We start from the raw sequence: 57,671 nt of genomic DNA, 5'->3' as shown, positions 1-57,671 counted from the left end.
GCGGGGCTGGACCGGCTGATCGCGCAGGCGGCGACCGCGCGCGCGCAAGGTCGGCTCGACGGCGCGCCCGACGCGGCCTTGCCGTTGTACCTGCGCGTGCTCGAGCTGCAGCCGCAACGCAACGATGCGCTGGAAGGCCGCGACGACACCCTGGCCGACCTGCTGCAGCAGGCGCGGCAGGCGCTGGAACACGGCGAACTCGCGCGCGGCGCGCAGGGCATCGCGCGGGTGCAGGCGGCCGATCCCGGCCACGCCGATCTGCCCGATGCCTTGAGTGTGCTCGAGCGCCACGCCGAACAACGCCGCCGCGAAGCCGATCAGGCGCTGCGCCGGCAGCGCCTGGACCTGGCGGTCGTGGCCTATCGCGACCTGCTCGCGATCCAGCCCGGCGACGAAGCGGCGCAGCGCGGCCTGGTCGCCGTCGCCAATGCGCATGCCGCGCTCAGCGAGCGCTACGCCGCCGACTTCCGTTTCGCCGATGCCCAGACCGAGCTGGACCGCGCGCGCGAACTCGCGGTCGACGCGCCCGCGGTGACGCTGGCGCATCAACATCTCGATCGCGCGCGCGAATCGCGCAAACGTTTCGAGCAGGAACCGCCGCTGGCGCGGCGCCAGTCGTTGCGGCGCCTGCTCAACGAAGCCGCGGCCGCCGAGCAGCGCGGCGACCTGCTGACCCCGCCGGGCGACAGCGCCTACGACAAATTGCGCGCCGCGCAGGCGATCGCACCGCAGGATCCGGCGGTGCGCAACGCCGCCGCGCGCCTGCTGCCGGCGGCCAGGCGCTGTTTCGAAACCGAACTCAGCGGCAATCGGCTGGTGCGCGCGAGCGAATGCCTGGACGCGCGGCGCGCGCTGGAAGGCGCGAGCGCGCCGGTGCGCGAGGCGGCGACGCGACTGGCGCAACGTTGGATCGCGGTCGGCGCCGAACGCCTGGGCGCCGGCGAACTGCATGCCGCGCGCAGCGCGCTGGACTCGGCGCGGCGGCTGGATCCGGGCGCGACCGGGCTGAGCGAATTGGCGGCACGGGTGCAGGCGGCGGCAGCGGCGAATTGAGCGCGCGCCGCCGATAGTTCGTCGCGCTCGCACGGTCGCCGGGCAGGGGCTCGCGGCGATGCGAGCGCTCGCCGGTTTGCGCGAAAGGCGCCCCACACCCCAACTGTCTGCCGCGTTGCGCGATAGCGACGGTCTGTCTGCGTTCGAATCCGATCGGCGACATCCGCGCCGGCGTTGCCGTGCCCGAGGCACGACCGGCCGGTGCGAACGGTCCGGCCGGGTAGCTCGAACCTGCGAGCGGATTTTCTTCAGAGCTGTCTTGCCGGCGCTTGGCGTGGGCTGCGATTCGCGCGCGCGCGATGATCCCTTTCCCGCGTATTCCGCGAGTCATGAATGCCCGCCGCCCGAATGCCGCCGCTCACGCCGCGCAACCGGACGGCGGGTCGGCGCACCGGTCGCGCCGGTCGCTATGGATCGGCGGACGTTTCGTGCGCGCGGCCACCGCCGCGCGCCGCCGCCGCCATGATTCCCCCCCCCGCAAGCACTGTCGGCTCCCCTTCGTCATCAAAAGGACTTTTCATGAAACGCACCGCATTGACGCTGTCCCTGCTGCTGGCCGCCACCGCGCCGCTGGCCGCGCAAGCCGAGGTCAAGTACTTCGGTTACTGGGCCAACAACAACTATCAGCCCGAGAACACCGACCACACCAACATCACCCACGTGTGGACCGGCAGGGACAGCAACGCCGCGAGCACCACCATTCTCGCCGAGTTGCAGCAAGCCAAGGACAACGGCGTCAAGGCGATCATTTCGGTCGACTCGTTCCTGTTCACCATTTCCGGTTCCGGTTCCAATATCACCTACGGCCAGCATCAAGACCCGACGACCGCGTTCCGCGGGCTGGTCAGCGACCTGGTCAACCGAGGTTTCCTGGTGCCTGGCGATCCCGCGCGGAGCACGGTGGCCGCGTTCTATCCGGTCGATGAGCCGGAACGGCACAGCCTGGCCGACGTCGGCGGTGCGGCCCATCCCTTGCTCGCCAACGCGGTCAGCGTGATCCGCGCCGATACCCGCACCGCCGGGATTCCGATCGCGATGATCCTGAGCAAGAAATTCCGCGATGCCGCGCAGGGTCTGCGCCTGGTCGATTGGGTCGGCGTCAATAACTACGGCGCCAACGACAGCGGTTACATCGACACGGTCGGCGACCTGCAGGACTACATGCGCCCGCAACAGCGCGAGATCATGGTTCCGCAGGCCGGCGTGGGCGGCATCCTCGACAACTCGCCGCACACGCCCGAGACCATGTACGCCATCGCCAAGGGCGACGCGCGCGTGATCATGCTGCTGCCGTTCCTGTGGGGCCACGCCGATACCAACGGCGTGCGCACCCACGCTTCGCTCAAGGCGTCCTACACCGCGATCGGCAAGGAAGTGAAACACGGCCTGCTCGGCAGCTTCGTCAGCCAGAGCGTCAACCCGACCATGCTGGCCGGCGTGCCGACCACGGTGTCGGTGACGATGAAGAACACCAGCGGCCAGACCTGGCGGCCGAACGACTTCCTCGGCCTGGGCTCGCAGAATCCCGGCGACAACCTGACCTGGGGTCTGCGCCGCGTGGATGTGCCGTATACCGTCGCGCCGCAGCAGAACGTCACTTTCACCTTCACCGTGATCCCGCCGTCGACGCCGGGCAACTACAACTTCCAATGGAAGCTGGTCAAGGAAGGCATCGCCTGGTTCGGCGACACCACCCCGAACGTGGTGGTGAACGTCAAACCCAAGCCGACCGGCTCGATCAGCGCCAGCCCCAATCCCTGCGTGATCCCGATCGGCGGTTCGATCTGCACCGCCACCATCACCTGGAACAGCAACCAGCCCAACGCGGAAATCATCATCACCGACGCGCAGGGCAACAACCCGCAGCTGTTCGCCGGCGGCCAGAGCGGGACCCAGAGCGCGCCGTGGATCAGCTTCAGTACGATCCGTTTCAACCTGGGCATTCCGGGCCACACCATCACCAGCACCGATGTGCGCGGCGTGTCGGCCGGTGCGAAGGAGCGTTCGCGCACGGCCACGCCGTAACCGCGCAACGCCACGCGGGACGCGCCGAGGTTTCGATGCTTCCCGCTGCGATCGCGCTGCATCGCTGATCCGGGCCGCGCGATCAGTTTCGCGGCAGGCCCCCGATCCATCGATCGGGGGCTTTCTATTCGGGGTTTTTTGTTGGCCTCCCACGCCGGCCCGCGCGTGGGTTCCGCGGCCCGGCCGGGCCGGATACCGCGAACGCGATGGCCGTCGCATCGCGCCGGCCTCGGATCGACCGCTGGCGACCGTTCAGCGCCGCCGCTCCCGCCGACGCGGCGCTGGGCGATAATGCCGGCCGTTTCCGCCGTCAGACCGCCCCGGTGCCTTTCGACCCGATCTCCGCCCTGCCTGCTGTTCGCGTTGCGCCGCGCCCGTTCGCCGCGCCGCCGGAGCGCGCATGGCGTTGAACCTGAGCCCGGCGCCGGACACGGTGGCGGTGGTGCTGTGCACCTACAACGGCGCGCGCTACCTGCCGCAGCAACTCGACAGCCTGCTCGCGCAGACCCTGGCGCCGCAGCGCATCGTGATCGCCGACGACGCCTCCAGCGACAATACCTGGGCGCTGCTGGAAGCCTTCGCCGAACGCGCGCGGGCGCGCGGCATCGCCGTGGACCTGCAGCGCAATCCGCGCAATCTGGGCTATCTGCGCAATTTCGAGGCTGCCTTGCGCCGCGCCGAGGAAGCCATCGTGTTCCTGTGCGATCAGGACGATGTCTGGTATCCGGACAAGCTCGCCGATTACCTCGAACAATTCCGCGCCCGGCCGCGCCTTAACCTGCTGCACAGCGACTCGCGGCTGATCGACGGCGACGGCCGCGACCTGGGCCGGCGCATGTTCCAGACCCTGGAAGTGAGCGCCGCCGAACTGGCCGCGATCCATGCCGGCCGCGGCTTCGAGGTGCTGGTCCGGCGCAACATCGTGACCGGCGCGACCACCGCGCTGCGCCGCGAGGTGCTGGCGCAGGCGTTGCCGATTCCCGACATCGAACACCCCGAGCTGGAACGCAGCGCCTGGGTCCACGACGAATGGCTGGCGCTGATCGCGGCCGCGACCGGCGAGATCGATTGCGTGCAGGCGCCGACGATGGGCTACCGCCAGCACGGCGGCAACCAGATCGGCGCGCGTCGGCGCAGCCTGATCGAGCGGCTCGGCGGCGGCCGGCAACGGCGCGAACACATGCAGGCCATGATCGCCAAGCTCGACTCGCTGCGCGAGCATCTGCAGCGTCGCGGCCTGGACGTGGACGTGGGCGCGGCCAAGCGTGCCGCGATCGATGCGCGCATCGCCCATCTGCGCCTGCGCCTGGACCTGCCGGCGAACTTCGCCCGGCGCTGGCCGCTGGTGCGCGAGGAATGGCGCCAGGGCCGTTATCTCGATCATTCCGCCGGTCTGCGTTCGATGGTCTGCGACCTGCTGGGGCTGCGCTGACATGCAGCCCGTATTGCCGGCTGTCGCCGCGCCGTCGCCGGTCCCAGCCACGGACGTCTGCGCCGCGATCGTCACCTACCACCCGCAGATCGAACTGCTCGATCAGGTCGTCGCCGCGATCCGGCCGCAGGTCGGGCGGGTGCGGATCTTCGACAACGCCAGTCCCGGCGAGGCGCTCGACGCGTATTTCCAGCGGCTGCGCGGGCAGGGCGTGGAGGTGTTCCGCAGCGACCGCAACGTCGGCCTGGGCAGCGCGATCAATCACGCCGCGCGCGCCGCGCGCGCGGCCGGTTTCGCGCAACTGCTGTTGATGGACCAGGACAGCATCGTCGATGCGGACATGGTCGCGGTGTTGCAGCGCCATCTGCGCCAGTTGCAGGCGCAGCATCCGGTCGCCGCGGTCGGGCCGCAGTTTCGCGACCAGCGCACCGGCGCGGTCGCGCCGTTCGTGCGGATCGCCTTTCCGCTCAACCGCAAGCTGTACGGCGGGCCGGGCCAGGCGATCGACTGCGATTTCCTGATCACCTCGGGCACGCTGCTGCCGCTGGAGGTGCTGGACACCGTCGGCGGCATGGACGAAGGCTTGTTCATCGACAACGTCGACATCGAATGGAGTTCGCGGGCCAAGCACCATGGCTATCGCCTGTACGGCATCTGCGATGCCGGCATGCAGCACCGGATCGGCGAGCTGGAGCAGGTCTCGCGGCTGATTCCCTACCGCACCGTGGTCCACAGCCCGACCCGGCTGTACTACATGATGCGCAACCGCATCGCCCTGTACCGCCGCGCTGAAGTGCCGCGGCGCTGGGCCGCGCAGGATTTGCCGCGGCTGCTGCTCAAGTTCGTCGGCACCGCCGTGTTCCTCAAACCGCGGCGGGCCTATCTCAAGGCGATGCTGCGCGGCCTGCGCGATGGCCTGCGCGGGCGGGACGGGCCGATGCCGCTGGAAGTGGACTGACCCACTGCCCACACAGCCTTCCAAAGCGAAACCCCGTGCGCAGGCTTTTGTCGGGGCGCTCTTGTGGGAGGGGCTTCAGCCCCGACGCCCTTGTCTCAGATAGCGGCGCAACCGGCATCAATGAAAAACCGCTCAAGCCCGAACTAACCCCTCGCGCTGATCGAAAAGCATCGGGGCTGAAGCCCCTCCCACAAAAGACCTCATGGCATCGGCCAGGCCCCAGGCTCATGCTGTTGTGGGAGGGGCTTAAGCCCCGACGCTTTTGGCTCAGATAGCCAGGCAAACCGGTCTCAGGCAAAACCGCTCCAGGTCAAAACAACAACTTGATCTGATCGAAAAGCATCGGGGCTAAAGCCCCTCCCACAAAAAACCTCGCGGCACGCGGCTCGGTTCTTGGAGCGCGCGCATCGCCTGGATCGCCACGATTCCACCCGACCCAAGCCCCAAATCCCTGAACCACCGCTTATTCACATGGTCTGAATGCGTCATGCCCCTGCCATCCGGCCCGGGCACGGGCCATGGACGCCTGCGCTAGACTTGCCCGCGACTCCCTGTGTTGCAGATCCGTGGCCCGAATCGATTACGACGAAGACGAACGCGACGACGACCGCGATGACCGCGCCCCGGCGCCGACCTGGCGCCGCCGTCTGGTGACCTGGGCCCTGGCCGCGATCGGCCTGGGGCTGGGGTTCCTGATTCCCTACACGCTCTACCTCAATCACGAAGTCGGCGAACGCTTCGGCCAGTTGCAATGGCAGCTGCCGACCCGGGTCTACGGCCGGCCGCTGGAACTCGCGCCGGGCCTGGCGCTGGACCCGGCGACGCTGAAGACCGAACTCGACGCGGCCTCCTATCGCGAAGACGGCGGCGAACGCCCGGGCACCTACGCCCGCGACGGCGGCCGTTTCACCGTGGCCAGCCGCGGCTTCAACGATGTCGACGGCACCGTGCAGCCGCGCCGGATCGAAGTGGTGGTGTCCGGCGGCCGCGTCGCCAGCCTGCGCGATTTGACCTCGAAGAAGGCGCTCAAGGTCGCGCGCCTGGACCCGGCGCGCATCGCCACCTTGTACGGGCAGAAGCAGGAAGAGCGGCGGCTGGTTCGTATTGAAGAGGTGCCCGAGCTGTTGGTCACCGGCCTGCAGGCGGTCGAGGATCGCGATTTCAACAGCCACATCGGCATCGACATCACCGGCATGATCCGCGCCGCGTTCAAGAACGTCGCCGCCGGCCGCGCCAAGCAGGGCGCCAGCACCCTGACCCAGCAGCTCGCGCGCAGCGGCCTGCTCGGCATCGGCCAGGAACAGACCCTGACCCGCAAGGGCAAGGAAATCATCTACGCGCTGTTGATCGAGGCGCGCTACGACAAGCGCACGATCCTCGAGGCCTATTTCAACCAGGTCTATCTGGGCCAGCGCGGCTCGCAGGCGATCCACGGCGTGTCGGCCGCGTCCGAGTTCTGGTTCGGCCGCGACCTGCGCGATCTCAACACCGAGCAGATCGCGTTGCTGATCGGCATCGTGCGCGGCCCGTCGTACTACGATCCGCGGCGCAATCCCGAGCGCGCGCTGGGGCGGCGCAACTTCGTGCTCGGCGAGATGCTCGAGACCGGCCTGATCAAGCCCGAAGAACACGACCGCGCGATCAAGGCGCCGCTGGAGATCACCGCCAATCCCGGCAACATCGCCGCCAACCGGTTCCCGGCCTATGTCGACCTGATCCGCCGCCAGCTGGCCCGCGACTACCCGGCCGATGCGCTGGCCGGCGCCGGCCTGAGCGTCATGAGCGGGATGTCGCCGTCGGCGCAGGCGCAGGCCGAGGGCGCGGTCGCGCGCACGCTCAAGGGCCTGGACAACAAGCGCCGGCCGCCGTTGCAGGCGGGTCTGGTGGTCACCGACGTGCACAACGGCGAAGTGCTCGCCGTGGTCGGCAGCCGCGAGTTCACCCAGCACGGCTTCAACCGCGCGGTCGAAGCGCAGCGGCCGGTGGGTTCGCTGCTCAAGCCGTTCGTGTACCTGCTGGCGTTGGCGCAGCCGGGCGAGTTCAACCTCAGCTCGTGGATCGACGATTCGCCGGTCACGGTCAAGCTCGGCCGCGGCCGCAACTGGAACCCGGGCAACTCCGACGGCCGCAGCCACGGCATGGTGCGGATGGTCGATGCGCTGGCGATGTCCTACAACCAGGCCACGGTGCGCATCGGCATGCAGGTCGCGCCCGAGCGCATCTCGGCGCTGATCAAGACCCTGGCCGGGATCGAGGCGCCGGACAACAACCCGTCGCTGATCCTCGGCGCGGTCGATCAAAGCCCCTACGCGATGGCGCAGCTGTACCAGTTCCTCGCCTCGGGCGGCGAAATCCAGCCGCTGCACGCGGTGCGCGGCGTGCTCGACGCCAACGGCAAGGCGGTCAAGCGCTACGACAAGGAACCCGCGCCGGCGCAGGAGGGCGACGCGATCGCCGCGCGCCTGATCACCATCGCGCTGCAGCAGGCGATCACCAACGGCACCGGCCGCCAGCTGGTCGGCGATGGCCTGGGCCGGCTGGCCCCGGCCGGCAAGACCGGCACCAGCAACGACGGCCGCGACAGCTGGTTCGCCGGCTGGACCGGCGATCATCTGGCGGTGATCTGGGTCGGCAACGACCAGAACCAGACCACCGGCCTGTACGGCGCCACCGGCGCGATGCGGGTGTGGTCGTCGATCTTCTCGCGCCTGCCCAGCGCGCCGTTGAAAGTCACCGACAAGGGCCTGGACTGGCAGTCGGTGGTCGGCACCAACACCACCGACGCGAGCTGCGCCGGTGCGCGCCGCTTCCCGTTCGTGGCCGGTTTCGCGCCGCAGTACGCGCCGTGCCCGGCGCCGCAGCCCGAAACCGAGGAATCCAGCGGCGGCGGTTGGCGCGAGTGGTTCGGCATCGGCAAGGACAAGGACGAACCTGCGCGCGAGCCGGCGCCCAATCCCCCGTCCCCGGAGCAGTAATCCATGAAGCGCAGTTTTTTCGCAGGCGCCATCCCCCGATGCGCCGCCCTGATGGTGACGGCCGCGCTGGCCGCCTGCACGGTCGCGCCGCCGCAGCCCACCGCGCTGGCCGAGGCCTCGTTCAACGGCGAAGCCGCGGTGGCCAAGGTGGTCGCGGCCGGCGGCCTGGAATCGCGCGAACTCGACGTGCAGCCGATCCGCGACCCGCAGGTCGAGGACCTGCGCCAGCAGGCGACGCAACTGGAAAAGGCGCGCAAATACCCCGAAGCCGCCGCCGCGCTCGACCACGCCCTGCAGCTCAACGCCAACGATCCGGCGCTGCTGCAGGAGCGCGCCGAAGCCGCGCTGCTGCTGCATCGCCTCGACGACGCCGAACGTTTCGCCCAGCAGGCCTTCGATTCGAGTTCCAAGGTCGGGCCGCTGTGCCGTCGCAACTGGACCACGATCGCGCAGGTGCGCAGCGCCAAGCTGTCCGGCGTCAACGCCGCGATGAAGTTGGCCGAACGCCAGGACCATTACGACGCGCTGGTCCCGCAGCGCACCCAGCTGACCGCATCGGCCAAGCAGGCCCAGGCGCAGATCGCCACCTGCACGGTCGCCGCGCCGGCGCGTTACTGAGGACGGCATGCCACAACCCAGCCGCCTCGGCGTCGCCACCCGTGCCGCGCTGAGCGAAGGCGGCGATCTCGCGCGCAACATCGCCGCGTTCGCGCCGAGACCCGCGCAACAGGACCTGTCGGTGGCGATCGCCGACGCGTTCGAAGCGCGTTCGACCCTGCTCGCCGAAGCCGGCACCGGCACCGGCAAGACTTTCGCCTACCTGGTGCCTGCATTGCTGTCGGGCCTCAAGACCATCGTTTCGACCGGCACCCGCGCGCTGCAGGATCAGCTGTATCACCGCGATCTGCCGCGCGTGCGCGACGCGCTCGGCGTGGGCCTGAAGACCGCGCTGCTGAAGGGCCGCGCCAATTATCTGTGCAAGTACCGCACCGAGCAGGCCAAGGGCGAGCCGCGTTTCACCAGTCGCGATTACGCCGCGCAGTTCCAGCGCATCGTCAGCTGGTCCGGGCGCACCCGCATGGGCGATCTGGCCGAGCTCGACGGTTTGCCGGAAGACTCGCCGCTGCTGCCGATGGTCACCTCGACCGCGGAAAACTGCCTGGGCAGCGAGTGCCCGATGTTCGGCGACTGCTTCGTGGTGCAGGCGCGCCAGCGCGCGCAGGCCGCCGACCTGGTGGTGGTCAATCACCATCTGCTGCTGGCCGATCTGGCGCTGAAGCAGGAAGGCTTCGGCGAAATCCTGCCGGGCGCGCAGGCGTTCGTGGTCGACGAAGCGCATCAGCTGCCGGATCTGGCTTCGCAATTCTTCGGCGAAGCGATCAGCGCGCGGCCGCTGGTCGAACTGGCGCGCGACGCGCTGGCCGAATGCAAGAGCGTGACCGGTTCGCTGGCCAGCGTGCAGACGCCGTCGCGCGATCTCGAACAGGCGGTGCGCGGCCTGCGCGCGGCGATGGACGAGCTGCCGGTGCGCGCGACCCGTCGCCGCGCCGCCGAGGTTCCGGCGGTCGAGGCTGCGTTCGATACGCTCGATGCCGCGTTGGGGACGATGCACAAGACCCTGGAACCGTTGCGTAGCGCCGCGCCGGGCTTCGACAGCTGCCACGCGCGCGCCAAGGATTTCCAGACCAAGCTGCGGCGCTGGCGCGGCGGGCCGCCGCCGGTCGCGGCCGTGGTCGAGCCGATCGATGAGGACGACGATTTCGCGCCGCCGCGGCGATCGGTCGCGATCGAACCGGTCGCCGAACCGGTCGAGGCCGTTGCCGACGAACCGGCCGAAGACGAAGCCCAACAAACCTCCGCCGCGCCCGACACCAGCGTGCTGTGGTACGAACTCACCGCGCGCGGGTTCCGTCTGGCGCGCACGCCGCTGGATGTCGCCGCGCCCCTGGCCGAGCACCGCGAACGTTCGCGCGCGGCCTGGATCTTCACCTCGGCCACGCTCGCGGTCGGCGGCCGCTTCGAGCATTACGCGACCAAGCTCGGCCTGGTCGAACCCACGACCCTGCTCGCGCCCAGCCCGTTCGACTGGGCCGAACAGGCGTTGCTGTACCTGCCGCGCGGCCTGCCCGATCCGATGGTGCGCAATTACAACGAGAGCATGGTCGATCGGCTGCGCCCGGTGCTCGAAGCCTCCGGCGGCCGCGCCTTCGTCCTGTTCGCCTCGCACCGCGCCTTGCGCGAGGCGGCCGAATTGCTGCGCGACGGCCCCTGGCCGCTGTTCGTGCAGGGCGAGGCGCCGCGGCACGTGCTGCTCGAACGCTTCCGCGCCTCGGGCAATGGCGTGCTGCTCGGCGCGGCGAGTTTCCGCGAAGGCGTGGACGTGGCCGGCGAAGCGCTGAGCGTGGTGGTGATCGACAAGCTGCCGTTCGCCGCGCCCGACGACCCGGTGTTCGAAGCGCGCCTGGACGCGATCCGTCGCGGCGGCGGCAACCCGTTCCGCGACGAACAACTGCCGCAGGCGGTGATCGCGCTCAAGCAGGGCGCCGGCCGGCTGATCCGCAGCGAGACCGACCGCGGCGTGCTGGTCCTGTGCGACCCGCGCCTGCTGTCCAAGAGCTACGGCAAGACCTTCCTCGACTCGCTGCCGCCGCTGCCGCGCACCCGCCAGGTCGAGGACGTGGGCCGGTTCTTCGCCGGCGAGCCGCTGGTACTAGAATCGGCCACGTCGGCCTCGTCCGACGACGACCACTACTACCTATAGACCGCGAGGGCAGGACCATGACCGAGCAAGAGCAGGGCGACACCTCATCGTCGCCGGCGCCGACCGAGCAACGCAAGCCGCGCGTGCATGGCCTGGGCGGCGTGTTCTTCAAGGCCCGCGACCCGGCCGCCATGTCGGCCTGGTACGCCCGTCACCTGGACATCGGCGGGCAGGGCTGGGGCGGCGCGATGTTCGCCTGGAAGCGTGAGGACACCGGCGAGGCGGCCTGCACCGTGTGGTCGCCGTTCGCCGAAACCACCGAGTACTTCAAGCCCAGCGACAAGCCCTACATGCTCAACTTCCGCGTCGACGACCTGGCCGCGACCTTGCAGTCCCTGCGCGAAGAAGGCTGCCAAGTGCTCGATCGCTACGAGGAAAGCGAGCAGGGCAAGTTCGGGTATGTGCTCGATCCGGAGGGCGGGTTGATCGAGTTGTGGGAGGCGGGTGCGGAGTGATGTGGTGATGGTGGAATGATCGAGAGTGATGCGATTGCGGTTCCCACGAATGCAGGCTCAGTGCTACCTCGGAGAGGCCGACCATCGAGAGGCTTCAGCATCATCTTTATAGATCGTCATTCCCGCGAAAGCGGGAATCCAGTGACTTCAAACGTTCTCGCACGAAAGGCCCTGGATGTTCGGCTGCGCCGAAGTAAAGCAGAGCCCGCCTTCGCGGGAATGACGAGCAAAAAACAAAAGCAAAAGAAAAATAGGTAAAGCGAAAAACGTAAGGCCCGAGAACGCCGAAAACATAAAAGCGGAAAGCGAAAAAGCGGAAGACATGCCCCTGCATTCGAAATCCCGCATCACCGAACACCACCCCGAGCCCCATGAACCTCCTAGCCTTCGAAACCGCCACCGAAGCCTGCTCCGTCGCCGTATGGCTCGACGGCGAAGTGAGTGAGCGCTTCGAACTCGCCCCGCGCCGCCACGCCGAACTCTCGCTGCCCTGGGCCGAGCAACTGCTCGCGCAGGCCGGAATCAAGCGCAGCCAACTCGACGCCATCGCGATCAGCCGCGGCCCCGGCGCGTTCACCGGCGTGCGCCTGGCGATCGCGATCGCCCAGGGCATCGCGCTGGCCCTCGACAAACCGATCGTGCCGGTATCGACCCTGGCCGTGCTCGCCCTGCGCGCACATGAACTCAAGCCGCAAGGCGCAAGCGCCGAACCGCAACGCGTATTCGCCGCGATCGACGCGCGCATGGGCGAGGTCTACACCGCCGCCTACGAACTGCGCGACGGCGATGCCTTCGCACTGGACGAAGAAATCGTGATCGCGCCCGACGCCGCGGTCGTGCCGGGCGAACACAACGGCTGGCTGGGCGTGGGCACTGGTTTCGCCGCCGCCGAAGGCGCGTTGCGCGAGCGCCTGGGCCACCGTTTCGCCGCGATCGACGCGCAGGCCTTGCCGCACGCCGCCGATCTGGCGCGGCTGGCCGCGCGGGCCTATGCGCGCCGCGACGCCGTCGCGCCCGAGCGGATCGAGCCGGCGTATCTGCGCAACAACGTCGCCCTGACCATCGCCGAGCAGGTCGCGTTGCGCGCGCGCGCCAAGTAGCCATGACCGACGTGTTTCGTTTCATCCGCGACGACGAAGTGCTGGGCTGGACCGTCGCCCCGTACTTCGCCTACCTGGCCAGCATCGAACACCGGCTCGATCCCGCGCTGTACGCCTTCGTCAGCGACGTGGACCGTTACAATTTGACCTCGCGAAAATCGCTGCACGATGCCTGGCTGCGCAAACTGAGCTTGATGCCGGTCGACATGCACGCATTTCCTTCGCGCATGCGCCTGGAGCTGGAATTCCTCGGCCTGTATCACGACCGGATCTTTCGTCTGTGCTACGACGATGTGCTGGCTTATGGTCTGAACCAACAGGTTCGCACCGGCCACGGCGCCCAGGACCTGCTGATGCATGAGTTCCGACTCGACGAGCAGGGCGAACTGCTCGAGCACGTGTTCGAGTTCGATGACGAGCTGTACTTGAAAGTGGCCTGCCAGGCGATGAGTTTCGAAGAGGTCATGCTCGAAGCCGAGGCCGACGACGCGGATCGATCCGATGGATGCGACGCGATTGCGGCGAATGGTCACCAGCACGAGGCAGGCATGAACCAGACCGATACCGTGTGGGTATTTCATGGCGCCGACGCGCGATTCGCGTCGGCCGTGTTTCGCGAACGCAGCCTGGCGATTGACTGGATCGAGCGGCATGCGCTCAGCGGCGTGTTGACCGCCTATCCACTGGACCTATCGGTCTACGACTGGGCGCTCGCCAACGGCCACTTCAAACCCAAGTCGCAGGCGCAGTCCGAGGCCCGATTCATCGGCGCCTTCTCCAGCGCGGCGCAGGAGCATCTGCATTTCGAGAACGGCCGCGCGGATTAGCGCGGCGATGCGATAAGCCGATGGTTCGACGAAATCGCTTGATGCTACGGCTCGGTAAGTCGGCCTGATTCGGCGCCGACGCAACCGGCGCCACCGATCCTCACTCGTCGACCAGTGACCCGCCCGGCAGGAAATTCCAGGTCCGCGTCACATGCAGGATGTCCGGGTTCTCCTCGGTCTTCGGCAGCGGCGGGTAGGGTTCGGCCAGTTTGGCGATCCGCAGCGCTGAGGCGTCAAGCAGGGCGATGCCGCTGCTGCGCACGATGTCGGCGCGTTCGACGCTGCCGTTGCGGCGCACCGCGACGCTGATCACGACCTGGCCGGCCAGACGGCGGCGGCGCGCTTCGTCGGGGTAGTTGAGGTTGCCCACGCGCTCGACCCGGTCGACCCAGGCGCGCAGATAACCGGCCCAGGCGTATTCGGTGGTGCTGGCGGAGACGAACTTGCGGGTGGGGCGCTTGGCGTAACGCTCCGAACGCATGTGGATCTCGGCGGCCAGTCGCGCCATCTCGATGTCGTGCTCGATCTTGCGCTCGCCGGCCGGCAGCGGGCGTTCGGTCGGGGTCTGGGTGGCGCGGTCGCGGGCCACCACGGTCTCGCCGCGGGTGCTGCTGACCACGCGCGCGACCGGTTCGGGCTGGGCGGTCGGCGATTGCGCGCGCAACTGCATCTGCGCCACGCCGGCCTCGGCCTGCGGCGCCGGGCCGGACTGGTTGTCGCGCGGGCGGGTGCTCTTGTCGTGCTCGCCGCCGCCCTGGTTGTTGGCCTGGGCGAGGAAGTCGGCCTGCTTGGGCGTCAGCGCGGTCTGGGTCTGGGTCAGGATCACGTCCAGGGTCGGCACCACCGGCGCGGCCCGCTCCAGGGTGTAGCCGACGCCCAGCAACAAGATGCCGTGGACGATCACCGACAGCACCAGGGTGGCGCTGAAACGCTGCGGCTCGGCCAGGCCGCCGCCGGGCAGGGTGGGCGCGGCCGCGCTCATGCCGCCTGGGCGGCTGCGATGCGGGCCTCGATCGCGTCGAACAGCAGGCCGGCGATGTTGAGGCCGAACTGTTCGTCGAGCTCGCGGATGCAGGTCGGGCTGGTGACGTTGAGCTCGGTCATGTAGTCGCCGATCACGTCCAGGCCGACGAACAGCATGCCGCGGCGCTTCATCTCCGGGCCGACCTCGTGGGCGATCCAGCGGTCGCGCTCGCTCAGCGGCCGGCCTTCGCCGCGGCCGCCGGCGGCGAGGTTGCCGCGGAACTCGTCGCCTTGCGGAATCCGTGCCAGCGCGTAGTCGACCGGCACGCCGTCGACCAGCAGGATGCGCTTGTCGCCGTCGCTGATCTGCGGCAGGAACTTCTGCGCCATCACCAAGTGTTCGCCGCCATCGCCCAGGGTTTCGAGAATGACGTTGAGATTGGCCTCGCCCGCCGCGGCGCGGAAGATCGAGCGCCCGCCCATCCCGTCGAGCGGCTTGAGCACCGCCTGGCCGTGTTGCTGGACGAAGGCCTTGAGCTCGGCCGGGTCGCGGCTGACCAGGGTGTCGATGCAGCACTGCGGGAACAGCAGCGCGGCCAGTTTCTCGTTGTAGTCGCGCAGGCCCTGCGGGTCGTTGACCACGAACGCGCCGGCGCGCTGGGCGACCGACAGGATCTGGGTGTCGTGCAGGTACTCGGCGTCGACCGGCGGGTCCTTGCGCATCAGCACGACGTGGCCGTGACGCAGTTCAATCTGTGACCAGTCTCCCAGTTCGAACCAGCCGGACTTGTCGTCGCGGACCCGCAACGCCGCCACCGTGGCTCGCGCCGCGCCGCCGAGCAGGCTCAGCCCGCCGGGCCGCACGTACCACAGCCGATGTCCGCGCCGCTGCGCTTCCAGTAGCATGGCGAAGGTCGAGTCCTTGGCGATCTTGATCGACCCGATCGGGTCCATCACGACGACGATGTCCAACGGCATGGGAACGGAATCCTGAAAGATTGACGTGATGGTAGCAGGCAGGTCGCCGGTATCTGTCATGATGGCGGGGTCGGAAACGGTCGCCCTGCGTCCATTTGCGACACGCAACGATCAGCTCACATCGCACGATGCGAGGGACGACGATACGCAGGCCGATGGAAGCGGCCGCCGCCATCGGTGATGCGCGGCAAGGTTGTCCTGTGATGCCGATATGCTGCGTATTCAGTTTCCGAGCACGGAAGGCGCGCTTGACAGCCCGCGTGCGGCTTGGAATAAAGACGGCTTCGCGACGCCCGGGGATTCAACGGCGTTGCAATGGGGGATACAAAGAATGCTCGACGAGGTTCGTAGCGGCAGCCTCGATGGTCTGAAGGTCATGGTGATCGACGATTCCAAGACCATCCGTCGAACCGCCGAGACGCTGTTGAAGCGCGAAGGATGCGAGGTGGTCACGGCCATCGACGGATTCGAGGCGTTGGCGAAGATCGCCGATCAGCAGCCACAGATCATTTTCGTGGATATCATGATGCCGCGTCTGGACGGCTATCAGACCTGTGCGCTCATCAAGAACAATCAACTGTTCAAGAGCACGCCGGTCATCATGCTGTCTTCCAAGGACGGCCTGTTCGACAAGGCGCGCGGGCGCATCGTCGGATCGGAGCAGTACCTGACCAAGCCATTCACGCGCGAGGAGCTCCTCGACGCGATCCGCAAGCACGTTCACGCCTGACCGGGGGGTAAGGCACACCATGGCACGCATCCTGCTTATTGAGGACTCGCCGACGGATACCGCGGTCCTGACTCAGCTGCTTCAGCGCAACGGGCACGAAGTGTTCGCCTCGGGCAGTGCCGAGGACGGCATCGAGGCCTGCAAGCGCGAGCGTCCGGACCTGGTGATGATGGATGTGGTGCTGCCGGGCATGAACGGGTTTCAGGCCACGCGAGCGCTCAGCCGCGACGCCGACACCAGCCAGATCCCGGTCCTGATCGTCAGCACCAAGGGCATGGAAACCGACCGCGCCTGGGGCATGCGCCAGGGCGCGCGCGACTACATCGTCAAACCGCCGAGGGAAGACGAATTGATCGCGCGAATCAACGCACTACTTGCCGGATAACCGAAACGATGACGTTCAAGCCGCCGTTCGATGTGCTGACCGATTACGAGCGCCGCTCCCTGGCGCACGTGCCCGGCCTGCCCGAACAGCTCGATGCGCCCGGCCTGTGGCGCGGCGTCGGCTACCGCATCGGCGGCCGCCGCATGGCCTCGACCTTCACCGAAGTGGTCGAAATCCTGTCGCTGCCGCAGGTCACCCAGGTGCCCGGCGCGCAGCCGTGGATGCTCGGGCTGGCCAACGTGCGCGGCAACCTGCTGCCGATCGTCGACCTCAAGCAGTTCCTCGAAGGCGAGCGCACCGTGCTGCACGAAGGCCACCGCATCTTGCTGGTGCGCCAGCCCGGCGGCGACGTGGCGGTGCTGATCGACGAACTGTTCGGCCAGCGCAGCTTCCACGATCAACAGCAGGTGACCCTCGAGGAAGCGGCCGGACACGGCCTCACCGAGGGCCGCTACGGCTATTTCGTCGATCGCGCCTACCTGATCGACGGCCAGCCCTGGGGCATCTTCAGCCTCGACCGGCTGGCGCGCACTCCCGAATTCCGACAAGCAGCGGCCTGAAGCCGCTCCCTTCAATCCAGCAAGTACACGCAAGTACACCTGAGGTTTCCGAACCATGAGCACTGTGATGGACAACGCCGGCAAGAGCCGCCTTCTGGGCGCCAACACCTGGCTGATCGTGCTGGCCCTATCGGTCTTGGTGTTCGGTCTCAACACAGGCTATGCGACATGGAAGGCCGCGCGCCTGGGCGGCGCGAGTTCGTCGGCCTCGAGCCTGCAGGTCAACTCGCAGAAGCTCGCGGTGCAGGCGCGCGAAGCGGTCGGCGGCAACAAGGACGCGTTCACCGCGTTCAAGAAGACCCGCGGCGACATCGACGCCGACATCCAGAAGCTCAACGACAACTACGGCTCCACCGCCGGCGTGTCCGGCCCGATCGGCGCGGTCAGCAAGAGCTGGGAGCCGCTGGGCAAGAGCGCGGCCCAGGTGACCGCCAGCGAGAGCGCGGTGCTGGCCCTGGCCGGCAACGCCGACAGCTTCTCCAGCAAGGTTCCGCAGCTGCAGGCGCGCCTGGACGAACTGGTCCGCGCGATGTCGGCCTCCGGTTCGCCGTCCTCGCAGGTCTACATCGCCCTGCGCCAGGTCGTGCTGTCGGCGACCATGGCCCGCCGCATCACCGAAATCCGCGCCGGCGGCAGCGGCGCCGGCATGGCCGGCGAAGCGCTCGGCCGCGACGCGATCGTGTTCGGCAACATCCTCACCGGCCTGCGCAAGGGCGACGCCTCCTTCGGCGTCAACGCGCTGTCCAACGGCGGCGCGCTGGCCGCGCTGGGCCAGGCCGAAGCGCTGTGGCTGGAGATGAAGAAGGACCTCGACGCGATCTCGGCCAGCTCCAAGGACCTGTTCCAGGCGCAGGCCGCGGCCGAATCGATCACCGGCGGCGCCGACAAGATGCTGACCGACAGCCAGACGCTGTTCAGCGCCTTCACCGCGTTCGGCTCGCTGCGCGACACCAGCTTCATGGGCAACATCTGGGTCTCGATCATCTCCGGCCTGGCCGCGCTGGTCGCGATCGCCGGCTTGCTGTTCTCGTTGAACTACGCCCAGCAGCGCCGCTACCAGACCACCAAGGAACTCAACGACCGCAACCAGGAGGCCATCATGCGCCTGCTGGACGAAATGGGTTCGCTCGCAGAAGGCGACTTGACGGTAAAGGCGACGGTCACCGAGGACATGACCGGCGCGATCGCCGACTCGATCAACTTCGCCGTCGAACAGCTGCGCAGCCTGGTGCAGACGATTACCGACACCTCGGTGCAGGTGGCGTCGAGCGCCCAGGAAACCCAGGCCACCGCCATGCACCTGGCCGAGGCCGCCGAACACCAGGCGCACGAGATCAGCTCGGCCTCCGACCGCATCAGCGAAATCGCCGCCTCGATCGACCAGGTGTCGAAGAACTCGGCCGAGTCGGCCGACGTGGCGCAGCGCTCGGTGCAGATCGCGACCAAGGGCGCGGGCGTGGTGCGGCAGACGATTCAAGGCATGGACTCGATCCGCGACCAGATCCAGGAGACCTCCAAGCGAATCAAGCGCCTGGGCGAAAGCTCGCAGGAAATCGGCTCGATCGTCGAACTCATCAACGACATTTCCGAACAGACCAACATCCTGGCGCTGAACGCCGCGATCCAGGCCGCATCGGCCGGTGAAGCGGGCCGCGGGTTCGCGGTGGTGGCCGACGAAGTGCAACGACTCGCCGAACGCGCGTCCAACGCGACCAAGCGAATCGAGACGTTGGTCCAGACAATTCAGTCCGACACCAACGAAGCTGTGAGCTCGATGGAACAGACGACTTCGGAAGTGGTCGCGGGCGCACGATTGGCGGAAGACGCCGGTACCGCACTGGGCGAGATCGAAAAGGTGTCGTCGGATCTGTCGAACCTGATTCAAGGCATCTCCAGCGCGGCCCAGCAGCAGTCCAGCGCGGCGTCGAACATCACCCAGACGATGAACACGATTCAGCAGATCACCTCGCAGACCTCGCAGGGCGCCAACCAGACCGCCGCGTCGATTGGAAACCTGGCGCAACTGGCGGCCGACCTGCGCCGTTCGGTCGCCGACTTCAAGCTGCCGGCCTGATCCGCGCAAGCGGTCGGGCAGGGCGGCGATGGATCGGGCGGCGGTGATCAAGCATTACAGAAGGGTTGTACCGAGGATGAAGCTTCCGACACATCGCTGGCAGAGCCACGGACCGCGTCAGTCGCGCGACCGCGTTGACGTGCGGAGCACGCCATGACCGCGCTGCGCGAAGCCATCGACACCACCACGCTGGGCTGGATCAAGCCCGAGCTGGACGAAACCCTGCGCCAGGCGCGGCAGGAGATCGAGGCGTTTGCCGAAGATCCCGCCGACACCGCGCGTATGCGCGTGTGCGCCAACCATCTGCATCAGGTGCACGGCACCTTGCGCATGGTCGAGCTGTACGCCCCGGCGATGGTCGCCGAGGAGATGGAACGCCTGGCCCTGGCGCTGCAGCAAGGCAGCGTCGCCGACCGCGACGAAGCCTGCGCGGCGCTGATGCGCGGCGTGGTGCTGCTGCCCGATTATCTCGAACGCCTGCAGGGCGGCCATCGCGATATTCCGATCGTGCTGCTGCCGCTGCTCAACGAATTGCGCGCCACCCGCGGCGAATCGGGCCTCAACGAAAGCGTGCTGTTCGCGCCGAACCTCGACCGACCGCTGCCGGCGCATCTGCCGCCGCCGTTGCCGGTCGGCAGTGGCGGCGGCCGCAACGCCAGCGCGCCGCATCTGGCCGCGCTGCGCGACGCGCTGACCGCGTGGCCGGAAGACGGCGTGCCGTCGAACCCGGCCCAGCTCGCCTCGGCGATCGACGGCCTGCTCGCCGATGTCGTGCTCGAACCGGTGCGGCGCATGCTCTGGGTCGCCTCCTCGGTATCGCACGCGGTGCGCGACGGCGCCTTGCCGGCGACGCGTTCGCTGCGCCAGGCCTTCGGTGGGGTCGAGCGCGAAGCGCGCCAGATCCTGTCCGACGACGGCTTCAGTACGCCGCGCGGCGAACCCGCGGCCGAACCGACCCGGCAACTGCTGTACCACGTCGCCCACAGCGACGGCCGTCATCCGGCGCTGGACGATCTGCGCCAGACCTTCGAACTCGCCGCGCACCTGCCGAGCGAATCCGAACTCGAACACGCCCGCGGCAGCCTGAGCGGACGCAATCGCGCCCTGCTCGACACCGTCGCCGCGGCGATCAAGGAAGACCTGCTGCGGGTCAAGGACGCCCTCGACCTGCACCTGCGCACCAACCAGACCGATGCCGGCGAACTGCGCCCGCAGGTCGAGGCGCTGGCGCGGGTCAGCGACACCCTCGGCATGATGGGGCTGGGCATGGCCCGCACCGTCGTGCTGCAGCAGCGCGATGCGATGAGCGACATCGTCGACGGCCGCCGCGCCGCCGACGAAGGCACCCTGCTCGATGTCGCGGGCGCGTTGCTGTACGTGGACGCCTCGCTCGACGACCAGGTCTCGCGCCTGGGCCTGCCCGACGACAAGGCCGAAGAAGACCTGCTCGCCGGCGAAGCGCGCAAGGTGCTCGACGTGGTCGCGCGCGAAGCCATCGCCAACTTCGGCGATGCGCGCCAGTCCTTCGTCGCCTTCGTCGAGACCAAGTGGGATCACGACGAACTGGCCGAAGTGCCGCGCGTGCTCGACGAAGTCGCCGGCGCTCTGCGCATGATCGAGCTGCCGCTGGCCGCCGATTACCTCACCGGCGTCAAGCGCTACACCGAAGTCGAACTGATCGGCCGCCGCCGCGTGCCCAGCGGTCAGCAGCTCGACACCCTGGCCGATGCCCTGGCCAGCCTGGAGTACTACCTCGAAGCGCTGCGCGAGCAGCGCCCGAACCGCGACGACATCCTCGACATCGCGCGCCAGAGCCTGGAAGTGCTGCGCTACTGGCCGCTGCCGGACGTGGTCCGGGTCGAGCCGCAGGCCGAAGTCGCCGCGCCGCCCGTCGTCGCTGCCGAAGTCGCGCCGCCCGCCGTCGCCGAAACCGCGCCGCCGCCGAGCGCGAGCGAAACCGTCGCGAGCGAATCGCACACCCAGATTCCGGTCGCGCCCGACTGGAGCGTGTCGGAAGCGCAGGCGCACGACGCCAGCGCATCCACCGGGTCCGTCGAAAGCGGCCAAGTCGATGCCGAACACGGCGCCGCGCAGTACACCTCCGCGTTCGAACCCGACGCCAGCCACGCCGCGCCCGCGGAACCGGCCGACATCGCCGAACGCGTGTCCGGCGGCCTGGTCAACACGGCGATGCTCGAAGCGCTGCCGTCCTCGCCGCCGTCGTTCCTCGGCGCTTCGTCGCCGGCCCAGGGCGGTTTCGAAACCGTCGACGACATCGACGACGAAGTGCGGGAAATCTTCCTGGAAGAATTCCAGGAAGAGATCGGCAACCTCGAACACCTGCTGCCGGCGTGGCGCGACGCGCCCGACGATCTGGCGCGCGTGCAGCCGGTGCGGCGCGTGTTCCACACCCTCAAGGGCAGCGGCCGCCTGGTCGGCGCGCGCACCCTGGGCGAATTCAGCTGGAAGGTCGAGAACCTGCTCAACCGCGTGCGCGAGCACGGCCGTCCGGCCAGCCCGGAAGTCATCGACCTGGTCGAGCACGCGCATCGCGCGCTGCCGGGTTTCTACGCCGCGCTGCGCAACGAAGCGCCGCTGAGCGTGGACGTGGCCGGCATCGAAGCGCATGCCGACCGCCTCGCCAACGGCGAGGAAGCCTATTACCGGGCGCCGGCCGCGGCCATCGCGGGCGAGCCCGAAATCGTCGACACCGCGCCGGCGATCGTCAGCGACGGCCCGTACGTGCCGGCCTCGGTCGATCCGGTGCTGCTGGAAATCCTCGACGGCGAAGTCGCCGGGCATCTGGTCACGATCGAAGCCTGGCTGGCCGCGTCGAACACCGCGCCGCAGCCGGTCACTGACGCGGTGCAGCGCTCGATCCACACCTTGAACGGTGCCTTCGCGATGACCGAAGTGCCGGTCATCACCGACGTCACCGCGCCGACCGAAGCCTACGTCAAGCGCCTGCTCGCCAGCGGCGCGCCGGCCAGCGCCGAAGGCATGTCCGCGCTCAGCGCGGTCGCCGACGCGATCCGCCGCACGGTCGAAGCGCTCAAGTCGCCGACCCCGCACGTGCCGATGTTCGTCGGCCTGCCCGAACGCATCGCGATGCTGCGCGACAGCCTGCCCGACGCGCGTTCGCCGATGATCGTCGACGAGTTCGATCACGACCTCGACGGCTTGCCGGAAGGGCAGTCGCTGTCGGAACTCACCGTCGCCGACCTGAGCGCGTTCGACGGCTACGACTCGTCGCCGGAAAGCACCGGCAAGACCGAAACGGCCGATGCCGCCGGTCGCCAGTCGCCGAACTACGACGACGAATTCGAAATCAGCCTCGACGTATTGCCGGCCGAATTCGACCCGAGCACCGTCGGCCCGATGGGCCTGAGCGACGCCTCGATCGAACAGGCCCGCCTCGCCGCCGAGCGCGAAGCCGCGGCGCAGGCGGAAGCCGAGCGTCTGGCGGCCGAGCAGGTGCAAGCCGCGCGAGCCGAAGCCGAACGCCTTGAAGCCGAAGCCGAACGCGCCGAAGCGGTCCGCATCGAAGCAGAGCGCATCGAAGCCGAACGTGTCGCGGCCGAGCAGGCCGAGGCGGAACGTCTCGCCGCCGAGCAAGCCGAAGCCGCGCGCCTGGAAGCCGAACGTATCGCTGCGGAGCAGGCCGAAGCAGAGCGCCTCGCCGCCGAGCAGGCCGAAGCCGCGCGTCTTGAAGCCGAACGCCTCGCCGCGGAACAGGCCGAAGCCGAGCGTCTCGAAGCCGAGCGGCTTGCGGCCGAGCAGGCGGAAGCCGCGCGTCTGGAAGCCGAACGCCTCGCCGCCGAGCAGGCCGAAGCGGCGCGCCTGGAAGCCGAGCGTCTTGCAGCCGAACAGGCCGAAGCCGAGCGTGTAGAAGCCGAACGTCTTGCCGCCGAGCAGGCCGAGGCGGCGCGTCTGGAGGCCGAACGTCTCGAAGCCGAGCGCATCGAAACCGAACGCGCCGAAGCCGCGCGTCTGGAAGCCGAGCGCGTCGCCGAGGAAGAGCGGCTGGAATACGAACGTCTCGAAGCCGAATACGCCGAACAGGCGCAACGCGCCGAAGCCGAGCGTCTCGCCGCCGAGCATGCGGCGCGCACCGCCGCCGAGCGAGCCGAATTCGAGCGCCTGGAAGCCGAGCGCGTCGAAGCCGAACGCGTCGCGGCCGAACAAGCCGAAGCCGAGCGTCTCGAAGCCGAACGCATCGCGGCTGAGCAAGCCGAGGCCGAGCGTCTCGAAGCCGAACGCATCGCCGCCGAGCAAGCCGAAGCCGAACGTCTTGAAGCCGAGCGCGTCGCTGCAGAGCAAGCCGAAGCCGAACGTCTTGAAGCCGAGCGCATCGCTGCCGAACAAGCCGAAGCCGAACGTCTCGAAGCCGAGCGCGTCGCTGCAGAGCAAGCCGAAGCCGAACGTCTCGAAGCCGAGCGCGTCGCCGCCGAGCAAGCCGAAGCCGAGCGTCTCGAAGCTGAGCGCGTCGCAGCCGAACAGGCCGAAGCCGAGCGCCTGGAATACGAACGCCTGGAAGCCGAATACGCCGCCGAGCGCCTGACGCCCGAACAAGGCGAAACGGTGGGCGCCGCGGCCAGCGACGAAGCTTCGAGCGACGATCTGGCGCAGCTGCGCTTCGACGACCACAGCGGTATCGGCGCCAGCAACGAAGACACCCACGCCGACGCCGCCAACGCCGAAGCCGAACCGCAACCCGCGGCCGCCGCCCACAGCGGCGCGCCGACCAGCGCCGTGGCCGGCATTTCCGCCGCGCTCGCCGCGGCGTTCGCCAAGGCCTACAGTGCCGACCCCGATCCGGACGAAGCGCTCGACCTGAGCGAACTCGATCCGGAACTGGTCGACATCTTCGTCGAAGAGGGCGGCGACCTGCTCGATCACTCCGACGGCCTGCTCGCGCAATTGCGCGAAGCGCCGAACGAGCGCGAACCGCTGGTCGGCCTGCAGCGCGATCTGCACACGCTCAAGGGCGGCGCGCGCATGGCCGGCATCATGGCGGTCGGCGAACTCGGCCACGTCATGGAATCGCTGCTCGAAGCGGTGGTCGACCAGCGCACCGAACTCGGCCGCGACGGCATCGTCCTGCTCGAACGCGGTTTCGACCGACTGCACGGCATGGTCACCCGGGTCGGCACGCGTCGCGCGATCGCCATGCCCGATGCGCTGATCGCGGTGTTCGAAGCGCGTTCGCGCGGCCAGACCGTGCCCGGCCTGATCGAGGACGAACACGCCGACGCCGCGGCCACGCTTGCGCCGCGCAGCGACGCGACCGACAGCGGCGAACTCAAGCCCTTGTCGGCGCCGATCCTTGATGCACCTTTCGCCGACGAAGACGACATCGGCGTGCGCGCGCCGCAGGAACAGGTGCGCATCCGCGCCGACCTGCTCGACCGTCTCGTCAACTACGCCGGCGAAGTGGCGATCTACCGCGCCCGCCTGGAACAGCAGCTCGGCGCGTTCCGCGGCGCGATCGCGGAAATGGCGCAGACCAACCTGCGCATGCGCGATCAGCTGCGCCGCCTGGAAATCGAAACCGAAGCGCAGATCATCGCGCGCTACCAGCGCGAGGGCGAATCGGGCGACCAGTCGTTCGATCCGCTGGAACTCGACCGCTTCTCGACCCTGCAGCAGCTGTCGCGCGCGCTGGGCGAATCGGCGGCCGACCAGAACAGCCTGCAGAACACCCTCGACGACCTGACCCGCCAGTACGAAACCCTGCTGCTGCAACAATCGCGCGTGAGCTCGGAGCTGCAGGAAGGCCTCATGCGCACGCGCATGGTGCCGTTCGATACGCTGCTGCCGCGCCTGCGCCGCGTGGTGCGCCAGGCCTCCAGCGAACTGGGCAAACAGGTTGCGCTCAAGCTCGAAGGCACCCAGGGCGAACTCGATCGCAACGTGCTCGAGCGCATGACCGCGCCGTTGGAGCACATGCTCCGCAACGCGGTCGCGCACGGCCTGGAAAAACCCGAACAGCGCCGCGCCGCCGGCAAGCCCGACGAAGGCACGGTGCGCATCGCGGTGCGTCGCGAAGGTTCGGAAGTCGTGCTGGAAGTGGCCGACGACGGCGCCGGTCTCGACCGCGCGGCGATCCGTCGCCGTGGCGAAGAGCGCGGCCTGGTCCGCACCGATGCGGTGCTGTCGGAAGCCGATCTCGACACGCTGATCCTGGAGCCGGGCTTCTCAACCGCCGACGAAGTCAGCCGCCTCGCCGGCCGCGGCGTCGGCATGGACGTGGTCGCCAGCGAAGTGCGCCAGCTCGGCGGCACGCTCGACATCCATTCCAACCCGGGCAAGGGCGTCCACTTCACCCTGCGCCTGCCGCAGACGCTCGCGGTCACCCAGGCGGTGTTCGTGCGCATCGGCGAAACCACCTTCGCCGTGCCGATCGCCTCGGTGCGCGGCGTCGGTCGCCTGTCGCGCGAGGTGCTCGACGCCGGCGATGTCAGCTACCGCTACGGCGGCGAGGACTATCACGTCCACGACCTGGGCATGCTGGTCGGCCACGCGCCGGCCAAGGCCGAAGGTCAGTTGCAGATGCCGTTGCTGCTGATCCGCTCCGGCGATCTGCGCGCGGCGGTCACCATCGACCAGGTCATCGGCAACCGCGAAATCGTGGTCAAGCCGGTCGGCCCGCAGGTCGCGTCGGTGCCCGGCATCTTCGGCGCCACCATCATGGGCGACGGCCGCGTGGTGGTGATCCTCGACATCGCGCCGCTGGTGCGTCGTCGCGCCGCGCTGCTGCAGGACTTCACCCAGAACGCGCCGCCGCCGCAGGCGCCGGCGGAAACCCGCCGGGTGCCGCTGGTGATGGTGGTCGACGACTCGGTGACCATGCGCAAGGTGACCGGCCGCGTGCTGGAGCGCCACAACTTCGAAGTCGTGACCGCGAAGGACGGCATCGATGCGCTGGAGCGTCTGGGCGAGCGCGTGCCCGACCTGATGCTGCTGGACATCGAAATGCCGCGCATGGACGGCTACGAACTGGCCACCCAGATGAAGGCCGATCCGCATCTGCGCGACGTGCCGATCGTGATGATCACCTCGCGTACCGGCGAAAAGCATCGCCAGCGCGCGTTCGAGATCGGCGTCGAGCGTTATCTCGGCAAGCCGTACCAGGAGCCCGAGTTGATGCGCAACGTGTTCGAATTGCTGGGAATTACCCGTAGTCATGTCTGAAGCAGAGCGTCGCGTCGTATTGTTGGCGCGGGCCGGTGTGGCCTGCGAACGTCTCCGCGGTGCGCTGGCCGAAGCCGGCGCGAATCTGGTGCTGGAAGGCGACCCGACCGTGCTCGATCCGCAGGCGCTGGACGCGGCCGATCCCGACGTGGTCGTGGTCGTGCTCGATCCGACCTCCGAGGACGCGCTGGACCGGTTCGAGAACCTGCTGCTGGATCCGTCGATCGAAGTGATCTTCGAGGAGGCCGAACTGGCCGCCTCGCGCGAAGGCTGGGACGCGGCGCGCTGGGCGCGTCATCTCAGCGCCAAGCTCAATCGCCACGACGATGTGCTGCCGCCGGGTCGCGAACCCGAGCCGGAACCCGATCCGATGCTGATCGCCGACGGCTTCGTGCGCCCGGCCGTGGTGGAACACGAACCGCCGTCGTCGCAGGCGCCCGGATCGATCTTCGGTTTCGCCGAAGCCGCGCCGACGCCGGCGCAGGAAGTTGCCGAAGAATTCGTAGCGGCCGAAGCCGCCGCGGACGACGGCATCGAGGAAATCGAAGCGCTCGAAGCCAGCGAAGCCTTCGTCGCCGAGGATGTATTCCAAGCCGAACCCGCCGCACCGTCGAACGCCTTCGACGCCGGCTCGATCGAGCCCGCGTCCGACCCGTCCGCATTCGCCGCGGCCGAACAGGCCGGCGAACTGGCGCGGGTCGCGCCGCTGGGTTCGTCGGGCGACCGCATTCTGTCCGAACCGCCGCCGCTGCCGGACGAAGCGCGCGAATTCTTCGCCCGCCAGGCCTTGGGCGCGACGCCGCTGGATACGTCGGCCGCCTATTCCAACGACGATTCCACCGCCGATGCGGATATCGTCGAAATCGAAGCCTACGCGGCCGATGACGACGACATCGAAGATCTGTCGGCTCCGGCGGTCGTCGGTGAGACCGACACCGAAACCGAGCCGGATTTCGATTTCGAAGGCCTGACCCTGGAAGCGGTCGACAGCGTCGCCGCCGTGCCGGGCGAAGCGCGGCCGTATACCCCGGGCCTGGACGAATGGGTCCCATCCGACGCGGTGCAGGCGGACCTGCCGGCGCTCGACGAAACCGGACTGGGCGACATGGAAGCCTGGCGTCCGCCGGCGCCGAACCAGGTGCATGAATTGATCGACCTGGACGCGGCCTTCGCCAGCGAAGGCGCGCGCATCGATTTCGACGCGACCCAGCGCGATCCCACCGTGATCGCGCCGATCGATTTCGACGACGGCCGTAGCCACGCTGGCGACGACGGCGTGCTCACGTTCGAATCCAGCCTCGACTTCGATCTCAACGACGACAACGCGCCGCTGGCCGCCCGGCCGCCCGCGCCGCCGGCGCCTTCGGTGCCGGACTGGTCGTTCACCGACGAGGCCAGCCTGGTCAGCGCCGCGACCGGCCAGAGCGGCGCGCATGCCGGCTCGGCGTCGGACGCCGCCGCGGGCGCGGGCAAACCCGATTTCAACCGCCACGATCTCGACGAAATCGAACGCCGCATTTCCGGGCTGGAACTGGTCGACGATCGCCTGCCGGTCTCGACCCGCAACGGCGCGGTGCTGGTGCTCGCCGGTATCGGCGGCCCCGACGCGGTACGTCAGTTGCTCGGCGCACTGCCGGATAATTTCGATCGTCCGGTGCTGGTCCAGCAGCGCCTCGACGGCGGCCGCTACGACAAGCTCGTCGCGCAGATGCAGCGCGCGACGCCGGTGCTGGTCAAGCTGGCCGAAGTCGGCGCGCGCACCATCGACGGGGTGATCTACATCCTGCCGGCCGGCGTGGGCATCGAAGCGGGCGACAACGGAATCCAGTTCGTCGAAGGCGGCGACGTGTTCGAGGCCTTGCCGGCGGGCGACAGCGCGGTGCTGTTGTTCAGCGGCGCCGACATCGCCCAGGTCGATGCGGCGATGAAGCTGTCCGCGCACGGCGCGCTGGTGGTCGGTCAATCGCCCGACGGTTGCTACGACGCCGCCGCGGCCAGCGCCGCGATCGCGCGTGGCGCCGGCAGCGGGCAACCGGCCGAACTGGCCGCCAAGCTGGCCTCGCGTTGGTCGAAGCAAAGTCCGATCTGATTCAAAAGCGGGCCAGCGGCGCGCTCGAATCAGATCGAGCGCCGATGCGGCGGCCCGGTTCGATCCAGTGATCCGACGCGGAGCGATCCGCAGCGGCTTGAGTCAGACCCGATCGCGGCGCCAGCGCGGACCGCGATGCAACACGTACCGGCTTCGCGCGTCGAAGCCTTCGCTTGAAAGCCGCGCGATCCGCGGCGAGGATGCCGCGATGTCGAATCAAACTCCCGCCAGCGATACCCCCGACACCGCCTCGCGCGCCGACATTCGCGGCGTGCTGATCCAGGCCGGCGGTACCCGCCTGCTGCTGCCCAACGCGACCATCGCCGAGGTGCTGTCGTACGCGCCGCCGGCGCCGATCGACGGCGCGCCGCGCTGGCTGCTCGGCCATACCCGTTGGCGCGGTTGGACCCTGCCGCTGATCGCGTTCGGCGAACTGTCCGGCCTGGCCCGCGAACAGGGCGGCCTCGGCAGCAAGGTGGTGGTGCTCAAGGCGCTCAGCGCGGCCTCGCGACTGCCGTATTTCGCCCTGCTGACCCAGGGCTTCCCGCGCCTGGTCACGGTCTCGGCCGACAGCCTGCTGGTCGACGGACGCGAGGACGAGCTGCTGCCGCACGGCGTGCAGGCGCGCGTGCTGCTCAACGACGATGCCGCGCTGCTGCCCGACCTGGAAGCCATCGAGGCCATGATCGGCGAAGCGCTCGCGCAAGCCGCGTGAGTCCGGGGCCTGCCGAGCCCGGCGCCGCGGCGCCGAACCCGCCGGTCCGGCCACCGCTTCAATCGCCTGCGCCCGGGCGCTACGCCTCGGTCGACGCGCTGCGCGGACTGACCGTCGCGGCGATGCTGCTGGTCAACGATCCGGGCGATTGGGGCCACGTGTATGCGCCCTTGCTGCACTCGGAATGGAACGGCTACACGCCGACCGACCAGGTGTTTCCGATGTTCCTGTTCATCGTCGGCGTGTCGATCGCGCTGGCGCTGATGCCGCGCCGCGAAAGCGGCGTCGCCGCGGCCAGCCTGTTGCGACCGGCCTTGTGGCGCGCGCTGCGCATCGTCGGCCTGGGCCTGCTGCTGCATCTGATCGCGATGTGGGTGACCGACCGCGACGCCCTGCGCCTGCCCGGCGTGTTGCAACGCATCGGCCTGTGCTTCGCCGCGGCCGCGCTGATGGCCTTGTACCTGTCGGTACGCGCGCAATGGATCGTGTTCGCGGCGTTGCTGCTGGGCTACGCCGCGTTGCTCGCGTCGGGCGGCAGCTACGCGCCGTTCGAGAACATCGCCAGCCGTTTCGACAGCGCGCTGTTCGGCGCGCATGTCTACCAGATCGATGCGAGCGGGCGCGGTCACGATCCCGAAGGATTGGTGTCCACGCTCGGCGCGCTCGCCACCACCTTGCTCGGCCTGCGCGCGGGCGATTGGCTGCGGCGCGGGCAGGTGCATGCGCTGCTGATCGGCGGCGCGGTGTGCGCGGTCGCCGGCCTGCTGCTGGGGACCGTGCAGCCGATCAACAAGAACCTGTGGACCCCGGCTTACGTGCTGTGGACCGGCGGGGTGTCGTGCTGGGTACTCGCGCTGTTTCACCCGTTGATCGATCGCCGCGGTTGGCCGGCCTGGGGCCGCGCGTTCGGCGTCAACGCGATCGCCGCATACGGCGGCTCGGCGTTGTTGCTGTATCTGTTGATGGGTATGGGCTGGCTGGAACCGATCTACCGGCACGCTTTTGCCGACTGGATGACGCCGCGCTTCGGCCCGTATCTGCCCTCGCTGGCGTTCGCGCTGGCCTTCGTCGCGCTGTGGTGGGCGGTGGTGCGCTGGCTCGACGCGCGCCGGATCTATTTCAAGATCTGAGCCGGCGCGGCCGATGGTTGCGCGGCCTCGCCGAGCCCCGCACATCGATGAAATATTTCGCATGCCGTGCGGCACACGCGGCTCGCGCGGCTGAATGATTAAATTTGATGTGCATCACATTTTCATGATGATGAACAACACATTTTTTCGGATTTTCTGAGCCGGATGCGCTGAACACACCGCGCGGCGCGGAACCTGTGCCATGCATTGCGGCGCCCGTCGCGCCGCGTCACATACGACCCGCCTGGGCACCGCATTGGAGCAATCCGGCGCCGTATTGCTTTGTTGGGTTTCGATGTCGCGCGCTGGCGATGATCGCGCGCGCGCCCGACGGATGGCCGCGTTTTTTCGAGTGGGTATGCGAAACACGCAACGCATGTGCGCCCGTGATTGTGCCGGGCATGCGCAATGCAGTTCGCCTGGTTGTATCCACTTTTTCCCTATGGACAAGCCCGGAGGCCTCGATTATCGAAGGCGCGCAACACCGACCCGGGCGAGCGCCGAACGCGGCGATTCGTCGGCGGTGACGCCAGTGAAAGGGGGGCGGCATGACGTGTCACGCAGATCCGACGCAGCGTCGACTTCGCAATGCGAAGCGGCCGCGCGCAGGCGATGCGCGTCGACGCGTCGATGTCGCCAGAGCGCAGTCCATGGCGCGGCAACAAGTGCGTTACCTACCGGGATGGGGATGCGCGGCGGTAGCGCACGCATGGACATGGCGCCGGCGCCGCATTCGATCGCGCGACGAGGCAAACGCGTCGGGATCGGATGCGGACGCTCGGCACCATGGCTTCGGATCGCGCGCAGGCTCGGCGCGCGATCCGCGAGCAGTGATGAAGCACGGCGCCGCACGCGCATAGCGTGGGCGCCGCAATCGCCGCGTTGGGCGGCATGGCGACAAGACAGGGGACAAGTGGCATGTGGATCAGAAGCGCACTCGCGAGCGCGATGTCGTTGGCGTTTTCGTCGGCCGTCGCGGCCGAGGCACCGAGCTACAGCCTGCTGGGCGACTGGCCGGTCAAGACCACGACCGAATCGGGCGTGGAAATCGGCCTGAGGGGAAATCTCAGCTACGACTACAACGAGTTCGGCGACGACCGGCTGCCCGGCGGCGCCGCGCGCTTCGCCGACGACGATGCTTGGCGCCGCCAGGAACTCAACGCCTACCTGCGCAAGCCGGGCGTGTTCGATGTCGCCATGGGCTACGACTTCAGGAACAAGGTCTGGCTCGACAACTTCATCCGCCTGTCCAGCGAGCGCGGCGGCGATCTGCGCATCGGCCAGTTCAAGACGCCGGTGGGTTACGAAGAAGGCGCGGTCGGCACCACCTCGACCACCTTTCTCGAACGCGCGCTGCCGGTGTCCACGGTCTACGCCGGCCGCCGCCTGGGCGTCGACTGGACGTACGAAAAGCTCAAGGGCTGGTACATCAACGCCGCGGTCATGAGCGGCGGCGACCTGCAGGGCGACAACGAAGGCCGCATGCTGGCCGCGCGGGTGGTGTTCAATCCGGTCAAGACCGATGCCGACGTGGTGCATGTCGGCGTGTCGGGCTCGAACGAAAAACGCGACGACGACAGCGCGCGCATCCGCGTGCGGCCCGAGGCGTTCCTGACCGGGGTGCGCCTGGTCGATTCGGGGGCGATCGATTCGGTCGAGGCGATCAACCGCGCCGGACTGGAAGCGATGTGGCAGCACGGGCCGCTGCTGCTGCAAAGCGAATACCTGCGCATGGCGGTGCAACGCGACGGGCGGCCCGACTACGAGGCCGACGGCTATTACCTGTCCGGCGCGTGGGTGCTGACCGGCGAAAAGCGCAGCTACAAGAGCGCCGCGTTCGGCAACGTCAAGCCCAGGCACGACTACGGCGCGTTCGAAGTCGCGCTGCGCTATTCCACGGTCGATATCGATCACGGCCTGCTGCGCGGCGGCAAGCAGAAGGACTGGACGATCGGCCTGAACTGGTACATCGGCCAGCACTTCAAGTTGCAGGCCAACTACGTGATGGTCGACAGCCAGCGTCGCGGTGTCGGACTGGATCCGAACATCACCGAACTGCGCATGCAAGTGTACTTCTAGGCCTTCGCGCTTACCCATAAAAGCGCCCGATTCCAGATGCGCCGGACATCCTTCCGGCCTCAGCTCTTGCGGGGAGCCAACATGCAACAGGCCACGAACAGTTTCTGGAAACGATATTTCATCCTCATCATCGCGGTCGGCCTGTTCCTGGTCATTTCCGCGGCGCTGATCGGCGCCACCTTGCTCGAATCCAACGACATCGCCCGCGGTACCCACGCGCGACGGCTCGCCGGCAACGAACGAAGCGCGACCCAGGTGGTGCTGCTCGAACTGAGCCAGCTCGACCGCGACGCCAAGGCCGGCCGGCCGGCGCAGAAGTCGACGCTGGATAATCTCAAGGATCGCGCCGAGCTGATCACCGACACCATCAAGGTGTTCCGCGAGGGCGGTCGCCTGCCGGGCGACACCAGCAGCGTTCCGTTGCAGCCCGGAGCGGGCGCGACCGGCGAGATGATCAACGTCAACTCGGGCGTGAACGCGGTGTGGGCGCCGTACGCGGCGCTGATTTCGCAGGTGCTCAAGAGCGGCGGCGCCGATCAGGCCAAGCTCGACCGCGCGTTGTCCTACGGCCTGCAGAACAACGAAAAACTGTTCGGCCTGCTCAACGATCGCGTCAACGACTCGCAGGAAATTCTCGAAATCGCCAACCGCCGGCTGCGCATCACCCAGACCGTCGGCGCGGTGATGATCGCACTGAACTTCCTGTTCACCGCGCTGGTCGCGTTCCGCCGTCTGATCGCGGGCGACCGGGCCGTCACTCAGTCGCGCAAGCAGACCGACGACATCCTGGCGACGGTGAAGGAAGGCCTGTTCCTGGTGACCAGCGATTTCTCGATCGGCAGCCAGATGTCGAATTCGCTTCCGCAGATCATGCAGCGCAAGGTCGAGCCGGGCATGAACCTGCTCGAGGTGATGCGCACCATGGTGACGCCGCAGACCCTGGAAGCGACCCGCGATTACCTGGGCCTGCTGTTCGGCAAGCGGGTCAAGGAAAACCTGGTCGCCAGCCTCAATCCCTTGTCGGAAGTGCCGGTGTCCGGCGGCAGCGACGGCCGCGGCCAACTGCAGTCGCGCTATCTGAATTTCCAGTTCAACCGTGTGCAGGAAAGCGAGGACACGGTCTATCTGCTGGTGACGGTGTCCGATGCCTCCGAGCGGGTGCGCCTGACCAACGAGATCTCCGCGGCCAAGACCCGCACCCGCGAGGAAATGGAGGCCCTGCTGCGCGTGCTCAGCCGCGAGTCCAGCGAGGTGCGGCTGTTCCTGCACCGGGTCGGCGTGGTGCTCGAACGGGTCAACGACGATCTGCGCCAGGCTGCCGCGCGCCGCACCGGTACCGACTACAGCGAACTGGTCAACGCGATCTTCCGCGACGTGCATTCGCTCAAGAGCGAGGCGGCCGCGCTGAGCCTGGACATGATCGAGGCGTTGGCCCACAACTTCGAGGTCGACCTGATCAACCTGCGCGACCGCGGCGCGGTGGAAGGCAGCGACATGGTCAAGATGACCGTGCATCTGGACGACATGTTCGAGTGCGTGGCGACGATCCGCGATTTCCTCGACCGCATGGCCGGCAACCGCGACGTGGCGGCGCCGCAAAGCCTCGTCAGTCCGTCGCAGCGCGCGGTCGAGGGCTGGAACACGCTGGCCGAGCGCATCGCCCGCGAGCAGGGCAAGCAGGTGCAGCTGGACCTGCAATTGCAGGCGTTCGACCGTCTGCCAGGGGAGACCTTGAACGCGCTGCGCACGATCGGCCTGCAACTGCTGCGCAACGCGGTGGTGCACGGCATCGAACCGGCGGCCGAACGGCAGGCACGGGCTAAGCCGTCGGTCGGCACGGTCAGCTTCCGCAGCGAGGACGTCGGCAGCCGCCAGGTCGAGCTGGTGGTTCGCGACGACGGCCGCGGCCTGGATGTCGCGCGCATTCGCGCGGCGTTGAGCGCCTCGGGCCGGTACGGCATCGATCAGCTCGAATCGCTGAGCGACCGCGACGTGATCATGAAGATCTTCGAGCCCGGCGTGTCCACCGCCGAACACAGCGATCGCGATGCCGGCCACGGCATCGGCATGGACCTGGTGATGAAGCAGGTGCGTTCGCTGTCGGGAACGATCGCGCTGTCGACCAAGGTCGGCGCCTACACCGAGTTCCGCATCCGTCTGCCCGTCACCGAAAGCAAGCCGGTCGCCGCGGCCGGCGGCGCGCATGCGCCCGCGCTGCCGGCCGGCCCGGCCGACTTTCAACTGACCTTCTGAGCAGGACCCACGATGAAGTTGATGATCGTTGACGATTCCAACGTGATCCGCCAGCGCATCGCGCGCCTGGCGGGCGATGCGCGCCTGCCCGGCCTGGAGATCGTCGGCCAGGCCCGCAACGGCGCCGAGGCGCTGAGCATGTTCGTGCGCTATCACCCCGATGTGGTGACGATGGACTTGACCATGCCGGAGCTGGGCGGGGTGGAGTGCACCGAGCAGATCGCCGCCATCGACGAGAAGGTGAACATTCTCGTGGTCTCCGCGCTCAGCGACAAAACCACCGCGATCAGCGCGCTCAAGAAGGGCGCGCGCGGCTTCCTCTACAAGCCGTTCACCGACGACCAACTGGTCGAAGCCCTACTGGAGATGCTGCCTTGAGCGACCTCAACGAGACCGAGATCAAGGTCTTCATCGATGCGGTGACCAACTACTTCAACCAGCTCACCCACGAGCCGGCATCGGTGCGCGGCGCGTTTCTGGACGACAACAGCGGCACCGTGCCGGTCTACGACTACAGCGGCCAGATCGCGATCAGCGGCCAGTTCCGCGGCACCATCACCGTATCGGCGCCGCGCGCGATGATCCGGCATCTGCTGCTGGCCTTGAACGAGAGCGACCAGTCCGACGCCAACCTGCGCGACACCGTCGGCGAACTGGCCAACACCCTGGCCGGCAACGCGCGCAAGCATTTCGGCGGCGACATGGAGATCTCGGTGCCCAAGACCGCGGCCGGCGCGATCAGCAACAGCGGCTCGCGCAAGCGGCCGTACGTGATCATGGTCAGTTGGAAAACGTACAGCGCGTCGCTGGTGGTCGATATCGAGCGCCTGGACTAGGCGGCGCTCGAGCGGTTTGCGAAGGCGGCTTCGGTCGTGACGGCCGGCGCCCGTGGCGCAGTTCCCCCCTGAACAGTGCGTCACCACGGGCGTTGGTGCGGTACGCCGTCAGGCCGGAGCCGTCTTCGCGATCTTGATGCGGGACAGGTCGCGCCTGCAGTTGGTGTCGGCGATCGGTTGGCGATCTCGACTTCTTGGTTGCGGCGTTGTTGAGTTGCCGCGGTCGCGGCTTGCGCCGCTCCTGCAGGGGCTTACGGGTGAGGACGCGGCTGGACGGAGCGACTGTAGGAGCGGCGCGAGCCGCGACCGCGTAACCTCATGCGCCGTGCATGTGGCCTGGTGTCGGCGACGGGTTGGCGATTTCGACTTCGCGGTTGCGGCGTTGTTGCGTTGCCGCGGTCGCGGCTTGCGCCGCTCCTACAGGGGCTTACGGGTGAGGATGTGGTTGGGCGGAGCGACTGTAGGAGCGGCGCGAGCCGCGACCGCGCTACTCCACTCGCCGGCGTTTCTCAGGGGCAATCGCACAGCGCCCGACTTCAGTCGCCGCGGTTTTCATGACGCCGCGGTAATGGCCCCTCAAGCCAGATCGCCGAACCGCGCCTGCAAGGCCGCGATCGCCGCCAAGCCGGCGGTTTCGGTGCGCAGAATCCGTGGGCCCAGCCGCAGCCCCTGAAAACCGGCGTCGCGCAATTGCTGGCGGTCCAGCGGCGACCAGCCGCCTTCCGGGCCGATCGCGAGCAGCACCGGCGTGTCAGCGTCCACGTGCAGGGTCGAGAACGACAGCTCGCCCTCGGGATCGAGGATCAGGCGTAGCCCGCCCGGGGCCAGCGTGGCCAGGGTCGCCTGCAGCGAGCGCGGCGCGGACACCATTGGCACCCGCGCGCGTCCGCTTTGTTCGCAGGCCGAACCGACCACGCTGCGCCAATGCGCGAGGCGCTTCTCCGCGCGCGCTTCGTCGAGCTTGACCTCGCTACGCTGCGACCACAGCGGATGCACTGCGCTGACGCCCAGCTCGGTCGCCTTCTGCAGGATCAGGTCCATCTTCTCGCCGCGCGCGATGCCCTGCAGCAGGATCAGCTCAAGCGAGGATTCGCGCGCGACGTCCTCGACCGACACGATCTCCACCCGCACCTCGCGCTTGCCCAACGCGCAAATGCGGCCGTGGTAATCGCGGCCATCGCCGTTGAACAGCACGCAGGCATCGCCGACTTCGTGCCGCAGCACGCGCGCCAGGTGGGTCGCCGGGCCTTCGGGCAATACGATTTCGCGACCGGCGGCGAGGTCGGCGTCGACATGGACTCGGGTCAGGCGCATGCGTCGGCCTCCTGTACGGCGTGATCGATCGCCGCGCGCGTGGTCGCGGCGAGCAGATTCAAGGCATCGTCGTCGATGCAGTACGGCGGCATCCAGTACAAGGTGTCGCCGAGCGGCCGCAGCAGCACGCCGCGTTCGAGCGCGGCGCGATACGCGCGCAGACCGATGCGCGCGGCCGGATCGAACGGCGTGCGCTTGTCGCCGCCGCGGGTCAATTCGAACGCGACGATCATTCCGGCCTGGCGCACGTCGGCGACCTGCGGGTGATCGACGAAGTCCGCGGCCAGCGCGGCCATGCGTTTTGAGGTCGCGCGATTGCGCTCGATCACCTTGTCGTCGTGGAAGATCGACAGGCTCGCCAACGCCGCCGCGCACGCCAGCGGATTGCCGGTGTAGCTGTGCGAATGCAGGAACGCGCGTTCGCGCGAATCGTCGAGGAAGCCGTCGTAGATCGATTGCGTAGTCAACACCGCCGCCAGCGGCAGCGCGCCGCCGGTCAGGCCCTTGGACAGGCACAGTAGGTCGGGCATGACCCCGGCCTGCTCGCTGGCGAACATCGTGCCGGTGCGGCCGAAGCCGACCGCGATCTCGTCGGCGATCAGGAACACGCCGTGCTGATCGCACAGTTCGCGGGCGAGCGTGAGGTACAGCGGATCGTGCATGCGCATGCCGCCGGCGCACTGCACGCGCGGCTCCAGGATCAGCGCGCAGACTTCATCTGCATGGCGTTCGAGCAGATCGCGCAAAGCCTGGGCGGCGAAGCGCGCGCGATCGGCCGGAGTTTGCCCGGCTTCGCAGGCGTAGGCGTCGGGCGAGGGCGCGAATATCGATTCGGCCAGCAGCGGCGCGTAAATCCGCCGATACAGCGGAATATCGCCGACCGCGAGCGCGCCGAGCGTTTCGCCGTGATAGCCGTTTTCCAGGGCGATGAACTTGGTCCGCCCCTCGACGCCGCGATTGCGGAACCAGTGGAACGCCATCTTCAGCGCGACCTCGACCCCGGCCGAACCGTTGTCGGCGTAGAACACCTTGCTCAGCAGCGCGCGATCGGACTGGCGCGGCGCGATCGCGAGCAGGCGTTCGGCCAGTTCGACCGCGGGCGGGTGCGAACAGCCGGCCAGGATCACGTGTTCCAGGGTCTGCGCCTGGGTCGCGATGGCCTGGGCGATGCGCGGTTCGGCGTGACCGAACAGGTTGGTCCACCAACTGGAAATCGCGTCCAGGTAGCGGCGTCCGTCCTGGCCGATCAGCCATTCGCCGCGGCCGCTGGCGATCGGCAGCAAGGGCAGGGTGTGGGGATGCTCGCGCATCTGGGTGCAGGGGTGCCACAGCACTTTCAGGTCGCGTTCGCGCCATGAGTCCGCCGCGTCGGCACCCGGCTCTGTTAGCATCATCGGGTCGTGAGTGATCTCTCGCATCCCCCTATTATCGTGCCTTTCTGCCCTGTGCCCATGCCCGGATCCTTCTTGCTCGGCGCGGCGCCATGAGCCGCCGGCTGCCGATCATCCACGCCGTCACCGAGCACGACGCCGGTCCGTACCGGATGGAATCGCTCGATCTGGAGTTCTCCAACGGCGAACGCCGTCGCTACGAGCGCCTGCACGGCCGCAATCGCGGTGCCGGCCCGGGCGCGGTGGTGGTGGTGCCGATGCTCGATGACGACACCGTGCTGCTGGTGCGCGAATACGCCGCCGGCGTGCATCGCTACGAACTGGGCCTGGTCAAGGGCCGCATCGACGCCGGCGAGAACGCGATCGAGGCGGCCGACCGCGAACTCAAGGAAGAAGCCGGTTACGGCGCGCGCTCGCTGACCGTGCTGCGCACGTTGACCCTGGCGCCGACCTACATGAGCCACCAGGCCCATCTGGTGCTGGCGCGCGATCTGTATCCGCAGCGCCTGGTCGGCGACGAACCCGAAGAACTCGAAGTGGTGCCGTGGAAGCTCGATGCCTTGCACGAGCTGATCCTGCGCGAGGATTTCTCCGAAGGTCGCAGCATCGCTGCGTTGTTCATCGCCCGCGAATGGCTGCGCAACGGCGAACCCGAGCCGCATCCGCAGGTCACCGCACAGGCCAAGCTCGAAGCCGAAGCGCCGACCGAGCCGACGCCATGAGCCTGCTTCCCGGCATCGCCGATCGCGACTTGATCGAAGGCGCGATCGCGATCGCACGCGCCGCCTCGGACGCGATCGTGCAGGTCTACGACGGCGAGTTCGCGGTGCAGCGCAAGGCCGACGCCTCGCCGGTCACCGCCGCCGACATGGCCGCGCACCACATCATCCTCGACGGGCTGGCCCGGTTGACCCCGGACGTGCCGGTGCTGTCGGAAGAATCCGCCGACGAAATCGATTTCGAACGCCGCCGCCCGTGGCAGCGCCTGTGGCTGGTCGATCCGCTCGACGGCACCCGCGAATTCGTCAAGCGCAACGGCGAGTTCTCGGTGAACCTGGCGCTGATCGAAAACGGCGTATCGGTGTTCGGCCTGGTGCTGGCGCCGGTCGGCGGCGCGCTGTGGTACGGCGGCCGCGGCGTCGGCGCGTTCCGCCGCGACGGCGAGCGCGAAACCGCGCTGCGCGTGCAGGTGCCGGCGGCGCAGCCGCTGCGGGTCGCGGCGAGCCGTTCGCATCACAACCCGCGCATCGAAGGCTTCATGGTCAACGCGCATCGCGAAGCGCGCGGCGGCATCGCCATGCTGAGCCTGGGCTCGTCGCTGAAATTCTGTCGCATCGCCGAGGCGCAGCTCGATCTGTACCCGCGCTTCGGCCCGACCAGCGAGTGGGACACCGCGGCCGGCCAGGCCGTGCTCGAAGCCGCCGGCGGCGCGGTGTTCGATCCGCAGGGCCGGCCGTTCCGATACAACCAGCGCCGCAGCATCCTCAACGGCGATTTCATCGCCCTGGGCGATGCCGGCTTGCCGTGGCGGGAGTGGCTCGATGGCTGAGGTGTTGAATCTGCCGCAGGGCATCGCCGGCCTGCTCGCGATCATGGCCAAGTTGCGCGATCGCGACGGCGGTTGTCCCTGGGACCTGGAACAGGATTTCGCCTCGATCGCGCCGTACACGATCGAGGAAGCCTACGAAGTCGCCGATGCGATCGACCGCAACGACCTGGACGCGCTCAAGGACGAACTCGGCGATCTGCTGCTGCAAGTGGTGTTCCATGCGCGCATGGCCCAGGAGCAGGGCGCGTTCGCGTTCGACGATGTGGTCGCGGCGATCAGCGACAAGATGGTGCGCCGGCATCCGCATGTGTTCGGCGAGGCCAGCGTCGAGGACGCGCAGGCGCAGACGGTGGTCTGGGAAGAACTCAAGCGGCGCGAGCGCGAAGCCGCTGGCGAGACCGACAGCTCTGCGCTGGCCGGGATCTCGCGCGGCCTGCCCGAATGGCAGCGCGCGGTGAAACTGCAAAAGCGCGCCGCCGCGGTCGGCTTCGACTGGCCCGACGTGGCGCCGGTGATCGCCAAGCTGCACGAGGAGATCGACGAGGTGCGGGTCGAGTTCGACGCGATCGCCGCCGCGCCCGACGATGCGGCCGCGCAGGCGCGGCTGGAAGAGGAAATCGGCGACGTGCTGTTCGTCTGCGCCAATCTGGCGCGGCACGGCAAGGTCGACGTCGGCGCCGCCTTGCGCCGCGCCAATCTGAAATTCGAACGCCGCTTCCGCGCGATGGAGCTGATGGCCGCGCAGGACGGCCTGTCGCTGGCCGAGTTGCCGCTGGAAGGCCAGGACGCGTACTGGGAACAGTCCAAGCGCGACGAGCGCGGCGAGTAGGCGGTTGCGGCTTCTGCCTTGATCGGTTGTGGCATGGCTTTGACCTGTGCCAAGAGCGTCGGGCCTGAAGCCCCTCCCACAAAAGACCTCGCAGCTTCGAAAGCTTTTGTGGAAAAGCCTTGAGGCCCACTGCTTTTCGCTCCGCGAAGCCGCGAGGTCTTTTGTGGGAGGGCCTTCAGGCCCGACGCTTTTCGCTCCGTGAAGCCGCGAGGTCCTTTGTGGGAGGGCCTTCAGGCCCGCTGCTTTTCGCTCCGCGAAGCCGCGAGGTCTTTCGTGGGAGGGCCTTCAGGCCCGATGCTTTCCGGTCCGCCGCTGCGCCCCATCCGTAGCCCAAACGCTCACTGCCGGAACGCTCATGCTCAAGACCTTCCTGCTGTTCCTGCTCACCGCCGTCGCCGAAATCGTCGGCTGCTATCTGCCGTATCTGTGGCTTCGCAAAGGCGGCGGCGCCTGGCTGTTGTTGCCGGCGGCGGCGAGCCTGGCCTTGTTCGCCTGGCTGCTGACCTTGCACCCCACCGCATCGGGCCGGGTCTATGCCGCTTACGGCGGCGTCTACGTCACCGTGGCCGTGTTCTGGCTGTGGTGGGTCGACGCGGTGAAACCTACGTACTGGGACTTGCTTGGGGCGGGGCTGTGCCTGGCCGGGATGGCGGTGATCATGTTCGCTCCGCAGCCGGTCTGAGCGCGACCGCAGCATTCGCAAAAAGCGCCGCACTTGAAGCCGCGCCGGCTCCAGCGCAGGATCGGGGACGCAGCCCGGACGGACCATCGCGATGCACTGCTACCGCCACGCTCCCAGCGAAGCCCTCGGCATCTGCCGCTCCTGCGGGCGCGGCGTGTGCGCGCAGTGCGTGCGCGACCTCGGGCCGTCGCTGGTGTGTTCGGACGAATGCGAGGCAAGGGTGCGCCGCGGCGATGCGCTGATCGCCAACAGCGAGGCCAGTTTTCGCCAGGTCCGGCGCGGAAGTGTCGTGGTGGTGATATTTCCGCTGCTGCTGGGCGCGGTATTGTTCTATTTCGGCCTCAGCGAGCGCGGGTGGTTCAACGCGCTGACCGCGATGGGCACGATCCTGGCCGTGTTCGGCGTGGTGATCTGGCTGCGCAACCGACGTCTGGCCCGGCAATTGAAATAACCGCGACGCCGCGTGTGCGGCGCACGAGCAAGCACGACAGCGATCAGGAGGAAGCGATGGCCAGCCGTTTCGCAAGCTTCAGCGAGTTCTATCCGTTCTATCTGAGCGAGCACAGCAACCGCACCAGCCGGCGCCTGCATTTCATCGGCAGTTGCGGGGTGTTGATCCTGCTCGCGCTGGCGATCGCCGGCGGGCGGCCGTGGCTGGTGCTGGGCGCGTTGGTGTGTGGCTACGGGTTCGCCTGGGTCGGGCATTTCTTCTTCGAGAAGAACCGGCCGGCGACCTTCAAGCACCCGCTGTATTCCTTCGTCGGCGACTGGGTGATGTTCAAGGACATCCTCACCGGCAAGATCAAATTCTGACCCGCGCGGCGATCATCGCCGCGTTCGCTTCGCAAGGACGCAACGCCATGCCCTCGCCTCGGATCTTCGTTTTGCTGTTGGCCGCGGTGTTGTGCGTCGCGCCGTGGGTCGCGCCTGCGAGTGTCGCCTCGGCCCGTGGCCCCGACCTGCCGATGCGCCGCTCGGCCTGGCTCGATCAGGCGATGGACAGCAAGACCTGTCCCATCGTCCGCGTGCGCCCGGCCGCGCCGGTGCGGGGCGAAGGCGAGCGCGAGCGCAATGCGGTGCTGGCGACGGTCTGGCTTGCGAACGACGACGACCGCGCCGATCTGGCGGCCTGGCCGGCCTTGTTCGTGTCGCTCGACGGCCGCCCGCTCGTACTGCGGCGAAGCGACGGCGAGTTCGCTGTCGAAGCCAGGACCGTGCAAGGCCGTCGCGGCGCGGAACTGGAGTGGGCCGCGCCGGCCGAACGGGTATCGGCGCATCTGCGCCTGCAACCGCCGCGGCAATTCGTCGAAAACGGCGACGGCGGTTGGACGCCGCTGTCGCCGGGGCAGGCGAGCGGGGATGGCGACGCCAGCACTCGCACCGTGTGGCGCGGCGCGCTGACGATGCGCATTGGCGAGGAGATGTGGACGCGCGAGGTCGAGGTGGAATCGATCTGCGGGCCATGACGCGGGCGGGTTGTCTGGCTGCGTAGCTGGGCCGCGCAGGGTACGCGTACAAGGTCGCGGCGATCGGAGCGAAAGGCATCGGGGCTGAAGCGCCTCCCACAAAAACTTCGCGACCTCGCGACCTCGCGGAGTCCTCCCGGTTCGATCACTCGCCGCCGAAGTAGGGCTCGATCTCGGCCAGCGCCGCCAGCACCTCGGCATCGCCGTCGGCCAGGGCGTGCATCCGCGCGTTGTCGCCGAACTCGCTCATCAGCCGCCGGACCCACGCCGCGGCGCTGTAATGCCATCGCGGTTTTTCGCCGGCGCTGCCGGTCTCGATCGTGGTGACGTAGTAACGCCGGCCCTGGCGATGGAAATGGAACGCGGTGGTCTCGCCGACCAGCAGCGCGCCTTGTTCGGCGTCGACCAGATGCAGCAGCACTCGCGCTTGCGCGGGGTGTCGCGTGCGCAGCCAACGCAGCAGCGACGCCAGGCGCAATTGCCGCCACGGCAGGGCGAGGCCGGTGCCGATGTAGCGGTCGCCGTAGTAGAACGGCTTGAGCGTGAGCGCAAACCAGCCGCGTCGATGGCGGATCGACACGTCCTTTTCCAGCAGATTGAATTCGGCGAGGTCGCCGGCCGCTTCGAAACCCTCGGCGAGCATGCGCGGCTTGTCGTCGGGGTACAGCCCCAGCCGCGCCAGCGACACCAGGTCGCCATGGGCCAGGTATTCGCCGAGCAGGTCGTACAGGCCGATGTCGACGCTCGGCACGGCGGTGGAAGGCGTCATGCCCGGGCTCACTCCAGGAAGATCAGCCACGCCGCCACCACGATCAGGCCGAACCCGGCCCAGTGGTTCCACTTCATCGGCTCGCCCAGGTACCAGACCGAGAAGCCGGCGAACACCAGCAGGGTGATCACCTCCTGCATGCCCTTGAGCTGCGGCGCCGAGTACACCGCGCTGCCCATGCGGTTGGCCGGCACCTGCAGGCAGTACTCGAACAGGGCGATGCCCCAGCTGACCGCGATCGCCAGCACCAGCGGCGAAGACTTGTACTTCAGGTGCCCGTACCAGGCGAAGGTCATGAAGATGTTGGACCCCAGCAACAGCAGGATCGGATAGAGGCGGTCGGCGAGCATCGGAAGTCCAGGCGGGCGAGAGGGAATGCACAGGGATGGTGAGATTAAAGGCCAGCGTAGCCACCGCCTTCACGGGCCGTCCACCTTGTGGAGGGCAACCTTCACAAAACTGAAGCAATGGAGAGGCTGCATGCAGGGTACGAGAGACGGGGGTCTGGTCCTCATCGTCGAAGACAACCGCAATATCTCCGAGATGGTCGGTGAATACCTCGAAAGCCGCGGTTTCGAGGTCGATTACGCCGCCGATGGCCTCGACGGCTACCGTCTGGCCACCGAGAACAGCTACGACGTGATCGTGCTGGACCTGATGCTGCCGCGCATGGACGGCATCGAGGTCTGCAAGAAGCTGCGTGAAGAAGCGCGCAAGTCCACGCCGGTGCTGATGCTGACCGCGCGCGACACGCTCGACGAAAAACTCACCGGCCTGAGCGCCGGCGCCGACGATTACCTGACCAAGCCGTTCGCGATCCAGGAACTGGAAGCGCGCCTGCGCGCCCTGATCCGTCGCGAACGCCGCCAGGTCGGCGGCGAAGTGCTCAAGGTCGCCGATCTTGTGCTCGATCCGGCCAGCCTGCGGGTCACCCGCGGCGGCAGCGAACTGCAACTGTCGCCGATCGGCCTGCGCCTGTTGACCATCCTGATGCGCGAATCGCCGCGCGTGGTCAGCCGCCAGGAAATCGAACGCGAGATCTGGGGCAACGGTTTGCCCGATTCGGACACCCTGCGCAGCCATCTGTACAACCTGCGCAAGACCATCGACAAGCCGTTCGGCAAGCAACTGCTGCATACCGTGCAAAGCGCCGGTTACCGCGTGGCGGACATTTCCCAGCCGCCGGACTGACGCGGTTTCGCCGCCATGCCGCAAGGGCTCCCGCGCAAGATCAAGCTTGCGTTCATCCTGCAAGCCGTGATCGGCAGCATCGCGATCACGCTGGGTATTCTCCTGGCGGGCCTCGCGGTGCGCCATGTCGTGCTGGAACAGCGCATGCAGCGCGAGGCCGACGACTACTGGGCCGGGCGCGCACGCGACATCGACTATCCGCTGCCGCGCACCTCGACCACGCGCGGCCATTTCGTCCCGGCCGGGGCCAGCGATTCGCTGCTGCCGGCGGCGATCCGCGGCGCCGACTCGGGCCTGCACAACCTGCCCGGCGGCGGCCGGGTGGTGCTGGTCGACCGGCGCGACGCCGGCACCTTCTACATGGTCTACGCGACCGAGCTGATCGACGAGGCCATCCTCTACACTGGCCTGTTCTCGCTGCTGCTATCGCTGCTGACCACCTACCTGATCTCCTGGCATACCTACCGCACCTCCAAGCGGCTGGTGTCGCCGGTCAGCTGGCTGGCCAACGTGGTCTCGCAGTGGGATCCGCGCGATCCCGACACCAGCCTGATCGAGCCGATCAAGTTCCCCTACGACCCGGGCAGCGAAGTGCGGCGCCTGTCGAGCGCGCTTAGTGGCCTGGCCGAGCGGGTCAGCGATTTCGTCCAGCGCGAGCGCGATTTCACCCGCGACGCCAGCCACGAGCTGCGCACCCCGTTGACCGTGATCCGGGTCGCCACCGACCTGATGCTGGCCGATCCGGACACGCCGCTGCGCGCGCAACGCTCGCTGCTGCGGGTGCAGCGCGCCGGCCGCGACATGGAGGCGGTGATCGACGCCTTCCTGATCCTGGCGCGCGAATCCGACATCGAGCCGCAGTCGGAGGAATTCGCGGTGCGCGACATCGTCGACAACGAGATGGAACGCATCCTGCCGCTGCTCAACGGCAAGCCGGTCGAGTTGCACCTGTACGACGAAGGCGGCCCGCGCCTGACCGCGCCGCCGCATGCGCTCGGGGTGATGATCGGCAACCTGCTCAGCAACGCGGTGCGCTTCACCGATGCCGGCCGCATCGACGTGTACCTGAGCCGCGACTGCATCGAAATCCGCGACACCGGCATCGGCATGTCGGTGGAAACGCTGACCAAGGCGTTCACCCCGTTCTACCGCGCCGACTTCTCCGCCGGCGACGGCAAGGGCATGGGCCTGTCGATCGTGCGCCGGCTGGGCGAACGCTTCGGTTGGCCGGTCACCCTGACCAGCGCGCCCGATCACGGCACCACCGCGGTGATCCGCTTCAAGCCGAGCGCGGCCACGGTGTCGACCGGTGTGATCCTGCCGGCGCCGCGGGTGCCGGAAGCCTGAGCGTCGGCGCTTTGATGCGCCATTCGCGTGCAGGTCTGTATGCGGATTCATCCACTTTTCCACATGATCGGATGGTTCGCGCAGGCGCGACGGCATCGCGCAGCTGGGCGCGGTTATAGTCGGCCGATCACCGCGCAGCAGCCGTCGCCCTCATGAATCCGGACCTCCGCAGTCTGCTCGAACGCATCTACCTCGACGGCACTACTTATTTCGACGCCGACGGACGCTATCTGCACAAGGTGCCGAGCACCTTCTCGGCGCAGGACCTGCAGGCGCTCGATGCGGCCGGCCTGCCGCCCAACGCGCTCAGCGCGATGACGCACGACGAAGCGGTGACGCGCTTGCGCGCGCTGGCCGCGCGCATCGACCTGGACAAGGCGGCCGAGGCCTTCGTGACTTCGCTGACCCGCGCCGACCTGAGCTGGCAATCGGTCCTGCCCGCCGCGTGCCTGGGCCTGGCGATGCCGGCGCACGAGTTCGAGCCGATGAGCGAAACCAATCCGACCTGCCGGCTGTGTTTCCACGACGCGCGCAGCCCGCACGATCTCACCGAACGCGCGCTGTTCCGCTCGATCCAGGGCACCGGCTGGGGCAGTTACGGGCCGGTCGAGGCGGTGGCCGCGCTGGAATTCGCGCTCGCCCAGCCGGCGTGGCCGCAACCCAGCGAACACGACGCCTGGACCTTCCACAGCGTGCTCGAACTGCTCGCTGGCTTGCTCGCGGGCAGCCGCTACAGCGTCGCGCGCAAGCAGCTCAAGGCTGCCAGGCTGCTCAGCGCGAACACGGTCTATCGCTGCGAGTCCACGCTCGAAGCCTTGTCCTTCATCAGCGTGATCGAGAACGCCGAGCATCCGGGCTTGCTCACTGCCTGGACCAGCGCGGTCGAGCGCGACCAGCGGCCCAACATCCGGGTCGAAGTGCCCGCGCCGCTGGCGTGGTGGAGCGCCGACGACGGTATCAACACGGCGGTGGTCGAGCGTTTGTTCGGCGGCATCCGCAAACCCGCGACGCGGCCGTCGGCGCCGGTGGTCGCCAAGCCCAAGCGCGCCACCGCGCCGCGCGCGGCCGGACGCTCGCTGCCGGGCCCGGTCGCGGCCGGCGATGTATACGCCGTGCGTTTGCGCGAAGACCTGTGGACCGCGGTGTATTGCCACGCGGTGGCCGACGCCGCCGGTCCCGAGCGCGGCCTGGTCGAATACCTCGATGTGCTCACCCCGGCGCCGGTCACGCCCGAACAGCTCGAAGGCGTGGCTTATCGCGACCGCCGCAACGGCCAGCGCTGGCAGGCCTGGTGCACCGGCCTGGCGAAGACCACGGGCGTGCGGCGTGTGGCGCAGGGCGTGATCGCGCCGGCGCATGCGCAGACGCGAGAAGACACCGGACTGCGCACGGGCGCGAAAGATCTTCGCTACACCGCCGATCTGCATTTCGATCTGTCGGGCTGAGCCAGACCGACCTAGCGCGACATACCGGTCTGGCGAATGCCCGGAATTCTTTTGTGGGAGGGGCTTGAGCCCCGACGCCTTTCGTTCCGACCTCCGTGATGGTGACGAGGTCTTTTGTGGGAGGGGCCAATGCCCCGACGCTTTCCGCTCCGACCTGGATTGATCCCACCGCAATGAGCTCTGTCGCCGCTGATCGAACAGCGTCGGGGCAATAGCCCCTCCCACGGAGACTTCGGGGCTCCCAAGGCACTCAAGAGACTTCGAGGTTTCCGAGGCAGTTGTGGCTTTCCATTGATTTCATGAGGCCGGCGCTTTTTTGACCGATCTCGATCGATTCCACCGCCGTGAGCTGTGTCGCCGCTGATCGAACAGCGTCGGGGCAATAGCCCCTCCCACAAGCGCCGCCGCGGTCGCGCCGGCATGCACGACGCGCGCCCGCTGTGCGACGCTTCATTGCCGCCTGGCATCCGATTAGAAATGCCCCGCGACAGACCCCATCGCCAACGAAGCCAACCCATCGCCCGATCCACCAAGTCCCGCCAACGAAACTGAACCGACCGCGCCAAACCCGGTCAACTCCGGCGCGACAAGTGTCAACCCCATTCAGCCGCGCGCGTTCGCGCCTCCATAGCCTTCGAACCGAACTCCATGAGCGCAGCCAAGCCGACCTCCCCGTCCAGCCCGAACAAGACCCTGCGCCCGCGCCGGTCGCCCTGGCCCAAGCGCATCGTGATCGCCGTGGTGGTGGTGGCGGTGGCCGGCGGCGGTTGGTACTTCTACCGCCAGCGCAATGCCGAACAGGCCGCGAGCGCCTATCGCACCGCCAAGGTCGAACGCGGCGACATCCGGGTGGCGATCTCGGCCACCGGCGCGCTGTCGGCGATCTCCACCGTCGACGTGGGCAGCCAGATTTCCGGGCAGGTCACCGACGTGCTGGTCGACTTCAACGATCGGGTGACCAAGGGCCAGGTGATCGCGCGCATCGATCCGAGCACCTACGAGGCGCAGATCGCCCAGGGCACCGCCCAGGTCAACAACGCCCGCGCCGGCCTGGCGACCGCGCAGGCCACCTTGCGCAACGCCGAACTCGACTACCAGCGCAAGACCGAACTGGCCAAGAACCAGCTGGTCGCGCGCAGCGACGCCGACCTCGCCCGCGCCGCGCGCGATCAGGCACGCGCGCAGCTCGCCGGCGCGCAGGCGCAGATCAACCAGCAGATCGCCTCGACCCAGACCTCGCGCCTGAACCTGCAACGCACGGTGATCCGCGCGCCGGTCGACGGCGTGGTGTTGACCCGCACCATCGAGCCCGGCCAGACCGTCGCCGCCAGCCTGCAGTCGCCGGTGTTGTTCCAGATCGCCGAGGACCTGTCGAAGATGGAGATCGTGCTGGCGATCGACGAAGCCGACATCGGCCAGGTCAAGTCGGGCCAAAGCGTCGACTTCACCGTCGATTCCTTCCCCGACCGCAAGTTCCGCGGCAGCGTCCAGCAGGTGCGGCTGTCGGCGACCAACACCAGCAACGTCATCACCTACCCGGTGGTGGTCGCGGTCGACAACCCCGACGGCGTGCTGCTGCCAGGCATGACCGCCAACGCCGAGATCGAAGTCAGCCATCGCGACGACGTGCTGCGGGTCGGCAACGCCGCGCTGCGCTACAAGCCGGCCGACGACGACCCGGCCGCGGCCAGTGCGGCCGCGGGTCCCGGCGGCGCGCGCGGCGGACTCGGCAACGATCTGCCGGCGGTCGCGGCCAAGCTCAAGCTCGATGCGAACCAGCAGGCCGCGTTCGACGCGGCGCTGGAACAGATGAAGCAGCGCATGGCCGCGCGCACCGCGGCCCCGGCCGGCGGCGCCGCGGGCGGACCGCCCGGTGGCGGCGCGCCGATCATCATGGGCGGCGGTCGCGGCCCGGGCGGCGGTGGCGGCGGTGGCAGCAACAACCGCAACGCCAGCCGCGGCGGCGGCGCGATCTCCGGCGCCGCGCGTCAGCGCATGCTGGAACGGTTCAATCAGCAGTTCGGCGCGTTCCGCGAATCGCTCAGCGAGGCGCAGCGCAGCCAATGGGACAGTGAAGTCGCGGCCTTGGTCAGCGCGCGCCGCGTGCCGCTGTACAAACTGGTCAAGGGCGAACCGCAGGCGGTGACGGTGCGGGTCGGCGCCAGCGACGGCAGCTGGACCGAAGTCTCGGGCAACATCGCCGAGGGCGACGAGGTCGTGGTCGGCACGGGGCGCGGCACGAAATGAGTCGCGCCGCTGAGGCCACCGCGGTCATCGAGACCCGCGATCTGGGCAAGGTCTATTCGCCGGGCAGCGAGGCCGAAGTGATCGCGCTGCACGGTGTCGAGCTGTCGATCGCGCGCGGCGAGTTCGTCGCGATCATGGGCCCGTCGGGCTCGGGCAAGTCGACCCTGATGAACCTGATCGGTTGCCTCGACACGCCGACCCGCGGCGTGTACCTGTGCGACGGCATCGACGTGGCCACGCTCGATAAAGAAGAACGCGCGATCCTGCGCCGCGACAAGATCGGCTTCGTGTTCCAGGGCTTCAACCTGCTGCCGCGGATGAGCGCGCTGGAAAACGTGGCGATGCCGATGGGCTACGCCAACATCAAGCGCGAGGAACGTCTGCAACGCGCGCACGAAGCGCTGGAATCGGTCGGCCTGGGCGCGCGCGCCGGCCACCGTCCCAGCGAACTGTCCGGCGGCCAGCAGCAGCGCGTGGCGATCGCGCGTGCGCTGATCAACCGCCCGCCGATCCTGCTCGCCGACGAACCCACCGGCGCGCTCGATACCCGCACCGGCGAGGAAATCCTGGCCCTGTTCAAGCGCCTGCAGGCCGACGATCACACCGTGGTGCTGATCACCCACGACCCGGACGTGGCCGCGCACGCCGACCGCATCTTCGTCATGCGCGACGGCGAGCTGCACGTGCAGGAGGCCGGCGCATGAATTTCTTCGAAGTGCTGAGCACCGCGATCTTCGCCTTGCGCGGCAACTGGATGCGCAGCGCGCTGACCTCGCTCGGCGTGATCATCGGCATCGCCGCGGTGATCGTGATGGTCTCGGTCGGGCAGGGCACTCAGTCGGAAATCGACAAGCTGGTCTCGGGCCTAGGCTCCAATCGCCTCGACATCAGTTCCGGTGGCGGCGGGCGCGGCACCGGCGGCGTGCGCCTGAGTTCGTCGAGTTTCTTCACCCTGACCGAGGACGACGGCGAAGCGATCCGCAACGAAGTGCCCGAGGTGCAGTACGTGGCCGCATCCTTGCGCGGCGGCACCCAGGCGGTGTTCGCCGAGAACAACTGGTCGACCCAGTGGCAGGGCGTGCAGGCGGATTTCTTCGACATCAACGGCTGGGTGATCGCCGGCGGATCGAGTTTCGAACAGCGCGATTACGGCAGCGGCACCAAGTCGGTGATCCTCGGCGAGAGCGTGCGCCGCGAGTTGTTCGGCGACGAAGACGCGATCGGCCAGACCATCCGCCTGGGCCGGGTGCCGTTCACCGTGATCGGCACGCTCAAGCCCAAGGGCCAGGGCGGCTTCGGCCAGGACCAGGACGACGTGGTGCTGGTGCCGCTGGAAACCGGCCGTCGCCGCCTGCTCGGCGCGATGGGCCTGCCCAACGGCGCGGTGATGCAGATCGCGGTCGGCGTGGGCCGCGCCGAGGACGTGTCGTACGCGCAGGAGCAGATCGAAGCGCTGCTGCGCCAGCGCCACAAGATCCAGCCCGGCGGCGACGACGATTTCACCGTGCGCAACATCGCCGAAGTGGTGGCCACGCGCACCCAGACGACGCGGCTGATGTCGTTGCTGCTCGGCGCGGTGGCGACGATTTCGCTGATCGTCGGCGGCATCGGCATCATGAACATCATGCTGGTGTCGGTGACCGAACGCATCCGCGAGATCGGCCTGCGCATGGCGGTCGGCGCGGGCCCGCGCGACATCCAGTCGCAGTTCCTGGCCGAGGCGATGTTGATTTCCTTGATCGGCGGCGCGATCGGCATCGCGATCGGGATTGCCGGCACCCTGCTGGTCGGCAAGTTCGGCGCGTTGCCGGTCGCCTTGAACGGGCAGGTGATCGGTTTGGCGGCGGGGTTCTCGATCGCGACCGGTTTGTTCTTCGGCTACTACCCGGCGCGCAAGGCCTCGCAGCTCGATCCGATCGAGGCGTTGCGGCAGCAGTGAGTGGGCGTCGCGCGTTCGAAGCGCCGGTGGCCGCGTAGCCCCGCCGCAGCCCCTGTAGGAGCGGCGCGAGCCGCGACCGCGACATTGCGATAACGTCGAGATTTACGCCGTGGTCGTATTTTCGTGGTCGCGGCTTGCGCCGCTCCTACAGGTAGGCCATGTGGCTTTCGCCTGAAGTCTTGCAGTTCATCCAGCGCTGCGAAGCCCTTAACTCGCGTTAGCAAACGCACACCCGGAGGGCGGCGTGCAGGATGCACGCCGTGCGCCATCGGGACATGGATGTCCCGTATGGCGCATGCCTGCGTCAGCTCCGCACTTGCGGGCACTTGATCCACAAAAAAGCGTTTTTCTTTGGTTACCTTTCTTTTGTCGCTTTTGACAAAAGAAAGTGACCCGCCGCTTTAGTGGCGGAAGCTTTTGATCCTGCTGGTAGCTCCTAAAGCTTTAGAGCTCTAGAGCCTTTGAGACAAAGGCAACAGCTTTCGTCCGCAAGCGGCCGAGTTACTTTCTTTTGTCAAAAGCGACAAAAGAAAGGTAACCAAAGAAAAACGCTTTTTCTTTAATCAAGGGCCCGCACGATCGTTGCAGGCGCAGGCACGCGCCACACGGGACATCCTGTCCCGGTGGCGCGCGGCGCACATCCATGTGCGCCGCCCTCCGGGTGTGCTTTTGTTCTCGCGAGTTACAAGCCTCGCAGCGCTGGAAATGAAATCCGACTTCAGGCGAAAGCCGCATGGCCTACCTGTAGGAGCGGCGCAAGCCGCGACCGCGGGAACGCAATTGCGACGAAGATTGCGAGGTAGCCGCGATGGCGCGGTCGCGGCTTGCGCCGCTCCTGCGGCGGCGGCGATGCGGCTGCCTCGTCGACAGGTTTGAATCACCCGCCCATCGAAGATCGGCAACCCAACAAACCTCGCCCAAGCGCAAACCCGACCCTGCGATAAACCCCGAATCGCCCCAAGCCCCGCCGGACAGGTGCAACGCCCAGCCCGACCCCCGGTCCCCAAGCGCCACCAATCCAGCCGCGCCAGCCCACCGGCCCGGCACCGACCCGGCCGCGAACAAACCCGCCGCAAGGGCAGCCCCGCCGGGCTTGTGGCAAAATCTCCGCCCTGTAGCGGCCCCGGCCGCGCCCGGCCGGCCCCGGCCCGCACGATTGAGACCCGCACGCCATGCCGACCTTCGAGCCGTCTCCGCCCGAGTGCCCCGATCAAATCCGCCCCGCGGCCGACCTGGAGCGTGCCCGTGGCTGACGAATACGGGCACAAGCCGCGCGGTCCCGGTCGCATCCTCAAGGCCGCGACCTGGTCGTTCCAGGGCCTGCGCGCGGCCTGGCTGCACGAGTCCTCGTTCCGGCTCGAGGTGTACATGTTCGTGGTACTGGCCCCGATCGGCTGGTATTTCGGGCAAACCGGGGTCGAACGCTCGCTGCTGATCGGCTCGATCCTGCTGGTGCTGAGCGTGGAACTGCTCAACTCCGCGGTCGAGGCGGTGATCGAACGCTACGGCCCGGAGTTCCACGAACTGGCCGGACGCGCCAAGGACATGGGCTCGGCCGCGGTGTTCGTGCTGCTGATGAACGTGCTGCTGACCTGGGCCGCGATCCTCGGCCCGCGGCTGTGGCACCACCTGATGGGCTGAGCGCGTCCGCACGGACCGCATCGCCCATCGCGGAACGGCGCAGGCCGTTGCAACCGGGCCGCCCTCGCGGCGCGCCCTCCGCGGACCCAGCCGCGGGCTTCCCACTACACCTTGAGGTATGCCGCACGTGATTGAACTGCTCACCGATCCGCAAGTCTGGATCACCCTGATCACCCTGAGCGCGATCGAAATCGTGCTGGGTATCGACAACCTCGTCTTCATCTCGATCGCGGTCAGCAAGCTGCCGTACGAGAGCCGCGAGAAGGCGCGCAAGTTCGGCATCGCGGTGGCCTGCATCACCCGTATCGCGCTGCTGCTGACCCTGGCCTGGCTGGCCGGTCTGACCAGCGACCTGTTCACCGTGCTCGGCCAGGGCATCTCGGTGCGCGACCTGGTGCTGATCCTCGGCGGCGCGTTCTTGCTGGTGAAGGGCTCGATGGAGGTCAAGGACCTGATCGTCGGCGAGGACGAATCCGAAGACGTGCACACCAAGCCGGCGGCGTCGTTCATGGCGGTGATCGCGCAGATCGCGGTGATCGACATCGTGTTCTCGCTCGACTCGGTGATCGCCGCGGTCGGCATGGCCAACCACACCCCGGTGATGGTCGCCGCGATCCTGCTGGCGGTCGGCGTGATGCTGCTGGCGTCCAAGCCGCTGGGCCATTTCATCGACAACAACCCGACCATCAAGATGCTGGCGCTGGCCTTCATCGTCCTGGTCGGCGTGTACCTGATCGCCGACGGCCTGGAAGTGCATATCCCGAAGGGCTACATCTACGGCGCGATGGGCTTCTCGGCGCTGGTCGAGTGCCTGAACCTGTGGGCCAAGAAGCGCGCTTCGCGGCGGTTGAGCGCGCAGTAAGCGCGGCGCTTTGCGAACCCGAAAGGCCGGCGAGCGATCGCCGGCCTTTTTTGTGGCCGGCGTGGTAGCCAGGCGCGGTCGAGCGTCGAGGCCCGGGGTGCAAGGGTGTTTCAATTCCGATGCAGCTTCGAGGTCTTTTGTGGGAGGGAGCTTCTGTGGGAGGGGGCTTCAGCCCCGACGCTTTTCGATCAGCGCTACGGTGGTTTCGGGCGATCTGAGCCGGAAGCATCGGGGCTGAAGCTCCCTCCCACAAAACACCTCGCCGCAACGACCGCTCGCCAAGGTCGCGGCCGCCCGCCCGGCGTCATCACACCGCGACCATTGCGCCGATCCCCGCCCGGTGCTGCAATGCGGCCGTCATCCAGCGGGAGAGTCGCGCCATGTTCCGAGCCTTGATCGTGCTTGCCTTGACCGTCGTGCTCAGCGGCTGCGGCTACAACACCATCCAGCAGAAGGACGAAGCGGTGACCGCCGCCTGGTCGCAGGTGCTCAACGTCTACAAGCGCCGCGCCGACCTGGTGCCGAACTTGGTCGCGACGGTGAAGGGCTACGCCAGCCACGAGCAGCAGGTGCTGGTGCAGGTGACCGAAGCGCGTTCGAAGGTCGGCAGCATCAACGTCAACGCCAACGATCCGGCCTCGCTGCAGCAGTTCGAACAGGCCCAGGGCGAGTTGCGCGGGGCGATCGGCCGCCTGCTGGTGGTCAGCGAAAACTACCCGCAGCTCAAGGCCGACCAGGGCTTCCTGAGCCTGCAGACCCAACTGGAAGGCACCGAAAACCGCATCACCGTGGAACGCCAGCGCTACATCGCCGCGGTCCAGGACTACAACACCTACCTGCGCCAGTTCCCGACCAACCTCACCGCCAAGATGTTCGGCTACGCGACCAAGCCGAATTTCACCGTGCAGAACGCGGCCGAAATCCAGGAAGCGCCGAAGGTCGATTTCGGCCAGCCGGCCGCCGCCCCGGCGCCTGCCCCGGCACCCGCGCCGCCCTCGGCCGGCGGCTGAGCCGGCCGTGCCGCGCGTTCGCGCGCATCGATGGCGAGCCGCGGACGCCCTGAGCGGCGAGCGCGAATGCGGCGGCGCCCCAGGGCACCGCTGATGGGCATGGACCGCTTCGAAGCTGCCGTCATGAATTCGCTGCGCGGTTCGCGCCGGCGCGCACGCAGCACGTGGGCGCGGTTCGCGCTGTTGCTGCTTCTGGCGCTGGCCGGCCTGAACCTCGCCGCGCAGCCGCTGCGCGCGATTCCCAAGCTGACCTCGCCGGTGACCGACACCACCGGCACCCTCGACGCGGCGACCCAGGCCACGCTGCGCGAACGTTCGCTCGATCTGCAACGCCGCAAGGGCGCGCAGCTGATGCTGTTGATGATCGACAGCACCGGCCCGGAATCGATCGAGGCCTATGCCCAGCGCGTGTTCGAGCAATGGAAGCCCGGACGCGCGGACATCGACGATGGCGTGTTGATCGTGGTGGCGAAGACCGACCGGCGCATGCGCATCCACGTCGGTTACGGTCTGGAGCAGACGGTCACCGACGAAGCCGCGACCCAGGTGATCAACGAGTACCTGACGCCCGCGTTCCGCGACGGCGACTACGGCGGCGGATTGCTGCGCGGCAGCGACGCGCTGATCGGCCTGGTCGACGGCACGCCGCTGCCCGAACCCGACAACAGCATGCCTAAGCCCTTGCTGGTCTTCGTGTCGATCTTCGGCACGCTGTTCGCCTTGCCGTTCGTGGTGGTGCCGCTGCTGGGCATGCGCGCGGCGTGGCGGCGCGGTCCGCTGGCGTTCTTCGGACGCTGGGCGATCGTCGCGGCGGCGGCGGCCGGGGCGCTGGTGATGACGTATTCGAACATGCCCAGCGACGCCAACTGGGAGCATTGGATGCCGCTGGCGCTGATCTCCTACCTCACCACCACCTTCACCTTCTTCACCGCGTTCGGCGACGGCGGCCGGCGTGGCGGTTCGCGCGATGACGACGATGACGACCGCCGCCGTCGTCGCAGTCGCTCCAGCAGCAGCTCCAGCAGCAGTTCGGGTTATTCCGGCGGCGGCGGGCGCAGCGGCGGCAGTGGCTCGAGTGGATCATGGTGATCGCGCGGCGCGCTGCGCGCATGGGTGTCGACCGCGCGCGGCGGCTGGCGTGGATGCTGTTCGCGCTGTGGCTGCTGTTGCCGATGGCGAACGCATTCGCGCAGACGCTGGCGCCCATTCCGGCGATGCAGTCGCCGGTGGTCGACACCACCGGCACGCTCGACGAGGCGTCGCGTTCGCAACTGGAGGCGCAGGCGCGCGCGTTGCAGCAGCGCAAGGGCAGCCAGCTGCAGGTCCTGATGATCGACAGCACCGCGCCCGAGGACATCGATTCGTATGCGCTGCGCGCGTTCGAGCAGTTCGAACTCGGCCGCGAGGACGTATCCGACGGCGTGCTGGTGGTGGTCGCCAAGGGCGACAAGCGCGTGCGCATCGAAGTCGGCTACGGCCTGGAAGGCGCGATTACCGACGCGCAGGCCGCGACGATCATCAGCGACTACATCGGGCCGCGCTTCCGCGAAGGCGATTACGCCGCCGGCCTGCGCCAGGCGACGGCCGCATTGACCGCGTTGATCGACAACGAAGCCTTGCCGGCGCCGCCGCCGCCGCAGGTGTCCGCCCAGCAGGACGGATCGGACGCGTCGGCGGATTGGCTCGGTTGGCGGCGGCAGGACACGTCGTGGTCGTTCGCGTTCGTGTTCGCGCTCGGCGTCGCCGCGATGGGCCGCGCGCGCGCATTGCCGCGCGCGGCGGTGTGGCCGGTCGCCTTGGCGTTGCCGCTGGTATTCGCTTGGCTGGTGAGCGGCAACGGCTCGGTCATGCATGCGGCCCAGTTCGCCGCGGCCGGTATCGCGATCGGCCATTGGTTGCCGAGCCAGCGCTGGTTGCGCGTCGGGATGACCGGGTTCGCGATCGCGGTGGCGCTCGTGATCGCGATCGTGTTCGTCTGGCAGGGCCATGCGCCGAATCTGCCCGGTATTTTTATCGGCCTGTTGTTGCAGGCGCTCATGGTGCCGTTGCTGGCGGCACTGCTGGCGCCGCCGATCGTGGCCTGGGGCGAGAGCCGGCTCGGTTTCGCGATCAGGCTGGCGCTGATCCTGGGACTGGGCGCGTACGCCTGGACGCTCATTCCCGGCGCCCAGCGCGGGCTCGGCATGGAGCCGGGTTTGAACGCCGCGTCGGCGATCGTGTTCGGTGTGTTGACTGTGTTCGTGTGGGTGTTCTGGTTCCTGTTCCACCCCAACCTCAGCGGTTGGGGGCGCTCGCGCGGCAAGGCCTCGGCGATCGGGCATCATCGTTCCAGCAAATCGCGCAGGAAGAAAAAGAAGAAATCGCGCAAGTCGGGTTATTCCGGGGTTTCCGCCAGTTCCGGCAGTTCGGGTTCCAGC

47 protein-coding genes and 1 pseudogene (2 of these 48 only partly in view) are annotated in these 57,671 nt (G+C 68.1%); 42 read left to right on the top strand and 6 right to left on the bottom strand.

What is annotated here, in order from left to right:
* From KME82_RS19625 to KME82_RS19575, 11 genes are all read left to right on the top strand, one after another.
* Positions 1 to 1,053 carry the 3' portion of a hypothetical protein gene (locus tag KME82_RS19625; protein ID WP_252255430.1) on the top strand. Its footprint begins 477 nt before the window's first position, so only the last 1,053 of its 1,530 coding nucleotides appear in the window; the start codon falls outside the window, past its left edge; the stop codon is at positions 1,051 to 1,053.
* A gap of 519 nt (positions 1,054 to 1,572) precedes the next feature.
* Positions 1,573 to 3,078 (top strand): hypothetical protein, encoded by a 1,506-nt coding sequence (locus KME82_RS19620; RefSeq protein ID WP_215495500.1) that lies wholly within the window; start codon positions 1,573 to 1,575, stop codon positions 3,076 to 3,078.
* A 206-nt stretch (positions 3,079 to 3,284) separates the two neighbouring features.
* Complete coding sequence (locus tag KME82_RS19615; RefSeq protein WP_215495499.1) at positions 3,285 to 3,488, top strand: hypothetical protein; 204 nt, start codon at positions 3,285 to 3,287, stop codon at positions 3,486 to 3,488.
* Complete coding sequence (locus KME82_RS19610; RefSeq protein WP_215495498.1) at positions 3,479 to 4,510, top strand: glycosyltransferase family 2 protein; 1,032 nt, start codon at positions 3,479 to 3,481, stop codon at positions 4,508 to 4,510. The genes KME82_RS19615 and KME82_RS19610 overlap by 10 nt, the downstream gene beginning before the upstream one ends.
* Before the next feature lies 1 nt (position 4,511).
* On the top strand, positions 4,512 to 5,468 hold the full coding sequence (locus tag KME82_RS19605) for a glycosyltransferase family 2 protein (protein WP_215495497.1): 957 nt from the start codon (positions 4,512 to 4,514) through the stop codon (positions 5,466 to 5,468).
* A gap of 566 nt (positions 5,469 to 6,034) precedes the next feature.
* Positions 6,035 to 8,443: a penicillin-binding protein 1B gene (gene mrcB, locus KME82_RS19600; protein WP_430538742.1), complete on the top strand. Its 2,409-nt coding sequence runs from the start codon at positions 6,035 to 6,037 to the stop codon at positions 8,441 to 8,443.
* A gap of 3 nt (positions 8,444 to 8,446) precedes the next feature.
* Positions 8,447 to 9,061 carry a hypothetical protein gene (locus KME82_RS19595; RefSeq protein ID WP_215495495.1) on the top strand — a complete coding sequence of 205 codons (615 nt, stop codon included), beginning with the start codon at positions 8,447 to 8,449 and terminating at the stop codon, positions 9,059 to 9,061.
* A 7-nt stretch (positions 9,062 to 9,068) separates the two neighbouring features.
* A complete protein-coding gene (locus KME82_RS19590) occupies positions 9,069 to 11,204 on the top strand; it encodes an ATP-dependent DNA helicase (protein WP_215495494.1) in 2,136 nt (711 codons plus the stop codon).
* A 17-nt stretch (positions 11,205 to 11,221) separates the two neighbouring features.
* Complete coding sequence (locus KME82_RS19585; RefSeq protein WP_215495493.1) at positions 11,222 to 11,659, top strand: VOC family protein; 438 nt, start codon at positions 11,222 to 11,224, stop codon at positions 11,657 to 11,659.
* Positions 11,660 to 12,030: 371 nt separating this feature from the next.
* Entirely contained in the window at positions 12,031 to 12,759 is a 729-nt protein-coding gene (tsaB, locus tag KME82_RS19580; RefSeq protein WP_215495492.1) for a tRNA (adenosine(37)-N6)-threonylcarbamoyltransferase complex dimerization subunit type 1 TsaB, read from the top strand.
* A 2-nt stretch (positions 12,760 to 12,761) separates the two neighbouring features.
* Complete coding sequence (locus KME82_RS19575) at positions 12,762 to 13,586, top strand: DUF7710 domain-containing protein (RefSeq protein WP_215495491.1); 825 nt, start codon at positions 12,762 to 12,764, stop codon at positions 13,584 to 13,586.
* 100 nt (positions 13,587 to 13,686) lie between these two features.
* Here the strand turns inward: KME82_RS19575 and KME82_RS19570 are convergent, their stop codons facing one another.
* Positions 13,687 to 14,568: an energy transducer TonB gene (locus KME82_RS19570; protein WP_215495490.1), complete on the bottom strand. Its 882-nt coding sequence runs from the start codon at positions 14,566 to 14,568 to the stop codon at positions 13,687 to 13,689.
* A complete protein-coding gene (gshB, locus tag KME82_RS19565; protein WP_215495489.1) occupies positions 14,565 to 15,527 on the bottom strand; it encodes a glutathione synthase in 963 nt (320 codons plus the stop codon). Before gshB ends, KME82_RS19570 begins: the two co-directional genes overlap by 4 nt.
* A 331-nt stretch (positions 15,528 to 15,858) precedes the next feature.
* Here gshB and pilG point away from each other — a divergent pair, with 331 nt between their 5' ends.
* The 12 genes from pilG to KME82_RS19505 all read left to right on the top strand — a co-directional run bounded on the left by pilG (position 15,859) and on the right by KME82_RS19505 (position 35,572).
* On the top strand, positions 15,859 to 16,257 hold the full coding sequence (gene pilG / locus KME82_RS19560; protein WP_036112825.1) for a twitching motility response regulator PilG: 399 nt from the start codon (positions 15,859 to 15,861) through the stop codon (positions 16,255 to 16,257).
* Positions 16,258 to 16,276: 19 nt separating this feature from the next.
* The gene (locus KME82_RS19555) at positions 16,277 to 16,642 is read left to right on the top strand and encodes a response regulator transcription factor (protein WP_036112827.1); all 366 of its coding nucleotides are present in this window, start codon (positions 16,277 to 16,279) and stop codon (positions 16,640 to 16,642) included.
* Between the two features lie 8 nt (positions 16,643 to 16,650).
* Positions 16,651 to 17,202, top strand: a complete 552-nt coding sequence (locus KME82_RS19550; RefSeq protein WP_036112830.1) for a chemotaxis protein CheW — start codon at positions 16,651 to 16,653, stop codon at positions 17,200 to 17,202.
* Between the two features lie 55 nt (positions 17,203 to 17,257).
* Positions 17,258 to 19,276 carry a methyl-accepting chemotaxis protein gene (locus KME82_RS19545; protein ID WP_215495488.1) on the top strand — a complete coding sequence of 673 codons (2,019 nt, stop codon included), beginning with the start codon at positions 17,258 to 17,260 and terminating at the stop codon, positions 19,274 to 19,276.
* A gap of 153 nt (positions 19,277 to 19,429) precedes the next feature.
* A complete protein-coding gene (locus KME82_RS19540) occupies positions 19,430 to 26,470 on the top strand; it encodes an Hpt domain-containing protein (RefSeq protein ID WP_215495487.1) in 7,041 nt (2,346 codons plus the stop codon).
* Positions 26,463 to 28,559, top strand: a complete 2,097-nt coding sequence (locus tag KME82_RS19535) for a chemotaxis protein CheB (protein ID WP_215495486.1) — start codon at positions 26,463 to 26,465, stop codon at positions 28,557 to 28,559. Before KME82_RS19540 ends, KME82_RS19535 begins: the two co-directional genes overlap by 8 nt.
* Before the next feature lie 208 nt (positions 28,560 to 28,767).
* A complete protein-coding gene (locus tag KME82_RS19530; protein ID WP_215495485.1) occupies positions 28,768 to 29,274 on the top strand; it encodes a chemotaxis protein CheW in 507 nt (168 codons plus the stop codon).
* Entirely contained in the window at positions 29,271 to 30,404 is a 1,134-nt protein-coding gene (locus KME82_RS19525) for an acyltransferase family protein (protein ID WP_286673191.1), read from the top strand. Before KME82_RS19530 ends, KME82_RS19525 begins: the two co-directional genes overlap by 4 nt.
* A gap of 918 nt (positions 30,405 to 31,322) precedes the next feature.
* Complete coding sequence (locus KME82_RS19520; protein WP_215495484.1) at positions 31,323 to 32,483, top strand: OprO/OprP family phosphate-selective porin; 1,161 nt, start codon at positions 31,323 to 31,325, stop codon at positions 32,481 to 32,483.
* An 81-nt stretch (positions 32,484 to 32,564) separates the two neighbouring features.
* Positions 32,565 to 34,736: an ATP-binding protein gene (locus KME82_RS19515; RefSeq protein WP_215495483.1), complete on the top strand. Its 2,172-nt coding sequence runs from the start codon at positions 32,565 to 32,567 to the stop codon at positions 34,734 to 34,736.
* Positions 34,737 to 34,748: 12 nt separating this feature from the next.
* Positions 34,749 to 35,114 carry a response regulator gene (locus tag KME82_RS19510; RefSeq protein ID WP_036112846.1) on the top strand — a complete coding sequence of 122 codons (366 nt, stop codon included), beginning with the start codon at positions 34,749 to 34,751 and terminating at the stop codon, positions 35,112 to 35,114.
* Positions 35,111 to 35,572, top strand: coding sequence for a chemotaxis protein CheX (locus tag KME82_RS19505; protein ID WP_215495482.1), 462 nt, complete (start codon positions 35,111 to 35,113; stop codon positions 35,570 to 35,572). The genes KME82_RS19510 and KME82_RS19505 overlap by 4 nt, the downstream gene beginning before the upstream one ends.
* 576 nt (positions 35,573 to 36,148) lie before the next feature.
* Here the strand turns inward: KME82_RS19505 and KME82_RS19500 are convergent.
* The gene (locus tag KME82_RS19500; RefSeq protein WP_215495481.1) at positions 36,149 to 36,886 is read right to left on the bottom strand and encodes a 16S rRNA (uracil(1498)-N(3))-methyltransferase; all 738 of its coding nucleotides are present in this window, start codon (positions 36,884 to 36,886) and stop codon (positions 36,149 to 36,151) included.
* Positions 36,877 to 38,277, bottom strand: a complete 1,401-nt coding sequence (gene bioA, locus KME82_RS19495) for an adenosylmethionine--8-amino-7-oxononanoate transaminase (protein WP_215499138.1) — start codon at positions 38,275 to 38,277, stop codon at positions 36,877 to 36,879. The genes KME82_RS19500 and bioA overlap by 10 nt, the downstream gene beginning before the upstream one ends.
* A gap of 92 nt (positions 38,278 to 38,369) precedes the next feature.
* On the opposite strand from bioA, the pseudogene nudE reads away from it, so the two are divergent.
* The 8 genes and pseudogenes from nudE to KME82_RS27215 form a co-directional block, all read left to right on the top strand.
* Positions 38,370 to 38,915: pseudogene (gene nudE / locus KME82_RS19490) on the top strand (ADP compounds hydrolase NudE); the annotation flags it as partial.
* An 80-nt stretch (positions 38,916 to 38,995) separates the two neighbouring features.
* On the top strand, positions 38,996 to 39,826 hold the full coding sequence (gene cysQ / locus KME82_RS19485; protein WP_215495479.1) for a 3'(2'),5'-bisphosphate nucleotidase CysQ: 831 nt from the start codon (positions 38,996 to 38,998) through the stop codon (positions 39,824 to 39,826).
* The gene (gene mazG / locus KME82_RS19480; protein ID WP_215495478.1) at positions 39,819 to 40,655 is read left to right on the top strand and encodes a nucleoside triphosphate pyrophosphohydrolase; all 837 of its coding nucleotides are present in this window, start codon (positions 39,819 to 39,821) and stop codon (positions 40,653 to 40,655) included. The genes cysQ and mazG overlap by 8 nt, the downstream gene beginning before the upstream one ends.
* 355 nt (positions 40,656 to 41,010) lie before the next feature.
* Positions 41,011 to 41,337, top strand: a complete 327-nt coding sequence (locus KME82_RS19475; RefSeq protein WP_215495477.1) for a YnfA family protein — start codon at positions 41,011 to 41,013, stop codon at positions 41,335 to 41,337.
* Positions 41,338 to 41,428: 91 nt separating this feature from the next.
* Positions 41,429 to 41,788 (top strand): hypothetical protein, encoded by a 360-nt coding sequence (locus tag KME82_RS19470; protein WP_215495476.1) that lies wholly within the window; start codon positions 41,429 to 41,431, stop codon positions 41,786 to 41,788.
* Between the two features lie 56 nt (positions 41,789 to 41,844).
* A complete protein-coding gene (locus KME82_RS19465) occupies positions 41,845 to 42,150 on the top strand; it encodes a DUF962 domain-containing protein (protein ID WP_215495475.1) in 306 nt (101 codons plus the stop codon).
* 47 nt (positions 42,151 to 42,197) lie between these two features.
* Positions 42,198 to 42,803, top strand: coding sequence for a hypothetical protein (locus tag KME82_RS19460; RefSeq protein ID WP_215495474.1), 606 nt, complete (start codon positions 42,198 to 42,200; stop codon positions 42,801 to 42,803).
* A gap of 26 nt (positions 42,804 to 42,829) precedes the next feature.
* The gene (locus KME82_RS27215) at positions 42,830 to 42,967 is read left to right on the top strand and encodes a DUF6053 domain-containing protein (RefSeq protein ID WP_430538856.1); all 138 of its coding nucleotides are present in this window, start codon (positions 42,830 to 42,832) and stop codon (positions 42,965 to 42,967) included.
* On the opposite strand, the gene KME82_RS19455 is transcribed toward KME82_RS27215, so the two are convergent.
* Positions 42,949 to 43,572 (bottom strand): hypothetical protein, encoded by a 624-nt coding sequence (locus tag KME82_RS19455; RefSeq protein ID WP_215495473.1) that lies wholly within the window; start codon positions 43,570 to 43,572, stop codon positions 42,949 to 42,951. The two genes, KME82_RS27215 and KME82_RS19455, sit on opposite strands and share 19 nt — an antisense overlap.
* 8 nt (positions 43,573 to 43,580) lie before the next feature.
* Positions 43,581 to 43,922: a DMT family protein gene (locus tag KME82_RS19450; protein ID WP_036112871.1), complete on the bottom strand. Its 342-nt coding sequence runs from the start codon at positions 43,920 to 43,922 to the stop codon at positions 43,581 to 43,583.
* A 130-nt stretch (positions 43,923 to 44,052) separates the two neighbouring features.
* On the opposite strand from KME82_RS19450, the gene KME82_RS19445 reads away from it, so the two are divergent.
* From KME82_RS19445 to KME82_RS19395, 11 genes are all read left to right on the top strand, one after another.
* Entirely contained in the window at positions 44,053 to 44,763 is a 711-nt protein-coding gene (locus KME82_RS19445; RefSeq protein WP_036112873.1) for a response regulator transcription factor, read from the top strand.
* Positions 44,764 to 44,778: 15 nt separating this feature from the next.
* Positions 44,779 to 46,110, top strand: coding sequence for a sensor histidine kinase (locus KME82_RS19440; protein WP_215495472.1), 1,332 nt, complete (start codon positions 44,779 to 44,781; stop codon positions 46,108 to 46,110).
* 152 nt (positions 46,111 to 46,262) lie between these two features.
* Complete coding sequence (locus KME82_RS19435) at positions 46,263 to 47,555, top strand: hypothetical protein (protein WP_215495471.1); 1,293 nt, start codon at positions 46,263 to 46,265, stop codon at positions 47,553 to 47,555.
* A gap of 648 nt (positions 47,556 to 48,203) precedes the next feature.
* Positions 48,204 to 49,802, top strand: coding sequence for an efflux RND transporter periplasmic adaptor subunit (locus KME82_RS19430; RefSeq protein WP_215495470.1), 1,599 nt, complete (start codon positions 48,204 to 48,206; stop codon positions 49,800 to 49,802).
* Positions 49,799 to 50,506 (top strand): ABC transporter ATP-binding protein, encoded by a 708-nt coding sequence (locus KME82_RS19425; protein WP_215495469.1) that lies wholly within the window; start codon positions 49,799 to 49,801, stop codon positions 50,504 to 50,506. Before KME82_RS19430 ends, KME82_RS19425 begins: the two co-directional genes overlap by 4 nt.
* On the top strand, positions 50,503 to 51,741 hold the full coding sequence (locus KME82_RS19420) for an ABC transporter permease (RefSeq protein WP_215495468.1): 1,239 nt from the start codon (positions 50,503 to 50,505) through the stop codon (positions 51,739 to 51,741). Before KME82_RS19425 ends, KME82_RS19420 begins: the two co-directional genes overlap by 4 nt.
* Positions 51,742 to 52,986: 1,245 nt before the next feature.
* Entirely contained in the window at positions 52,987 to 53,382 is a 396-nt protein-coding gene (locus KME82_RS19415) for a diacylglycerol kinase (protein WP_215495467.1), read from the top strand.
* Positions 53,383 to 53,509: 127 nt separating this feature from the next.
* Positions 53,510 to 54,244 (top strand): TerC family protein, encoded by a 735-nt coding sequence (locus KME82_RS19410; protein ID WP_252255428.1) that lies wholly within the window; start codon positions 53,510 to 53,512, stop codon positions 54,242 to 54,244.
* Positions 54,245 to 54,624: 380 nt separating this feature from the next.
* Positions 54,625 to 55,254 (top strand): LemA family protein, encoded by a 630-nt coding sequence (locus KME82_RS19405; protein ID WP_215495465.1) that lies wholly within the window; start codon positions 54,625 to 54,627, stop codon positions 55,252 to 55,254.
* A gap of 123 nt (positions 55,255 to 55,377) precedes the next feature.
* Complete coding sequence (locus KME82_RS19400) at positions 55,378 to 56,343, top strand: TPM domain-containing protein (RefSeq protein ID WP_215495464.1); 966 nt, start codon at positions 55,378 to 55,380, stop codon at positions 56,341 to 56,343.
* Positions 56,337 to 57,671, top strand: the 5' portion of a protein-coding gene (locus KME82_RS19395; RefSeq protein WP_252255426.1) for a TPM domain-containing protein. 102 nt of this gene lie beyond the right edge of the window; 1,335 of the gene's 1,437 nt are visible here — the first part of the coding sequence; the start codon lies at positions 56,337 to 56,339; the stop codon falls past the right edge of the window. Before KME82_RS19400 ends, KME82_RS19395 begins: the two co-directional genes overlap by 7 nt.

The organism is Lysobacter capsici, from assembly GCF_018732085.1.
GTDB lineage: Bacteria > Pseudomonadota > Gammaproteobacteria > Xanthomonadales > Xanthomonadaceae > Lysobacter > Lysobacter capsici_A.
This window is presented reverse-complemented; position numbering and strand designations above follow the sequence as displayed.

What these genes read in the sequence shown, in the direction of transcription:
- KME82_RS19445 (WP_036112873.1), top strand. Translation starts at nt 44,053, where the DNA reads ATGCAGGGTACGAGAGACGGGGGTCTGGTCCTCATCGTCGAAGACAAC.
- KME82_RS19610 (WP_215495498.1), top strand. Translation starts at nt 3,479, where the DNA reads ATGGCGTTGAACCTGAGCCCGGCGCCGGACACGGTGGCGGTGGTGCTG.
- tsaB (WP_215495492.1), top strand. Translation starts at nt 12,031, where the DNA reads ATGAACCTCCTAGCCTTCGAAACCGCCACCGAAGCCTGCTCCGTCGCC.
- KME82_RS19400 (WP_215495464.1), top strand. Translation starts at nt 55,378, where the DNA reads ATGAATTCGCTGCGCGGTTCGCGCCGGCGCGCACGCAGCACGTGGGCG.
- cysQ (WP_215495479.1), top strand. Translation starts at nt 38,996, where the DNA reads ATGAGCCTGCTTCCCGGCATCGCCGATCGCGACTTGATCGAAGGCGCG.
- KME82_RS19460 (WP_215495474.1), top strand. Translation starts at nt 42,198, where the DNA reads ATGCCCTCGCCTCGGATCTTCGTTTTGCTGTTGGCCGCGGTGTTGTGC.
- KME82_RS19570 (WP_215495490.1), bottom strand. Translation starts at nt 14,568, where the DNA reads ATGAGCGCGGCCGCGCCCACCCTGCCCGGCGGCGGCCTGGCCGAGCCG.
- KME82_RS19520 (WP_215495484.1), top strand. Translation starts at nt 31,323, where the DNA reads ATGTGGATCAGAAGCGCACTCGCGAGCGCGATGTCGTTGGCGTTTTCG.
- KME82_RS19475 (WP_215495477.1), top strand. Translation starts at nt 41,011, where the DNA reads ATGCTCAAGACCTTCCTGCTGTTCCTGCTCACCGCCGTCGCCGAAATC.
- KME82_RS19450 (WP_036112871.1), bottom strand. Translation starts at nt 43,922, where the DNA reads ATGCTCGCCGACCGCCTCTATCCGATCCTGCTGTTGCTGGGGTCCAAC.
- KME82_RS19575 (WP_215495491.1), top strand. Translation starts at nt 12,762, where the DNA reads ATGACCGACGTGTTTCGTTTCATCCGCGACGACGAAGTGCTGGGCTGG.
- KME82_RS19435 (WP_215495471.1), top strand. Translation starts at nt 46,263, where the DNA reads ATGAATCCGGACCTCCGCAGTCTGCTCGAACGCATCTACCTCGACGGC.
- KME82_RS19535 (WP_215495486.1), top strand. Translation starts at nt 26,463, where the DNA reads ATGTCTGAAGCAGAGCGTCGCGTCGTATTGTTGGCGCGGGCCGGTGTG.
- KME82_RS19440 (WP_215495472.1), top strand. Translation starts at nt 44,779, where the DNA reads ATGCCGCAAGGGCTCCCGCGCAAGATCAAGCTTGCGTTCATCCTGCAA.
- KME82_RS19585 (WP_215495493.1), top strand. Translation starts at nt 11,222, where the DNA reads ATGACCGAGCAAGAGCAGGGCGACACCTCATCGTCGCCGGCGCCGACC.
- KME82_RS19465 (WP_215495475.1), top strand. Translation starts at nt 41,845, where the DNA reads ATGGCCAGCCGTTTCGCAAGCTTCAGCGAGTTCTATCCGTTCTATCTG.
- KME82_RS19590 (WP_215495494.1), top strand. Translation starts at nt 9,069, where the DNA reads ATGCCACAACCCAGCCGCCTCGGCGTCGCCACCCGTGCCGCGCTGAGC.
- KME82_RS19615 (WP_215495499.1), top strand. Translation starts at nt 3,285, where the DNA reads ATGGCCGTCGCATCGCGCCGGCCTCGGATCGACCGCTGGCGACCGTTC.
- KME82_RS19555 (WP_036112827.1), top strand. Translation starts at nt 16,277, where the DNA reads ATGGCACGCATCCTGCTTATTGAGGACTCGCCGACGGATACCGCGGTC.
- KME82_RS19420 (WP_215495468.1), top strand. Translation starts at nt 50,503, where the DNA reads ATGAATTTCTTCGAAGTGCTGAGCACCGCGATCTTCGCCTTGCGCGGC.
- KME82_RS19530 (WP_215495485.1), top strand. Translation starts at nt 28,768, where the DNA reads ATGTCGAATCAAACTCCCGCCAGCGATACCCCCGACACCGCCTCGCGC.
- pilG (WP_036112825.1), top strand. Translation starts at nt 15,859, where the DNA reads ATGCTCGACGAGGTTCGTAGCGGCAGCCTCGATGGTCTGAAGGTCATG.
- KME82_RS19425 (WP_215495469.1), top strand. Translation starts at nt 49,799, where the DNA reads ATGAGTCGCGCCGCTGAGGCCACCGCGGTCATCGAGACCCGCGATCTG.
- KME82_RS19405 (WP_215495465.1), top strand. Translation starts at nt 54,625, where the DNA reads ATGTTCCGAGCCTTGATCGTGCTTGCCTTGACCGTCGTGCTCAGCGGC.
- KME82_RS19500 (WP_215495481.1), bottom strand. Translation starts at nt 36,886, where the DNA reads ATGCGCCTGACCCGAGTCCATGTCGACGCCGACCTCGCCGCCGGTCGC.
- KME82_RS19540 (WP_215495487.1), top strand. Translation starts at nt 19,430, where the DNA reads ATGACCGCGCTGCGCGAAGCCATCGACACCACCACGCTGGGCTGGATC.
- KME82_RS19510 (WP_036112846.1), top strand. Translation starts at nt 34,749, where the DNA reads ATGAAGTTGATGATCGTTGACGATTCCAACGTGATCCGCCAGCGCATC.
- KME82_RS19515 (WP_215495483.1), top strand. Translation starts at nt 32,565, where the DNA reads ATGCAACAGGCCACGAACAGTTTCTGGAAACGATATTTCATCCTCATC.
- KME82_RS19620 (WP_215495500.1), top strand. Translation starts at nt 1,573, where the DNA reads ATGAAACGCACCGCATTGACGCTGTCCCTGCTGCTGGCCGCCACCGCG.
- KME82_RS19455 (WP_215495473.1), bottom strand. Translation starts at nt 43,572, where the DNA reads ATGACGCCTTCCACCGCCGTGCCGAGCGTCGACATCGGCCTGTACGAC.
- KME82_RS19470 (WP_215495476.1), top strand. Translation starts at nt 41,429, where the DNA reads ATGCACTGCTACCGCCACGCTCCCAGCGAAGCCCTCGGCATCTGCCGC.
- KME82_RS19605 (WP_215495497.1), top strand. Translation starts at nt 4,512, where the DNA reads ATGCAGCCCGTATTGCCGGCTGTCGCCGCGCCGTCGCCGGTCCCAGCC.
- KME82_RS19430 (WP_215495470.1), top strand. Translation starts at nt 48,204, where the DNA reads ATGAGCGCAGCCAAGCCGACCTCCCCGTCCAGCCCGAACAAGACCCTG.
- bioA (WP_215499138.1), bottom strand. Translation starts at nt 38,277, where the DNA reads ATGCTAACAGAGCCGGGTGCCGACGCGGCGGACTCATGGCGCGAACGC.
- KME82_RS19545 (WP_215495488.1), top strand. Translation starts at nt 17,258, where the DNA reads ATGAGCACTGTGATGGACAACGCCGGCAAGAGCCGCCTTCTGGGCGCC.
- gshB (WP_215495489.1), bottom strand. Translation starts at nt 15,527, where the DNA reads ATGCCGTTGGACATCGTCGTCGTGATGGACCCGATCGGGTCGATCAAG.
- KME82_RS19595 (WP_215495495.1), top strand. Translation starts at nt 8,447, where the DNA reads ATGAAGCGCAGTTTTTTCGCAGGCGCCATCCCCCGATGCGCCGCCCTG.
- KME82_RS19550 (WP_036112830.1), top strand. Translation starts at nt 16,651, where the DNA reads ATGACGTTCAAGCCGCCGTTCGATGTGCTGACCGATTACGAGCGCCGC.
- mazG (WP_215495478.1), top strand. Translation starts at nt 39,819, where the DNA reads ATGGCTGAGGTGTTGAATCTGCCGCAGGGCATCGCCGGCCTGCTCGCG.